General features: G+C 58.4%; 53 protein-coding genes and 1 tRNA gene (1 of these 54 running past the window's edge). 29 read left to right on the forward strand and 25 right to left on the reverse strand.

Annotated features, from left to right (window positions below):
* From PHQ58_RS06870 to erpA, 5 genes are all read left to right on the forward strand, one after another.
* Window positions 1-166 (forward strand): uL13 family ribosomal protein (locus PHQ58_RS06870; RefSeq protein WP_300109334.1); only part of this gene is annotated, 166 nt, incomplete at its 5' end.
* Window positions 167-176: 10 nt separating this feature from the next.
* Window positions 177-569 (forward strand): 30S ribosomal protein S9, encoded by a 393-nt coding sequence (rpsI, locus tag PHQ58_RS06875; RefSeq protein ID WP_300108873.1) that lies wholly within the window; start codon window positions 177-179, stop codon window positions 567-569.
* A gap of 74 nt (window positions 570-643) precedes the next feature.
* Window positions 644-1,372 (forward strand): DUF6776 family protein, encoded by a 729-nt coding sequence (locus tag PHQ58_RS06880; RefSeq protein ID WP_300108876.1) that lies wholly within the window; start codon window positions 644-646, stop codon window positions 1,370-1,372.
* A 36-nt stretch (window positions 1,373-1,408) separates the two neighbouring features.
* Entirely contained in the window at window positions 1,409-1,822 is a 414-nt protein-coding gene (locus PHQ58_RS06885; protein ID WP_300108879.1) for a polymer-forming cytoskeletal protein, read from the forward strand.
* A gap of 57 nt (window positions 1,823-1,879) precedes the next feature.
* Window positions 1,880-2,242, forward strand: a complete 363-nt coding sequence (gene erpA / locus PHQ58_RS06890; protein WP_300108882.1) for an iron-sulfur cluster insertion protein ErpA — start codon at window positions 1,880-1,882, stop codon at window positions 2,240-2,242.
* Between the two features lie 61 nt (window positions 2,243-2,303).
* Here the strand turns inward: erpA and PHQ58_RS06895 are convergent, their stop codons facing one another.
* Both PHQ58_RS06895 and PHQ58_RS06900 read right to left on the reverse strand, forming a co-directional pair.
* Complete coding sequence (locus PHQ58_RS06895; RefSeq protein ID WP_300108885.1) at window positions 2,304-3,443, reverse strand: anhydro-N-acetylmuramic acid kinase; 1,140 nt, start codon at window positions 3,441-3,443, stop codon at window positions 2,304-2,306.
* Between the two features lie 10 nt (window positions 3,444-3,453).
* Entirely contained in the window at window positions 3,454-4,821 is a 1,368-nt protein-coding gene (locus tag PHQ58_RS06900; protein ID WP_300109339.1) for a M23 family metallopeptidase, read from the reverse strand.
* Window positions 4,822-4,964: 143 nt separating this feature from the next.
* Here PHQ58_RS06900 and tyrS point away from each other — a divergent pair, with 143 nt between their 5' ends.
* The gene (gene tyrS / locus PHQ58_RS06905) at window positions 4,965-6,209 is read left to right on the forward strand and encodes a tyrosine--tRNA ligase (RefSeq protein ID WP_300108888.1); all 1,245 of its coding nucleotides are present in this window, start codon (window positions 4,965-4,967) and stop codon (window positions 6,207-6,209) included.
* Between the two features lie 102 nt (window positions 6,210-6,311).
* Here tyrS and PHQ58_RS06910 read toward each other — a convergent pair whose 3' ends face one another.
* Window positions 6,312-9,659: a CHASE domain-containing protein gene (locus PHQ58_RS06910; RefSeq protein ID WP_300108891.1), complete on the reverse strand. Its 3,348-nt coding sequence runs from the start codon at window positions 9,657-9,659 to the stop codon at window positions 6,312-6,314.
* Window positions 9,660-9,774: 115 nt separating this feature from the next.
* On the opposite strand from PHQ58_RS06910, the gene dtd reads away from it, so the two are divergent.
* The 5 genes from dtd to PHQ58_RS06935 all read left to right on the forward strand — a co-directional run bounded on the left by dtd (window position 9,775) and on the right by PHQ58_RS06935 (window position 15,182).
* Window positions 9,775-10,272, forward strand: coding sequence for a D-aminoacyl-tRNA deacylase (gene dtd, locus PHQ58_RS06915; RefSeq protein WP_300108894.1), 498 nt, complete (start codon window positions 9,775-9,777; stop codon window positions 10,270-10,272).
* Window positions 10,273-10,306: 34 nt separating this feature from the next.
* On the forward strand, window positions 10,307-11,461 hold the full coding sequence (gene rodA / locus PHQ58_RS06920) for a rod shape-determining protein RodA (RefSeq protein WP_300108897.1): 1,155 nt from the start codon (window positions 10,307-10,309) through the stop codon (window positions 11,459-11,461).
* The gene (locus PHQ58_RS06925) at window positions 11,458-12,360 is read left to right on the forward strand and encodes an NAD(P)-dependent oxidoreductase (RefSeq protein WP_300108899.1); all 903 of its coding nucleotides are present in this window, start codon (window positions 11,458-11,460) and stop codon (window positions 12,358-12,360) included. Before rodA ends, PHQ58_RS06925 begins: the two co-directional genes overlap by 4 nt.
* A gap of 22 nt (window positions 12,361-12,382) precedes the next feature.
* Complete coding sequence (gene tldD / locus PHQ58_RS06930) at window positions 12,383-13,843, forward strand: metalloprotease TldD (protein WP_300108902.1); 1,461 nt, start codon at window positions 12,383-12,385, stop codon at window positions 13,841-13,843.
* 202 nt (window positions 13,844-14,045) lie between these two features.
* Complete coding sequence (locus tag PHQ58_RS06935) at window positions 14,046-15,182, forward strand: 3-deoxy-7-phosphoheptulonate synthase (RefSeq protein ID WP_300108905.1); 1,137 nt, start codon at window positions 14,046-14,048, stop codon at window positions 15,180-15,182.
* A gap of 53 nt (window positions 15,183-15,235) precedes the next feature.
* Here PHQ58_RS06935 and mpl read toward each other — a convergent pair whose 3' ends face one another.
* Entirely contained in the window at window positions 15,236-16,636 is a 1,401-nt protein-coding gene (gene mpl, locus PHQ58_RS06940) for a UDP-N-acetylmuramate:L-alanyl-gamma-D-glutamyl-meso-diaminopimelate ligase (protein WP_300108908.1), read from the reverse strand.
* 88 nt (window positions 16,637-16,724) lie between these two features.
* On the opposite strand from mpl, the gene PHQ58_RS06945 reads away from it, so the two are divergent.
* The 6 genes from PHQ58_RS06945 to PHQ58_RS06970 all read left to right on the forward strand — a co-directional run bounded on the left by PHQ58_RS06945 (window position 16,725) and on the right by PHQ58_RS06970 (window position 21,852).
* Complete coding sequence (locus PHQ58_RS06945) at window positions 16,725-17,318, forward strand: hypothetical protein (RefSeq protein ID WP_300108910.1); 594 nt, start codon at window positions 16,725-16,727, stop codon at window positions 17,316-17,318.
* Window positions 17,315-17,857, forward strand: coding sequence for a TlpA disulfide reductase family protein (locus tag PHQ58_RS06950; protein WP_300108913.1), 543 nt, complete (start codon window positions 17,315-17,317; stop codon window positions 17,855-17,857). The genes PHQ58_RS06945 and PHQ58_RS06950 overlap by 4 nt, the downstream gene beginning before the upstream one ends.
* 123 nt (window positions 17,858-17,980) lie before the next feature.
* On the forward strand, window positions 17,981-18,439 hold the full coding sequence (gene accB / locus PHQ58_RS06955; protein WP_300108916.1) for an acetyl-CoA carboxylase biotin carboxyl carrier protein: 459 nt from the start codon (window positions 17,981-17,983) through the stop codon (window positions 18,437-18,439).
* 15 nt (window positions 18,440-18,454) lie between these two features.
* Complete coding sequence (gene accC, locus PHQ58_RS06960; RefSeq protein WP_300108918.1) at window positions 18,455-19,804, forward strand: acetyl-CoA carboxylase biotin carboxylase subunit; 1,350 nt, start codon at window positions 18,455-18,457, stop codon at window positions 19,802-19,804.
* An 11-nt stretch (window positions 19,805-19,815) separates the two neighbouring features.
* The gene (gene prmA / locus PHQ58_RS06965) at window positions 19,816-20,718 is read left to right on the forward strand and encodes a 50S ribosomal protein L11 methyltransferase (protein ID WP_300108921.1); all 903 of its coding nucleotides are present in this window, start codon (window positions 19,816-19,818) and stop codon (window positions 20,716-20,718) included.
* A 36-nt stretch (window positions 20,719-20,754) separates the two neighbouring features.
* Window positions 20,755-21,852: a DUF3426 domain-containing protein gene (locus PHQ58_RS06970; protein ID WP_300108924.1), complete on the forward strand. Its 1,098-nt coding sequence runs from the start codon at window positions 20,755-20,757 to the stop codon at window positions 21,850-21,852.
* A gap of 61 nt (window positions 21,853-21,913) precedes the next feature.
* Here the strand turns inward: PHQ58_RS06970 and PHQ58_RS06975 are convergent, their stop codons facing one another.
* The 8 genes from PHQ58_RS06975 to PHQ58_RS07010 form a co-directional block, all read right to left on the reverse strand.
* Window positions 21,914-22,423: a histone gene (locus PHQ58_RS06975; RefSeq protein WP_300108927.1), complete on the reverse strand. Its 510-nt coding sequence runs from the start codon at window positions 22,421-22,423 to the stop codon at window positions 21,914-21,916.
* Between the two features lie 167 nt (window positions 22,424-22,590).
* Window positions 22,591-23,796 carry a ribonucleotide-diphosphate reductase subunit beta gene (locus PHQ58_RS06980; RefSeq protein WP_300108930.1) on the reverse strand — a complete coding sequence of 402 codons (1,206 nt, stop codon included), beginning with the start codon at window positions 23,794-23,796 and terminating at the stop codon, window positions 22,591-22,593.
* A 136-nt stretch (window positions 23,797-23,932) separates the two neighbouring features.
* Window positions 23,933-26,842, reverse strand: coding sequence for a ribonucleoside-diphosphate reductase subunit alpha (locus PHQ58_RS06985; RefSeq protein WP_300108933.1), 2,910 nt, complete (start codon window positions 26,840-26,842; stop codon window positions 23,933-23,935).
* A gap of 237 nt (window positions 26,843-27,079) precedes the next feature.
* Entirely contained in the window at window positions 27,080-27,721 is a 642-nt protein-coding gene (ampD, locus tag PHQ58_RS06990) for a 1,6-anhydro-N-acetylmuramyl-L-alanine amidase AmpD (RefSeq protein ID WP_300108936.1), read from the reverse strand.
* Complete coding sequence (locus PHQ58_RS06995) at window positions 27,690-29,159, reverse strand: sigma-54 dependent transcriptional regulator (RefSeq protein WP_300108939.1); 1,470 nt, start codon at window positions 29,157-29,159, stop codon at window positions 27,690-27,692. The genes ampD and PHQ58_RS06995 overlap by 32 nt, the downstream gene beginning before the upstream one ends.
* Complete coding sequence (locus PHQ58_RS07000; protein WP_300108942.1) at window positions 29,156-30,892, reverse strand: ATP-binding protein; 1,737 nt, start codon at window positions 30,890-30,892, stop codon at window positions 29,156-29,158. The genes PHQ58_RS06995 and PHQ58_RS07000 overlap by 4 nt, the downstream gene beginning before the upstream one ends.
* 6 nt (window positions 30,893-30,898) lie before the next feature.
* On the reverse strand, window positions 30,899-31,120 hold the full coding sequence (locus tag PHQ58_RS07005) for a PP0621 family protein (protein ID WP_300108945.1): 222 nt from the start codon (window positions 31,118-31,120) through the stop codon (window positions 30,899-30,901).
* Window positions 31,117-31,920 (reverse strand): inner membrane protein YpjD, encoded by an 804-nt coding sequence (locus PHQ58_RS07010; protein WP_300108947.1) that lies wholly within the window; start codon window positions 31,918-31,920, stop codon window positions 31,117-31,119. Before PHQ58_RS07010 ends, PHQ58_RS07005 begins: the two co-directional genes overlap by 4 nt.
* Before the next feature lie 76 nt (window positions 31,921-31,996).
* Here PHQ58_RS07010 and ffh point away from each other — a divergent pair, with 76 nt between their 5' ends.
* On the forward strand, window positions 31,997-33,361 hold the full coding sequence (gene ffh, locus PHQ58_RS07015) for a signal recognition particle protein (protein ID WP_300108950.1): 1,365 nt from the start codon (window positions 31,997-31,999) through the stop codon (window positions 33,359-33,361).
* A gap of 16 nt (window positions 33,362-33,377) precedes the next feature.
* Here the strand turns inward: ffh and PHQ58_RS07020 are convergent, their stop codons facing one another.
* From PHQ58_RS07020 to PHQ58_RS07035, 4 genes are all read right to left on the reverse strand, one after another.
* Window positions 33,378-34,178 (reverse strand): hypothetical protein, encoded by an 801-nt coding sequence (locus PHQ58_RS07020; RefSeq protein WP_300108953.1) that lies wholly within the window; start codon window positions 34,176-34,178, stop codon window positions 33,378-33,380.
* Window positions 34,179-34,235: 57 nt separating this feature from the next.
* The gene (gene miaB / locus PHQ58_RS07025; RefSeq protein WP_300108957.1) at window positions 34,236-35,612 is read right to left on the reverse strand and encodes a tRNA (N6-isopentenyl adenosine(37)-C2)-methylthiotransferase MiaB; all 1,377 of its coding nucleotides are present in this window, start codon (window positions 35,610-35,612) and stop codon (window positions 34,236-34,238) included.
* Between the two features lie 204 nt (window positions 35,613-35,816).
* On the reverse strand, window positions 35,817-36,275 hold the full coding sequence (locus tag PHQ58_RS07030; RefSeq protein ID WP_300108960.1) for a hypothetical protein: 459 nt from the start codon (window positions 36,273-36,275) through the stop codon (window positions 35,817-35,819).
* A 107-nt stretch (window positions 36,276-36,382) separates the two neighbouring features.
* The gene (locus PHQ58_RS07035; RefSeq protein ID WP_300108963.1) at window positions 36,383-37,639 is read right to left on the reverse strand and encodes a DEAD/DEAH box helicase; all 1,257 of its coding nucleotides are present in this window, start codon (window positions 37,637-37,639) and stop codon (window positions 36,383-36,385) included.
* 162 nt (window positions 37,640-37,801) lie between these two features.
* Here PHQ58_RS07035 and PHQ58_RS07040 point away from each other — a divergent pair, with 162 nt between their 5' ends.
* Complete coding sequence (locus PHQ58_RS07040) at window positions 37,802-38,119, forward strand: DUF6172 family protein (RefSeq protein WP_300108966.1); 318 nt, start codon at window positions 37,802-37,804, stop codon at window positions 38,117-38,119.
* A 46-nt stretch (window positions 38,120-38,165) separates the two neighbouring features.
* Here the strand turns inward: PHQ58_RS07040 and PHQ58_RS07045 are convergent.
* The 5 genes from PHQ58_RS07045 to PHQ58_RS07065 all read right to left on the reverse strand — a co-directional run bounded on the left by PHQ58_RS07045 (window position 38,166) and on the right by PHQ58_RS07065 (window position 42,856).
* Window positions 38,166-38,242 (reverse strand) — tRNA-Met (locus PHQ58_RS07045).
* 51 nt (window positions 38,243-38,293) lie between these two features.
* Window positions 38,294-39,073, reverse strand: coding sequence for an enoyl-CoA hydratase (locus PHQ58_RS07050; RefSeq protein WP_300108968.1), 780 nt, complete (start codon window positions 39,071-39,073; stop codon window positions 38,294-38,296).
* A gap of 106 nt (window positions 39,074-39,179) precedes the next feature.
* A complete protein-coding gene (locus PHQ58_RS07055; RefSeq protein ID WP_300108970.1) occupies window positions 39,180-40,952 on the reverse strand; it encodes a peptidase M61 in 1,773 nt (590 codons plus the stop codon).
* Window positions 40,953-40,963: 11 nt separating this feature from the next.
* On the reverse strand, window positions 40,964-41,665 hold the full coding sequence (locus tag PHQ58_RS07060; protein WP_300108972.1) for a DsbC family protein: 702 nt from the start codon (window positions 41,663-41,665) through the stop codon (window positions 40,964-40,966).
* Window positions 41,666-41,746: 81 nt separating this feature from the next.
* On the reverse strand, window positions 41,747-42,856 hold the full coding sequence (locus tag PHQ58_RS07065; RefSeq protein WP_300108974.1) for an FAD-dependent monooxygenase: 1,110 nt from the start codon (window positions 42,854-42,856) through the stop codon (window positions 41,747-41,749).
* A 154-nt stretch (window positions 42,857-43,010) separates the two neighbouring features.
* Between PHQ58_RS07065 and ychF the strand changes: the two genes are divergently transcribed.
* Window positions 43,011-44,096, forward strand: a complete 1,086-nt coding sequence (ychF, locus tag PHQ58_RS07070; RefSeq protein ID WP_300108976.1) for a redox-regulated ATPase YchF — start codon at window positions 43,011-43,013, stop codon at window positions 44,094-44,096.
* Between the two features lie 199 nt (window positions 44,097-44,295).
* Here ychF and PHQ58_RS07075 read toward each other — a convergent pair whose 3' ends face one another.
* Window positions 44,296-44,766, reverse strand: a complete 471-nt coding sequence (locus tag PHQ58_RS07075) for a YqaA family protein (RefSeq protein ID WP_300108978.1) — start codon at window positions 44,764-44,766, stop codon at window positions 44,296-44,298.
* A 169-nt stretch (window positions 44,767-44,935) separates the two neighbouring features.
* On the opposite strand from PHQ58_RS07075, the gene dusB reads away from it, so the two are divergent.
* The 4 genes from dusB to PHQ58_RS07095 all read left to right on the forward strand — a co-directional run bounded on the left by dusB (window position 44,936) and on the right by PHQ58_RS07095 (window position 48,603).
* Window positions 44,936-45,976 carry a tRNA dihydrouridine synthase DusB gene (gene dusB, locus PHQ58_RS07080; RefSeq protein ID WP_300108980.1) on the forward strand — a complete coding sequence of 347 codons (1,041 nt, stop codon included), beginning with the start codon at window positions 44,936-44,938 and terminating at the stop codon, window positions 45,974-45,976.
* Window positions 45,973-46,209, forward strand: a complete 237-nt coding sequence (locus PHQ58_RS07085; protein ID WP_300108981.1) for a helix-turn-helix domain-containing protein — start codon at window positions 45,973-45,975, stop codon at window positions 46,207-46,209. The genes dusB and PHQ58_RS07085 overlap by 4 nt, the downstream gene beginning before the upstream one ends.
* A gap of 84 nt (window positions 46,210-46,293) precedes the next feature.
* Complete coding sequence (purH, locus tag PHQ58_RS07090) at window positions 46,294-47,877, forward strand: bifunctional phosphoribosylaminoimidazolecarboxamide formyltransferase/IMP cyclohydrolase (RefSeq protein WP_300108983.1); 1,584 nt, start codon at window positions 46,294-46,296, stop codon at window positions 47,875-47,877.
* A 33-nt stretch (window positions 47,878-47,910) separates the two neighbouring features.
* Entirely contained in the window at window positions 47,911-48,603 is a 693-nt protein-coding gene (locus PHQ58_RS07095; RefSeq protein WP_300108985.1) for a dienelactone hydrolase family protein, read from the forward strand.
* 25 nt (window positions 48,604-48,628) lie between these two features.
* Here PHQ58_RS07095 and PHQ58_RS07100 read toward each other — a convergent pair whose 3' ends face one another.
* The 3 genes from PHQ58_RS07100 to PHQ58_RS07110 all read right to left on the reverse strand — a co-directional run bounded on the left by PHQ58_RS07100 (window position 48,629) and on the right by PHQ58_RS07110 (window position 52,961).
* Window positions 48,629-50,608: an ATP-binding protein gene (locus tag PHQ58_RS07100; protein ID WP_300108987.1), complete on the reverse strand. Its 1,980-nt coding sequence runs from the start codon at window positions 50,606-50,608 to the stop codon at window positions 48,629-48,631.
* Between the two features lie 87 nt (window positions 50,609-50,695).
* On the reverse strand, window positions 50,696-52,009 hold the full coding sequence (hemL, locus tag PHQ58_RS07105; RefSeq protein ID WP_300108990.1) for a glutamate-1-semialdehyde 2,1-aminomutase: 1,314 nt from the start codon (window positions 52,007-52,009) through the stop codon (window positions 50,696-50,698).
* A complete protein-coding gene (locus PHQ58_RS07110; protein ID WP_300108992.1) occupies window positions 51,993-52,961 on the reverse strand; it encodes a bifunctional hydroxymethylpyrimidine kinase/phosphomethylpyrimidine kinase in 969 nt (322 codons plus the stop codon). Before PHQ58_RS07110 ends, hemL begins: the two co-directional genes overlap by 17 nt.
* Before the next feature lie 135 nt (window positions 52,962-53,096).
* On the opposite strand from PHQ58_RS07110, the gene PHQ58_RS07115 reads away from it, so the two are divergent.
* From PHQ58_RS07115 to PHQ58_RS07135, 5 genes are all read left to right on the forward strand, one after another.
* Window positions 53,097-53,249, forward strand: a complete 153-nt coding sequence (locus tag PHQ58_RS07115) for a rubredoxin (protein WP_300109342.1) — start codon at window positions 53,097-53,099, stop codon at window positions 53,247-53,249.
* A gap of 71 nt (window positions 53,250-53,320) precedes the next feature.
* Window positions 53,321-53,719, forward strand: a complete 399-nt coding sequence (locus PHQ58_RS07120; protein WP_300108995.1) for a response regulator — start codon at window positions 53,321-53,323, stop codon at window positions 53,717-53,719.
* Window positions 53,719-54,084 (forward strand): response regulator, encoded by a 366-nt coding sequence (locus PHQ58_RS07125; protein WP_300108998.1) that lies wholly within the window; start codon window positions 53,719-53,721, stop codon window positions 54,082-54,084. The genes PHQ58_RS07120 and PHQ58_RS07125 overlap by 1 nt, the downstream gene beginning before the upstream one ends.
* An 11-nt stretch (window positions 54,085-54,095) precedes the next feature.
* Window positions 54,096-54,626, forward strand: coding sequence for a chemotaxis protein CheW (locus PHQ58_RS07130; protein ID WP_300109000.1), 531 nt, complete (start codon window positions 54,096-54,098; stop codon window positions 54,624-54,626).
* Between the two features lie 21 nt (window positions 54,627-54,647).
* Window positions 54,648-55,979, forward strand: partial view of a methyl-accepting chemotaxis protein gene (locus PHQ58_RS07135; protein WP_300109003.1) — the 5' portion only. The gene runs 930 nt beyond the window's last position; 1,332 of the gene's 2,262 nt are visible here — the first part of the coding sequence; it begins with the start codon at window positions 54,648-54,650; the stop codon falls past the right edge of the window.

A 55,979-nucleotide genomic window follows, 5' to 3' on the forward strand; every position in this document is an offset into this window, starting at 1 on the left:
CTTCCGTGACATGCAAGCCAAATTCCCTGGCCGCGCTTTGGAAAAAGCCGTCAAGGGCATGCTGCCTAAAGGCCCTCTGGGCTACGCCATGATCAAGAAGCTCAAGGTGTACGGTGGTGCAGAGCATCCCCACACTGCCCAGCAACCCAAAGTGTTGGTTCTTTAAGGAGCTCTAAATGATTGGTGAATGGAACAACGGTACCGGCCGTCGCAAATCAAGCGTCGCCCGTGTTTTCCTGAAAAAAGGCTCCGGCCAAATCGTCGTTAATGGCAAAGACATTCAAAACTTCTTTGGCCGTGAAACCTCGATCATGATCTGCAAACAGCCCCTGATGCTGACCAACCACGCTGAAACGTTTGACATCATGGTCAACGTTGCTGGCGGCGGTGAGTCCGGTCAAGCCGGCGCAGTGCGCCACGGTATCACCCGTGCCCTGATCGACTATGACGCAACCCTCAAGCCCGAGCTGAGCAAAGCTGGTTTCGTAACCCGCGATGCCCGTGAAGTGGAACGTAAAAAGGTCGGTTTGCACGGTGCTCGCCGTCGCAAGCAGTTCTCCAAGCGTTAATCCCGCGTTATCTCCAACAGCCGCCCGAATGCAAGTTCTGGCGGCTGTTTGCTTTTAGAGACAAAAATTCCCCGATGCGACTTCGATTGTTAATGCGACGCCTGACCGTCAGTGCACCGCGAATGGCGGTTCGCAGCGCCTTGCCCTGGCCGTTTCGTTGGGCCGTGCTGGCTATCGTGGCGGGCTTTTGCGCCGCCATTGCTTTGTGGGCGTTTGAGTTTGGCAAAGACATCGCCGGGTTGGAAAAAGGCAACAAAGCGCAATTGCTGCAAGTGCGGTTGGAAAATGAGTCACTGCGTGCGCAATTGAGCACCCTCAAGGACGAACACCACAAGGCTCAGTCTGTGGCCAATACTGCAGCCACCTTGTTGACGGCAGAGAAAACGTCCCAAGAAAGGCTCGCTGAATCAAACCGGCAACTCGACGCAGATAACCAGCGACTCAGGAGCGATCTGGGTTTTTTTGAGCAACTTATCCCGGCGTCTGGCGCGGCAGGAATTTCCATTCGTGGCCTACAGGCCGGGCTGCAAAAAAACGGCGAACTCAAATGGCAGGTGTTGATGATCCATGCGCTCAAGAACCCGGCAGAATTCAAGGGCCAACTGGAGTTGACCTTTGCTGGGCTTGAAAACGGAAAACCCTGGATTGGTAAATTGCCTGCAGGGGCGCAGCCTGTGGTGATCAAACAATACGGACGACTGGAAGGTCTTTACGCGGTGCCAGTTAATGTGGTGATCAAGAGTGTGACGGCCAAGGTGTTTGAAGGACAAACAGTGCGCGCGGTACAGACCCTTAAACTCTGAAGCCGGGCGCGATGTTAATTTGTAAAAAGGTGCAGCATGTTCAACAGGAAAAAACAACCGCCGATCAAGAGCCTGGTGGCACTCGGGTGCCAGATTGATGGCAACTTCAATTTTGCCGATGGCTTGAGGCTTGACGGGAGCATCCACGGCAACATCCTGGGCCAGGCCGATCGCCCCAGCATTCTGGTGATTGCCGAAACCGCTGTGGTGGTGGGCGAAATTCATGCCGATCATGTGATCATCAATGGCAAGGTGGATGGGCCGGTATTTGCCCGGCTCATGCTTGAGTTGCAACCCAAGGCGCGCATCACGGGCGATGTCACCTACAAGCTGCTGGAGATGCACCAGGGCGCGATCATTGCAGGCAAGCTGTGCCCGATGGTGGGGGAAGTGGTCGCGACGGGCGTAGACGAAAAGCCCACACTCAAACTAGCGGCAAATAACCAGTAGTCCAATACCCGATGAAACTGCTGTAGTATTTGCCTATTCAACTTTCTGGAGACATCAATGAGCGCCGTTGCCGAAAACATTCAAACCGAAATGCCCGCCCCGATTTTGTTCACTGACAGTGCTGCCGCCAAGGTGGCTGACCTGATTGCCGAAGAAGGCAACCCTGATTTGAAGCTACGCGTGTTTGTGCAGGGCGGCGGTTGCTCAGGTTTTCAGTATGGCTTCACGTTTGATGAAGTTACCAACGAAGATGACACGACCATGACCAAAAATGGGGTGTCTTTGCTGATCGATGCCATGAGCTACCAATATCTGGTGGGCGCTGAGATTGACTACAAGGAAGACTTGCAGGGCGCGCAATTTGTCATCAAAAACCCCAATGCCACCACCACCTGCGGTTGTGGATCAAGCTTTTCCTGAGTGGCTCGCCATTGAAAAAGCCGCCTTTTGAGGCGGCTTTTTTGCGTCACCCAAGGTCTGATCAAGCTGGGTAGATGGCTCCCAAAATGCGGGGTCCCGCCGCGCCGGTGACGCTGGGCAGGTTGCCTGGTTGACGATGCATGGTTTGGCGGGCCAACCAGGCAAATGCAGCGGCTTCAACTTCCAGCGGGGCCAGGCCATGCTGGTCTGACGTAGTCACCTTCAGATTGGGCAGACCTGCTTGCAAACGTTGCAACAGGTGCTGATTAAACGCGCCACCGCCACAGACAATCAGCTCAATGCTATCTTTTGCGTAGCTTCTAACGCAGTCTATACAAGAGCTAGCGGTAAATTCTGTCAATGTGTTCTGAATGTCCTGTGGCGGAGCCTTGGCAAAACCCTGCAGTTTTTCTTCCAGCCAGCGCAGGCTGAATAAATCGCGCCCGGTACTCTTGGGTGGTGCCAATGAAAAATAGGGGTCATCCCGCAGGTGCCGCAGCAGTTGTGGCAGCAGCTGACCAGACGCAGCCCATGCACCAGACGCATCAAAGGCCTGGCCAGTGTGGCGTAGGCACCAGGCGTCCATCAGGGCATTGCCGGGGCCGCAGTCAAAGCCCAATACTGGGGCCAAGGGGTTGGCGGGCAGCACACTCAGGTTGGCGATGCCGCCCAGGTTCAGGACGGCGACGGTGGCATTCACCTGGCCAAATACACTGCGGTGAAAGGCGGGCACCAAAGGTGCGCCCTGGCCGCCTGCAGCCACGTCGCGGCTGCGCAGGTCTGCCACCACATCAATGTTTGTGAGTTCGGCCAGCAAGGCCGGGTTGTTCAATTGCAGGGTGTAACCCGCGCCAGCGGGTGTGTCAGCGCTTCGCTGGGGTTGGTGGCGCACCGTTTGTCCGTGGGCGCCGATGGCGGATATATCTTTGGCGCTGATGCCTTGTTTGGCGCTTTGCCTTAGCAGCTCGGCCACTACTTCTGCATAACTTGCGGCGATGGCATTGCCGGCTAGCGCGGCCCGGTGCAGTTCGTTGTCTGACGGGGTATTGAGTGCCAGCAACTCAGCGCGAAAGGCTGGGGCGAACGCCTTTGAAGCGGTTGCCAAAACCTGAAGGTCTTGACCTGAAAAATCGACCAGGACACCGTCTGCCCCGTCAAGCGAGGTGCCCGACATCAGGCCTATGAAAAGGTCTGGTGCCAAGCGAAGCTGTCTACTCAAACCGGGTTGAATTCAGGGTTGCCGCCGCCTGCAGTTCGGCTCGGACGTTACTGGCCACTTGCTTGAACTGCGGCATGGCGGCGGCAGACACCGGCACGGTTTCGCTCTTTTGAGCGATCGCCATCGGGTCATGTTGGATACCGTTCACGCGGACTTCAAAATGCAGGTGCGGGCCTGTGGCCCAGCCGGTTGAGCCCACCAAGCCAATGGTTTGCCCCTGGCTGACGCTTTGACCGCGCTGCACCATGATTTTGCTGAGGTGGGCGTAGACGGTTTCGGTGTTGTTGCGGTGTTTCACAAAGATCACATTGCCGTAGCCGTTTTGTGCGCCGGCAAATTCAACCACGCCGTCACCCACGGTGCGAGCCGGCGTCCCGGTGCTGGCCGCAAAGTCGGTGCCCAGGTGGGGGCGGTTCTGTTTCAGAATGGGGTGAAAGCGCATGGCGAAACCGCTGCTGATTCGGGAGAATTCAACGGGCGAGCTCAAAAAAGCACGACGCAGGCTTTGGCCGTCGAGGGTGTAGTAGCTGCCCTTGGCGGTCGCGCCTTGTGCGTCCCGGCCAGCGGGCTGGAACCACATCGCCTGGAAGGTTTTGCCTGCGTTGACAAATTCAGCGCTGAGCACGCGCCCGGTTCGCAAGGGTTCGCCATCGCCTTCCAGCACTTCGTAGACCACATTGAAGCGGTCATCTTTGCGCAATGCACGGCGAAAATCGATCTCACTGGAGAAGATTTCAGCCACTTGGGTCGCAATGGAGTCCGGCAGGCCTGCGTCATCGGTGGCGGCAAACAGTGATGTTTGAATGGTGCCGCTAGCCAGGCGCGACGTTGCCATCAAGGGGGCAGACTCAACATGCGATACGAAGCCTTGGGGGGTGCGTTCAATCACCAGGCGATTAAATTGACCCTCGGTTTCGGCACTCCAGCGGGCGGTGAGCTTGCTCAGGCGCTGATCACCCAGCGCCTGAGCCGTGACTTGACGCCCGCTGCGGCCCAGCAAAATTTGCTGCACGGTGCGGTCATTGCGCAGAAACGCCGCAGCTTCAGCATCATCGACACCCAGGCGCTTGAGCAGGGTGCTTGTTGTGTCACTGGAGCGCGTGACATCGGTGCGGTAGAGCACATACGCCGGGGCTGCGTCCTGGTTATATTCAGGCAACGCCAAGGGGCGCACCGCTTCCAGCACTTCGCGAACCGGCAGGTCGGCTGCATCAGGTGCCAGTGATGCGACCGCAAAAGCGCCACCTCCACCGGTGAGTAATAAGGCGGTAACGACAGCCGCAACGCGTTTGGGGTGCTGTGTGAGCCAAGCGGCGACCGTGTTTGAGAAAACCTGGCCGTTGGCAACAATTTGGTTGATCAAAAGAGAATCCCGAGATGAGGTTTGTCTGAAAGACGCAACAGCTGTGAATAAACCGGGCGGTAGGCCCACGTAAAATCACACAAAAAAACAAGCTTTCGAGTATAAACCCGCGCCCAAGCGCTGCATCCGGAAAAACCCTTATGACCGTCACCAAAGCGCCTCAAATTACTGTAACTGATCGTGTCCGGGAGGCTATGGCTGTCACATTGCGGGGCTGCGAGGAACTGATTCCACAGGAAGACTGGCTGAAAAAGTTGGCTCGCTCCGAGGCCACGGGTATTCCTTTGCGCATCAAGCTGGGGTTGGATCCGACCGCGCCGGACATCCACATTGGCCACACCGTGGTGCTCAACAAGATGCGCCAATTGCAGGATTTGGGCCATACGGTGATCTTTTTGATTGGTGACTTCACCACGCTGATTGGTGATCCGTCTGGCCGCAACACCACGCGCCCCCCGCTCACGCGTGAGCAAATTGAGGCCAATGCTCAAACCTATTACCGCCAGGCCTCGATGGTGCTGGACCCATCCAAGACCGAGATTCGCTACAACAGCGAGTGGGGTGACACCTTGGGCTCGCGCGGCATGATTGAGCTGGCGGCCAAGTACACGGTCGCCCGCATGATGGAGCGCAACGATTTTCATGACCGCTTCAAATCGGGCACCCCCATCAGCGTGCATGAGTTTTTGTACCCGCTGATGCAGGGTTATGACAGCGTGGCCCTCAAGAGCGACCTGGAACTAGGCGGTACCGACCAAAAGTTCAATTTGCTGGTGGGCCGCCATTTACAAGCCGAATATGGCCAAGAGCCGCAGTGCATCTTGACCATGCCACTGCTCGAAGGGCTGGACGGCATTGAGAAAATGTCCAAAAGCAAGGGCAATTACATTGGTATTTCAGAAGACGCCAACACCATGTTTGCCAAGGTGTTGAGCATTTCCGACGTGCTGATGTGGCGTTGGTACACCTTGCTGAGCTTCCAGAGCGAGGCGCACATTGCCGCTCTGCGAGCCGAAGTGGCCGGCGGGCGCAACCCGAAGGACGCCAAGGTGGCGCTGGCCAAGGAGATCACGGCGCGCTTTCACTCAAGCGCTGCGGCTGAGGCGGCTGAGCAGGACTTCATCAACCGAAGCAAAGGCGGTGTGCCTGACGAAATTGCCGAGCTTAGTTTGCCGTTGGGTGAGGGCGGTGCACCAGTTGGCATTGCTGCCTTGCTCAAGTCTGCGGGCTTGGCAGCGTCCAGCGGCGAAGGCAGCCGCTTGATCGATGGCGGCGGTGTGCGTTTGGACTCCAGTGTGGTCGGCGACAAGGGCTTGAAGCTGGGTGCGGGCACTTATGTGCTGCAAGTGGGCAAGCGCAAGTTTGTGCGCGTGACCCTGAACTGAGTGGGTCAGTTTTTGAGGTTTTTAAGCCTTTTTGGCCTCTAGCCCTTTATTTATATGCGCAAGTAGCTATCTTTATAATAGCTATTGATGGGTGTTTGCATGTCAAGCTGTTCGCCCGGTGATTTTGCGCAGCACCTGCACCAAGTGGGCCAGGTTAAAGGGTTTGCCCACATGGTCGTTCATGCCGGCCTCAAGGCAGGCGGCACGGTCGCTGTCCATGGCGTTGGCGGTCATGGCCACAATGGGCAGCGCCTGCGCGTCCCAGGTTTGGCGAAGGGCTCGGGTGGCGGTCAAGCCGTCCATGACCGGCATTTGCATGTCCATCAACACCACATCAAAGGGCTCGGATGCATTGGCGACGAGGTCCAGCGCCTCTTGCCCGTGGTTGGCCAGTGTCACCAACGCGCCTTCCCCTTGCAGCAACTCGTTGGCGATTTGCTGGTTCACAAAATTATCTTCCGCCACCAGAATTCGCATGCCAGCCAAGCCGGGCAAGGGCACTGCGTTGTCCATTGTCGGGTTGGTGGCAGGGGTGTTTCGATCAGCCCCCAGGGCGGCTTCATCTGCTGCCACCGGTAGCGACAGCGTGAAGTAAAAGCGGCTGCCGCGCCCCAGTGTGCTTTGCAGTTCCAGCTTGCCACCCATCAATTCAATCAAATGTTGGCTAATGGCCAAACCCAGCCCGGTGCCACCGAAGCGGCGCGTGGTGGATGCTTCGGCTTGTGTAAAGTTGCTGAAGATTTTGGCCTGGTTCTCAGCGGCAATGCCAATGCCGCTGTCTTGCACGGCAAATTTCAGCATGACGCGGTCTGGTGTACGGTCTATCAGCTCAATTGACAGCGCCACTTGGCCTTTTTCAGTGAACTTGACGGCGTTGCCACACAAGTTGATCAGCACTTGTTTGAGCCGTAGCGCGTCGCCCATCACCCGCTGGGGCAGTTCGGGTGCCAGGTGCAGACGCAGGTCGACAGGTTTGGTGCCAATGTAGGCGTTACTGATGACCTGCGTGTCAGACATCAATTGCGCCAGGGAAAAGGGCTGCGGGTCCAGCGTCATCTTGCCGGCTTCCGCTTTGGAGAGGTCCAGAATATCGTTGAGCAAGCCCAGCAGGGATTGGGCGGCGCTGGTACTCTTGGCCGCGTAGTCTGCCTGTTTTTGCGTGAGTTCTGTTTTTTGGAGCAGGGTGAGCATGCCCAAAATGGCGTTCATCGGGGTGCGGATCTCGTGGCTCATGTTGGCCAAAAACTGGCTCTTGGTCTGCGATGCAGCTTGTGCTGCCTCAGTGGCCTGCACCAGTTCGGTGATGTCCACCCGAAAGCCGACGGTGTAGCCGTTGGCCATGCGCCGCTCTGTGACCCGCAGGGTGCGCCCATCGCCCATTTTTTGGTCCAGACGAGACTGTGGTTGCCGGTGGAGGGCCAGTCGCTCCTTGACCCAGGCCTCGACGCGGCCCACCGCCAGCGCATATTGCCCACGCTCAGCACCGGTGCGAATGATGGTCTCGAATGTTTGCCCAGGCACCACCACGTCGGCGCTTTGTGGGTAGAGATCGTGGTAGCGCTGGTTGCACAGCACCAGGGTGTCGTGGTCGTCAAACAGCGCGAAGGCGTCATCCAATGCCTCAATGCTGCCCTGCAGCAAGTCCGCGTTGCGTTTGGCCAGCGCCTCGGCCTCCTTGCGCGCGGTGATGTCGATCCGAATCGAGACAAATTTGTCAACCTGGCCGTCATCACCGATAAAGGGCGCAATGAACGTGTCGACCCAATACAACGTGCCATTTTTGGCGAGGTTGCAAACCTCGCCGCGCCAAGGGATGCCTGTGACAATGGTTTGCCACATACGGGTCCAGAAAGCACTATCGTGCACGCCGGAGTTGATCAGTCGGTGGTTTTGCCCCACCAACTCTTCGCGCTCATACCCGCTGATGTCACAAAACGCATCGTTGATCTGGGTGATGCGTCCCGCACGGTCTGCCACCGACACAATGCCCAATAAATCCAGGGTGCTGAGCAGGGCATTGTTGTCTCGCAGAACGGCTTCCAGGCGGTTTTGCGTCCGTCGTCGGTCAGTCACGTCGGTCTGGATTGCCATGTAGCCTGTCGAACGGCCGTTCTGATCGTGCAGCGGCTGGACTTCAATGTCGATCCAGCAGTCTTGCCCGTTCTTTCGGCGGTTCAGAACCTCGCCACGAAATATGCCATCCGCCTGAAAAGCTTCGCGCATGCGTTCAAGGGTGACGGGGTCGGTTTCAGGGGTTTGCAACAGCGCGGGTGACTTGCACATGACCTCGGCCATGTTGTAGCCGTACATGCGCTCAAACCCTGTGTTGACCCATGTAATGCGCCTCTGTGCATCCGTGATGACGACCGCATTTGACGTTTTTTCTGCCACCAAGGCCAGTCGCTGCAAGTCTTGCGTCATGTTACGCGCCAAGGCCTCCGCGCGCGCCCGTGCAAAAGCCTGCTGCCAAAAGAGCAGCGCCAGCAGGGCACTGCCGATCACGCCTCCCAGCCCTAGCAGCCAGGGCGTGGGGTTGGCCGCCGCCGCGTCAAAGCGGGCACTGCTGGTCATGTGCAGTGTCAGTTTGCGCCCCAGCAGGGTCAAGGTGCGAGTCGACTGAAAACGACCACCGGGCGCCAGATGGTTTTCAAACATCAGCGGGCTGTTGGCTGAGTCAGCGCCGCTGTCGGTGAGTTCGAGATTGAGCCCCTGGCCGATGATGGTGTCCATGCCATTGAGCAATTCCTTGAACACAATGGGCGCGTAAATCACGCCGCGTAACGCGTCGCGGCGTTCGGTCGCAGAGTTCAGCCGTGCCCTCGGGTGATAGACGGGGGTGTACAGCAAGATGCCCGGGGTTTGTTGGCTGTCCTGCACCAGGGCAATCGGTGCGGTCATGGCGGGTGCGGCACTGTCGATGGCCAGTTCAATGGCGCGGCGTCGATGCGCCTCAGAGCCCAGGTCAAGACCCTGAACGCCCGCGTTGTCTATGGCCGGTTCAAGGAACTTGACCACATAAAGTTGATCGTGAAGGTCATCCCCCAAGCTGCGCAGGGCAAACTCGGGGGCATCATCTTGGCGTTCCCGCTGCAAAAAAGCATCAAGCGTTTCGCGTGGCACGCGCTCAGTAAAGCCAAAGCCGCGCACACCCGGAAACTCGGCAAGCAAGTCGCGCGAGAACACGTAGTCCTTGAATTCGCTGCGTGTCACTGTGTTGCTTGCCGCATACATGCCCCGTGCGCCGTTCAGCCCATACAAGGGCAGTGTCAGTCGGCGCACAATTTCGTCGGCGGCGTGGTCACTCAGGCGTTGGTACTGCGCCTTGACCTGGGTTTGAATTCTTTGGTTAAACCACAGCCCCAGCGCCAGGGACAATGCGATGCCGCCAATCAGAACGGCTGCGACCAGCGTGTGCGCGGCCGCAGGACGGCGATTGGGCCAAAATTTCATGGATTTAATGGGGTGTAGCTATGGCAACGACGCATTTTTTGCAAATCATCATACGACATACACCGTGGCTTGAGACTGCGGCAAACCCTGTGTTTAAGCGCCTTGGAGCCCATGCATGATGGCCTTGCTGCAGCGGGTGCGCCATGCGCGGGTTGCCGTGGCGGGGCAAATGGTGGGTGAAATTGGCGCCGGCTTGCTGGTGTTGCTGTGCGCTGAGCAAGGCGACACCGAGGTCCAAAGCGACAAGCTGCTGGCCAAAATTCTCAAATTACGAATCTTCAGCGACGGCGCGGGCAAGATGAACCACAGCGTGCAAGACATGGATGGTCTGGGTTGGGTGGGGGGCTTGCTGGTGGTGAGCCAGTTCACATTGGCGGCCGATGTCACGGGCGGTAACCGGCCCAGTTTCACGGCAGCCGCAGCGCCAGTCGAGGGCCGGCGTTTGTATGACTATTTCGTGGCGCAGGCCCAAAAATCGCACCCGGTGGTGCAGACCGGTGTGTTTGCTGCCGACATGCAGGTGAGCTTGTTGAATGATGGCCCGGTGACGATCCCGCTTCGTGTTGCACCCGTTCTGTCACACGTTTTGCCCCCTGTAGTAGTGCCTGGGTGAGAGGCTATGGTTTTGGCCCGCGATAATCGATGCCATGTCTTTTGTATTTGAGCGTCCCACTTTGCTGCGCCGTCTGTCACCCTGGTTTTCCGGGTTTGACGGGCCGCTGGCGTTTGCCGTGTTCATGCTGGTATGCGGCGGTTTGCTGACCATGTATTCGTCCGGCTACGACCATGGCACACGCTTTGAAGACCACGCACGCAACATGCTGATCGCCGGGTTCATCATGTTTGTTGTGGCACAAATTCCGCCGCAGCATTTGATGGCCCTGGCTGTGCCGCTCTACATTTTGGGGGTCACGTTGTTGATCGCGGTGGCGGTGTTTGGTGTGACCAAAAAAGGCGCCAGGCGTTGGCTGAATGTGGGGGTGACCATTCAGCCCAGCGAAATTCTCAAAATTGCCATGCCGCTGATGCTGGCCTGGTGGTTTCAAAAGCGCGAAGGCCAATTGCGGCCGCTGGACTTTTTGGTGGCCGGCCTGTTGCTAGCGCTGCCGGTGGGTTTGATCATGAAGCAGCCTGACCTGGGCACCTCGTTGCTGGTGCTGGCGGCTGGCTTGTCGGTGATCTTTTTTGCCGGCTTGAGTTGGAAGCTGGTGGCGCCACCGCTGTTGCTTGGGTTGGTAGGCATCACCTTGCTGGTGGTCTTTGAGCCCGATTTGTGTGCAGACGGGGTCAGTTGGCCATTGCTGCGCGAGTACCAGCAGCAACGCGTGTGCACACTACTCGACCCCACGCGTGACCCGCTGGGCAAAGGGTTTCACATCATCCAGGGCATGATCGCCATTGGCTCGGGCGGCTTTTGGGGCAAGGGTTTCATGCAGGGTACACAGACCCACCTGGAGTTCATCCCAGAGCGCACCACCGACTTTATTTTTGCCGCATTTTCTGAAGAATTTGGCTTGGTGGGCAACCTGCTTTTGATTGCAGCATTCACCTTTTTGGTGTTGCGTGCTCTGGTGATTGCGCTGGAAGCCCCCACCGTGTTTACCCGCCTGTTGGGTGGCGCGATGGCGATGATTTTCTTTTGTTACGCGTTTGTGAACATGGGCATGGTCAGTGGCATCTTGCCGGTGGTGGGCGTACCCTTGCCGTTCATCAGCTACGGTGGCACGGCCATGGTCACCCTTGGCTTGGGCTTGGGCGTGCTGATGTCTATTGCCAAGTCAAAGCGGTTGGTTCAGTCATGACACTTGCAGCAGCTGCAGGCCCGGTGGCCATCATTGGCGTTGGCAACATGGGCGGGGCCATGGCGCGGCGCTTGCTGTCCCAAGGCTGGTCGGTGCGGGTTTGTGACATTGATCGGGCTAAAACCGAAACTTTGGAGCATTTTGGTGCTCTGGCCCTTGTCACACCTGCGCAAGCAGCTATTCATTCTGTAGTGATCATGGTGGTGGTTGTGGACGCGGCACAAACCGAAGACGTGTTGTTTGGGCCAAGTGGCGCGGCCAGCGTGTTGCAGCCTGGACAAACTGTGTTGCTGTGCCCGACGCTGGCACCTGCTGATGTGACGCGCCTGGCCCAGCGTTTGCAAACGCTGGGCGTAGCCGTGCTGGACGCGCCCATGTCCGGTGGCCCGCAGCGGGCACAAGAAGGCAGCATGAGCCTGATGCTGGCCGGTGATTCAGCCGTGCTGGCCCGGCACCAGACCTTGCTGGAAGCCTTGGCCAGCCAGCGTTTTGTCATCAGTGAGCGGGTTGGCGATGCGGCGCGCACCAAGCTGGTGAACAACCTGGCCGCAGGCATCAACCTGGTGGGCGCCGCCGAAGTGCTGGCGCTGGCGCAAAAAATGGGGCTGGATCTGACCCGCACGCTGGATGTGATTGAGCAGTCCAGCGGACAAAGCTGGATTGGTTCTGACCGCATGCGCCGCGCCATTGCCGGAGACTTTGCGCCGCGCGCCCACATGACGCTGCTGCAAAAAGACACCCGGCTGGCGCTGGACGCCGCCCAGTCGGTCGGTTTTTACGGGCCACTGGGTGCGGCAGCCCGCGATGTGTTTGCCCAAGCCAGCGCGGGTGGCATGGCTGATCAGGACGATGCCGCATTGTTCAAGTGGTTGAGCGCAGGCACGGGCAGCCCAAACTGACCCCAAGCCCTAGAATCGCGCGATGATTTCACGCGAACCCACCCTTGAACGCCTCGTCGTTGCCAAATCCCTGCTGCTCACCCCATTCGGGTTGGATGAATCTCACCTGGCGCGCGCGCTGGCCGAGATCAAAGCCCACAAAGTAGACGAAGCCGACCTGTATTTTCAGTACACCCGCTCAGAGGGCTGGAGTCTTGAAGAAGGCATTGTCAAAACCGGCTCGTTTTCAATTGATCAGGGCGTCGGCGTGCGCGCGGTCAGTGGCGAAAAAACCGCTTTTGCGTACTCGGATGACATCTCTGAAGCCTCGCTTTTGGATGCAGCTAGAACTGTCAGGTCAATATCGACTGTAGCCCAGTTGGGACGTGCGCGAGTAGCTACAAAGAAAATAGCGTCATCGCGTTCTCTGTACCATGGTCTTGACCCCATTGCCAGCTTGGACAGCACGGCCAAAGTCAAGTTGCTAGAAAAGGTGGAACAGCTGGCTCGTGCCAAAGACCCCCGAGTGGCGCAGGTCATGGCCGGTTTGGCTGCTGAATACGATGTGGTGCTGGTGGCCCGCGCCGATGGCACGCTGGCGGCCGATGTGCGCCCGCTGGTGCGCCTGAGTGTGACGGTGATTGCCGAGCAAAAAGGCCGCCGTGAAGTCGGGTCAGCAGGGGGCGGTGGCCGTTTTGGGTTTGACTATTTTGACGATGCACTGATTGGCCAATATGTCGACGAAGCGGTGCATGCCGCGCTGACCAACCTCGAAGCGCGCCCGGCCCCGGCTGGTGAGATGACCGTGGTGCTTGGCCCCGGTTGGCCAGGTATTTTGTTGCACGAAGCCATCGGTCATGGGCTGGAAGGCGACTTCAACCGCAAGGGCTCCAGCGCCTTCAGTGGTCGCATCGGCCAGCGCGTGGCCGCCAAGGGTGTGACGGTGCTTGATGACGGCACCATCAACGACCGCCGTGGCTCGCTCAATGTGGACGACGAGGGCAATGCCAGCCAGCGCAACGTGTTGATTGAAGATGGCATTCTCAAGGGCTACATCCAAGACGCCATGAATGCGCGCCTGAGCGGCGTCAAGCCCACCGGCAATGGCCGGCGCGAAAGTTATGCGCATGTGCCATTGCCGCGCATGACCAACACCTACATGCTGGGTGGAGACAAGACGCCGGAAGAAATCGTCGCCAGCATCAAAAAAGGCCTGTACGCCACCAACTTTGGCGGTGGCCAGGTCGACATCACTTCTGGCAAATTTGTGTTTTCAGCCAGCCAGGCCTACTGGGTGGAAAACGGCAAGATTTTGTACCCGGTGAAGGGCGCCACACTGGTCGGCAGCGGGCCGGAAGTCCTGAAGCACGTCAGCATGATTGGCAACGACATGAAGCTCGACAGCGGTGTGGGCACGTGCGGCAAGGAAGGTCAGAGCGTGCCTGTGGGCGTGGGCCAGCCCACCTTGCGCATTGACGCCTTGACGGTGGGCGGCACGGCGTAAGCTGGCGGCGAAATGACTGTGCTACATTCACAACCCATGAAGTCAGCCACCTTTTTCTTTAGCTATTTTTGGTTCTCAAGCGCCGCCGGCGGTAGAGAGTTCTGAACGTACCTGAATAAAACGTCCTGATCTTCCAAAAACCGCCGGCCACCCCGGCGGTTTTTTTATGTGTTTTTGATTTCAACTCTGTAAGGAACTCTTCATGACTGCCAAAGCCACTGCTGACAAAGATGCCTGGGGCGCCGTTGCGCAAAACCCCGCCACTGACCGCACCGGTCAGACTGACAACGAACGCATCAAGGACATCACCGTGCTTCCCCCTCCAGAGCATTTGATCCGGTTCTTCCCAATTGCGGGCACACCGGTTGAGAAGATGATCAGCAGTACCCGGCGCAGCATTCACCAGATCATGGCCGGCAAAGACGACCGCCTGCTGGTGATCATTGGGCCGTGTTCGATTCATGACCCGGCCGCCGCTATCGATTACGCCCGCAAGCTCAAGGCGCAGCGCGAAAAATACGCTGATTCGCTCGAAATCGTGATGCGGGTGTACTTTGAAAAGCCCCGCACCACGGTCGGCTGGAAAGGGCTGATCAACGACCCCTACCTGGACGAGTCGTTTCGCATCGACGAGGGCCTGCGCATTGCCCGCCAATTGCTGATTGAAATCAACCGCCTGGGCCTGCCCGCCGGCAGCGAGTTTCTGGACGTGATTTCTCCGCAATACCTGGGCGACCTGATTTCCTGGGGCGCCATTGGTGCCCGTACCACCGAGAGCCAGGTGCACCGTGAGTTGGCATCGGGTCTGTCGGCACCGATTGGCTTCAAAAATGGCACCGACGGCAACATCAGGATCGCCACCGACGCAATTCAGGCAGCGGCGGGTGCGCACCACTTTTTGTCAGTTCACAAAAGCGGCCAGGTGGCGATTGTGCAAACCAATGGCAACAAAGACTGCCATGTGATTTTGCGCGGCGGCAAGGCGCCCAATTTTGATGCGGCCAGTGTGGCGGCGGCTTGCAAAGATCTGGTGGCTGCCAAATTGCCCGCCACCTTGATGGTGGACTGTAGCCACGCCAACAGCAGCAAGCAGCATGAGAAACAGCTGGATGTGGCGCGTGACATTGCAGGGCAAATCGCGGCGGGTTCGCATCAGGTGTTTGGTGTGATGATCGAGAGTCACCTGAACGCCGGGGCGCAAAAGTTCACGCCTGGCAAAGACAAAACCGACAAGCTAGCCTACGGTCAGAGCATCACCGATGCGTGTCTGGGCTGGGATGATTCGCTTGCCTGCCTGGACGTGCTGTCGCAAGCCGTTTTGGCACGCCGCGGTCTCTGATGAAAGTTAGAGGCTTTATTGGCCTCTAACCCTTATTTAGTAAGCGCAAGCAGCTATTTATTTTGTAGCGAATAAAGCAGCTTGGTGTGAACCCCTTGGAACCCGCCATTGCTCATGCACAAAATGTGGTCGCCGCCACGTGCTGCTTGCGTGACTTGTGCCACCAGGGTTTCAATGTTGTTGGCCACTGCCGCCCGAGCGCCCATGGGGGCCAGCGCCGCAGTTGCATCCCAGTCCAGACCGCCGCTGTGGCAAAAAGCCAGGTCAGCGTTTTCCAGGCTCCAGGGCAGTTGGCTTTTCATGGTGCCGAGCTTCATGGTGTTGGAGCGCGGCTCAAACACCGCCAAAATGCGTTCACCGGCCTTCAAGCTGCGGCGTAAACCATCAACTGTGGTGCGAATCGCGGTGGGGTGGTGCGCAAAATCGTCGTAAACCGTGATGTCGCCGTCTTTTGCCTTGACGGTGCCGCGCAGTTCCATGCGGCGCTTCACGTTCTCGAAGCTGCCCAGCGCTTGCGCGGCCATGGCAGGTGACACGCCGACGTGCTCCGCCGCTGCAATGGCGGCCAAGGCGTTGAGTTGGTTGTGGGTGCCGGTCAAAGACCAGCGCACGTGGCCCACCGTTTTGCCTTGCTGCAACACATCAAAGTCGCTCGCCTCGCCCTGCGCCGTGAAGTCACTCACCGCAGCGCCAAAGCTGCGCACCTCGCTCCAGCAGCCCTGGTGCAGCACGCGCGCCAGGCTTTCCTCCAGCCCATTGACCACCACGCGGCCGCTGCCATGGGCGCCTTTGCCGGGGACGGTGCGCACCAGATGGTGAAATTGCCGCTCGATCGCGGCCAGATCATCAAAGATGTCAGCATGATCGAACTCCAGGTTGTTGAGCACGGCGGTGCGTGGCCGGTAATGCACAAACTTGCTGCGCTTGTCGAAAAATGCCGTGTCGTATTCATCGGCCTCAATGACAAAGGTCTTGCCCTGGCCGAGTCGGGCCGACACACCAAAGTTCAGCGGCACGCCGCCCACCAAAAAACCGGGCTGCAGGCCTGCGGCTTCCAGAATCCAACTGGTCATGGCAGTCGTGGTGGTCTTGCCGTGGGTGCCGGCAATGGCGATCACATGGCGGCCTTGCAGCACGTGCTCGGCCAGCCATTGCGGCCCGCTGGTGTAGGGCAGGCCAGCATCCAGAATGGCTTCCATCAGCGGGAATTTGGGTGTGCCATCGCTCAAGTGCGCACGGCTGACCACGTTGCCAACCACAAACATGTCGGGTTTGAGCGCCAGTTGATCGGCCCCAAAACCCTCAATGAGTTCAATGCCCAAGGCACGCAATTGGTCGCTCATGGGTGGGTAAACGCCAGCATCGCAGCCGGTGACTTTGTGGCCGGCTTCGCGTGCCAGGGCAGCAAGCCCGCCCATGAAGGTCCCGCAGATGCCAAGAATGTGAATATGCATGAACAGATTTTAGGCGGGCGGACGCCATGCACTGGCGCATTCCCCAAGGCTTTGTGGTCAAGCTGAATCAGGGCAAAATACCCGGCATATGACCGATGCATCCTCTGAAATTGCCGCACTGGCCGCCCGTTGGGTGGTGGAGGAGGGCCTTGAATATGGCCCGGCCAAGCGTCGCGCCGCCAAGCAGTTGGGTTTGAGCGGGCGTGCTGCGCTGCCAGCGAATGAGATTCTGGAAGACGCGGTGATGGAATACATCGCGATATTTTGTGCCGACACCCAGCCACAGGAGTTGTTGGCGTTGCGGCGACTCGCTTTGGTGTGGATGGAGCGGCTCCATGAGTTTCGCCCCTATCTTGGCGGTGCCGTTTGGCACGGCACGGCGACCAGAAATTCTGATGTTTACTTGCAGTTGTTTTGCGATGACAGCAAATCAGCCGAAATTGCGCTGATTGACCAGCGGGTAAGTTATGTGCCACGCACCGTGACCGGGTTCACGGGCGATGCGGTGGAGGCCTTGAGTGTGCATGCGTTTTGTGCTGAATTGAACGAGGAAATCGGGGTCCATTTGATGATTTATGATTTTGATGATGTGCGCGGGGCGCTCAAGCCGGATGCGAAAGGGCGGCCACCCCGGGGTGATGCGGTTGCAGTGCGGCGTCTGTTGCAGGTGGTGTCCGCATGAGCGGGCCTGGTGGCTCCCGGCGTGGTTGGCTGGCGGCAGCGGTTGGTTTGGGCTTGGCTGGTGCGGGGGGCGGCTTGGTTTGGCGTACGTCGCAGCGCCAGTCGCAGGCGCTCTCCGAGGCTGAGGGCAACTTCTGGCAGCAACAATTTGCCCAGCTTGACGGCGCCATGTTGGCTGCTGCGTCTTTCAAGGGCAAGCCGTTGGTGTTGAATTTCTGGGCCACTTGGTGCCCACCCTGCGTTGAGGAGCTGCCGCTATTGAATGCTTTTTTCAGTGAAAACCGCCTCAAAGGCTGGCAAGTGTTGGGATTGGCTGTCGATCAAGCGGCGCCGGTGACGCGGTTTCTGACCCAGTCGCCACTGTCATTCCCTGTGGCGTTGGCCGGTTTCCCGGGGATTGAGCTCGGCAAGTCGCTGGGGAACTTGAGCGGTGGCTTGCCCTTCACGGTGGTTTTTGGGCCTGCGGGAACCGTGCTGCACCGTAAAATGGGCAAGGTCACACCTGATGATCTGCGCGCTTGGCTGCGCTTGTCGGCTTGAATTGCTATGCAATTAATATGTAAAATGAGCTGCTGTTAGCTTGTTTTGATGAAAATTGTTGCAATTTAGTCAGATTCATAGCCAAATCCTGTTGACTGTTACCTATTTTTCGTTGGAGACCCCATGGACCTCAGAAAACTCAAAACATTGATCGACCTGGTATCGGAATCAAACGTCTCAGAACTGGAAATTACCGAAGCCGAGGGCAAGGTTCGCATTGTCAAGGGCGGCGGAGGCATCATTCAACAGTATGCACCCGTTGGTCAGCCCATGGCCTCTGCTCCCCTGATGGCTCAGGCAGCTACGCCAGACGCAACGCCTGCGGTGGCGGTTGCACCGGCAGAAACCGGCCACACCGTCAAGTCGCCCATGGTGGGCACGTTTTATCGCTCGGCATCACCCGGAGCCAAGTCTTTCGTTGAGATTGGTGATGCAGTGAAGGAGGGTGAAACCCTTTGCATCATTGAAGCCATGAAGATTCTCAATGAGATCGAATCCGATAAATCGGGCACGGTGCGTCGCATCTTGGTCGATAACGGTCAGGCTGTCGAGTACGGCCAGCCCTTGTTCATCATCGAATGATCGCAGGCGCCGCCCATGTTTAAAAAAATACTGGTTGCCAATCGCGGTGAAATTGCCCTGCGGATCCAGCGTGCCTGCCGGGAACTCGGCGTCAAGGCGGTCATGGTCTATTCGGAGGCAGACCGAGACGCCAAATACGTCAAGCTGGCTGAAGAGGCTGTGTGCATTGGCCCGGCGTCTTCAGCGCTCAGTTACCTGAACATGCCAGCCATCATTTCAGCGGCGGAAGTGACCGACGCTGAAGCGATTCATCCCGGCTACGGCTTCTTGAGCGAAAACGCCGATTTTGCAGAACGTGTGGAGCGCAGTGGCTTCCAGTTCATTGGCCCCACGCCCGAGTCGATTCGCATCATGGGCGACAAGGTGTCAGCCAAACAGGCCATGATCAAGGCCGGTGTGCCTTGTGTGCCCGGCTCTGAAGGTGAGTTGCCTGACGACCCGGTGCAAATCAAGCGCATTGCGAAATCGGTGGGCTATCCGGTCATCATCAAGGCGGCTGGCGGTGGCGGCGGTCGAGGTATGCGCGTGGTGCATACCGAGGCGGCGGTGATCAATGCGGTGGCCATGACCAAAGCCGAAGCCGGTGCGGCGTTTGGCAATCCAGCGGTGTACATGGAAAAGTACCTGCAGAACCCGCGCCACATCGAGATCCAGATCTTGGCCGACAAATACAAAAACGCGGTGTACCTGGGGGAGCGCGATTGTTCCATGCAGCGCCGGCATCAAAAGGTGATTGAAGAAGCCCCCGCCCTTGGTATTCCCCGTAAGTTGATTGAACGTGTGGGTGACCGATGTGTGGCGGCATGCAAGAAAATTGGCTACCGAGGCGCCGGCACGTTCGAATTTTTGTATGAAGATGGTGAGTTTTATTTCATCGAAATGAACACCCGCGTTCAGGTGGAGCATCCGGTGACCGAGATGACTACCGGCATCGACATCGTCAAGACGCAAATCATGGTGGCAGCGGGCGAGAAACTGCCTTTTACACAGCGTCAGATCCAGATTCGTGGTCACGCCATTGAATGCCGCCTGAACGCTGAAGATTCCTACAAGTTCACCCCCTCGCCAGGACGCATCACCATGTGGCATCCGCCGGGCGGCCCTGGTGTGCGCGTGGATTCGCACATTTACACCAACTACTTTGTGCCACCTAATTACGATTCGATGATCGGCAAGATCATTGTGCATGGTGACACCCGCGAGCAGGCCTTGGCGCGTATGCGCACCGCTTTGGGTGAGACCGTGATTGAGGGCATCAACACCAACATTGCGTTGCACCGTGAACTGATGGTTGACGCCAAGTTCATGGAAGGCGGCACCAATATTCATTACCTTGAAGGTTGGCTTGCCAATCACACACGCTGATCGGTGGCCTGATGTTTGAACTGCGATTGATGAGCCCGGAAGACCGGGTTGAGGCTTTGAGCGATGCGCTTGATGCACTGGATGCCTTGAGTGTCAGTGTGGAGGACGCAGATGCCCAGACCGATGCCGAGCAAGCCCTGTTTGGCGAGCCTGGCATGCCACCACCCAAAGAAGGCTGGCAGCGCTCTCGGGTACTGGCCCTGTTTGACACCCGTGAACAAGCGCAGGACGCGCTGGAGTTGCTGCAAGCGCAGGCTTTTTTTGAGGGCTGCGAGGTGCTGGGCATTCAAAATGTGCCTGAGCAGGATTGGGTGCGATTGACGCAGTCGCAGTTCACGCCGGTGGACATCACCCCTGAGTTCTGGATCGTACCCACCTGGCACGAGCCCCCGGCGCAAGCCCGTACCGTGATTCGCCTTGACCCAGGTCTGGCCTTTGGTACCGGCACCCATCCCACCACGCGCATGTGCTTGCGTTGGATCGCACGCCAGGGGCAGGCTGATGCAGATCAAAAGACGGGATTGACCCGGGTGTTGGACTATGGCTGCGGCTCGGGTATTCTGGCGATTGGTGCTGCCAAGTTTGGCGGCAACGACGTCGATGCGGTCGATATTGATCCAGCGGCTGTTGAGTCGACCGTGTTGAACGCCCAGGCCAACCACGTGGCCGTGAAGGCGGGGCAGCCAGACATCGTGACAGGCGTCTACCAAGCCGTGTTGGCGAATATTTTGGCAACGCCCTTGAAGGTGTTGGCACCTTTGTTGTGGTCCCGTGTTGCACCTGGTGGCTCATTGGTATTGGCTGGTATTTTGGCGCGCCAGACCGACGAGTTGATTGAGGCTTACGCGCCTTATTGCACCTTGCGTGTGGCCGATACGGAAGACGGCTGGATTTTGATGACTGCGGCAAACTGAAACGTTCTGCCGCATGCTCGCTCAACACGTCGTTTCATGAGCCTGCTGACCCGCTGCCCCGTTTGTACGACCTTGTACCGGGTGGTGCCTGACCAGTTGCGCATTTCTGAGGGTTGGGTCAAGTGCGGGCAATGTGGGGATATTTTTGACGCTTCACAGTACTTGATTGAGGCGGATATTGACCCTGAGCCGCAACATGGTGCGGCGGTTGAGCCATCGCCAATGCTAGATGTCGGGGCTTTGCACGACTCGACCGAGGATGTTGAGGCGCCAGCACCCACCGACATCGATGCGACCGATTCTTCGGCGCCGAGTGCACCTGATTCCTACGTAGACTCAGACGGGCATTTTGCGTCAGAAATGACAACAGCGGCAGAAGTAGGCATTGATTCCGACTGGTCTTATGAACTCGGCGATGGCCTTGATCAAGACGATGTGCCTGCTGGTGAAGCACCAATGAGCGCCCTTGCAGATGGCGATTCAGCTTCGCAACTTGAACCCGATTCAGCACCTGCGCCGCAGTTTGAGCCAAACCAGGTGCGATGGGACGATGCGCCCCCGACAAACAGCACCACCACCCTGGCTACAAGTGCTGCTTTGCCTGACGATGTGCTTGTGACGTTCATGCAGGGCGCCAAGCAAACGCTGTTCTGGCAGCAGCCGCTTGTGCGCGTTGTATTGGTGCTTGTGAGTCTGGCGCTTGGCTTGACTTTATCCGGGCAGTGGGTGTACCTGGAGCGTGACCGGCTCGCAGCACAACAGCCAGAGCTGAAGCCTATGTTGCAAGCCTTTTGCCGCGTCACAAACTGCGAAGTTCAGCCGCTCAAGCGCATTGAATCGTTGACTGTTGATTCCGTTGGTTTCCACCAGCTAGGTAAAGAGACCTATCGGCTCACTTTCACGGTCAAGAATTCTTCTCAGCTGCCACTGGCAATGCCATATGTGGAGCTGGCCCTGACCGATGCTCAAGACCGCCCGGTATATCGGCGTGTTTTTTCCAGCAACGACTTGGGTGTCGCCGGGACAGAAATTGCGGCTGGTGCCGATTGGTCTGCCGACGTGGCACTGCGTGTGAATACAGAAGCGCTGGCCCAGCGTGTGTTTGGCTATCGGCTGCTCGTTTTTTACCCATGATGCCGACATAAAAAAGCCCGGTGCATGGCTGCAGCGGGCTTGGTTTTGAGGCGCCAGATGGTCAGGGCTTTGTGCCGGTAGGAAACGGCCAGGCAGCTTTGGGGCTGAGGGTGGTCTTGGCAGCTGTTGCAGGTTTTGCTGCGGGTTTGGCTGCTTTCTTTGCGACTGGTGTTGCCGCAGGTTTTTTTGCGACCACAGCTTTCTTGGCTGGTGCTGGCTTGGCAGCCACTTTTGGGGCGACGGCTGCTTTTTTTGCGGGCGCAGCTTTTGCAACCGTCTTGGCAGGTGCAGCTTTTTTAACAGCGGCCGCTTTCGTCGCTGCCATTGGTTTTGCTGGCGCGGCCTTTTTGGTTGCCATGGCTGTCTTGGCGGGTGCCGCCTTTTTAGCCGGTGCAGCTGCTGGTGTCGCAGCCTTCTTTGTCGGGGCTGCGGGTTTTGTTGCCACAACTTTCTTTGCTATTGCTACTTTCTTCACCGGTGCAGCGGCTTTTACAGGGGCCACTTTCTTTGCCACGACGGCCTTGGTTGCTGGGGCCGCTTTTTTCGCGGCTGGTTTTTTTGCAGTTGCCATTGAGTTCTCCTTGATCAATTTACAAAGAGCACTTGACACAAATGAGTGTGCGTCAAGTGATCCATGGTGTTGGGCTGGATCCCAGCACCATGAACGCGGGTCCACAAAGCTTTGCTGCCTGTCTCAGCGTCAAAGATTTGTGAAAATAGAAAAGCCATCACGTGCGCCTATTCCCAGGACAAGGCACCGCCGGACTGGTACTCAATGACCCGTGTCTCAAAGAAATTGCGTTCTTTCTTCAAGTCAATCATTTCGCTCATCCAGGGGAACGGATTTTCTTCGTTCGGGAACAAGGTCTCCAGACCAATTTGGGTGGCGCGGCGGTTGGCAATGTAGCGCAAGTAGCCCTTGAACATGGACGCATTCATGCCCAGCACACCACGCGGCATGGTGTCTTCGGCATAGCGGTACTCAAGGTCAACTGCTGTCTCAAACAAGGCCTTAATTTCAGCCTTGAATTCTGCTGTCCAGAGTTGTGGGTTTTCCAGTTTTAGCTGGTTGATCAGGTCAATGCCAAAGTTGCAATGCATGGATTCATCACGCAAGATGTATTGGTATTGCTCGGCGGCACCTGTCATTTTGTTTTGACGACCTAAAGCCAGGATTTGTGTGAAGCCGACGTAGAAAAACAGGCCTTCCATCAGGCAGGCAAACACGATCAGCGACTTCAGCAGGGTTTGGTCTGCTTCGGGCGTGCCGGTCTTGAACTGCGGGTCCATGATGGCTTCAATGAAGGGGATCAAGAACTCGTCTTTGTCACGGATCGACTTGATCTCGTTGTAAGCGCTGAAGATCTCACCTTCGTCCAGGCCGAGCGACTCGACGATGTACTGATAGGCATGCGTGTGAATTGCTTCTTCAAAGGCTTGGCGCAACAGAAACTGGCGGCACTCCGGCGCAGTGATGTGTCGGTAGGTGCCCAGCACAATGTTGTTGGCCGCCAGTGAATCGGCGGTGACAAAAAAGCCGAGGTTGCGTTTGATGATGCGGCGCTCGTCTTCGGTCAGACCGTTGGGGTCCTTCCACAACGCGATGTCGCGGGTCATATTGACCTCTTGCGGCATCCAGTGGTTGGCGCAACTCGACAGGTATTTTTCCCAGGCCCATTTGTACTTGAATGGCACCAACTGGTTGACGTCAGTCTTGCCGTTGATGATGCGCTTGTCTGCCGCATTGACGCGCCGTGCTGTGCCTAACACCGGCATTTGTGCGGGTGCAAGTGGGCGACTGATGAAGGGGGTGGTTTCGCTCGCCGGCGCAGTGGCCAAGGCGGCAGAGGGGCCTGAAAAACGCGATGCCATCAACGAATCTGGCGGGTTGTCAGATGGAGGCAAACTGGCGGTAGGTGTGACTTCTTCGTCCCAGGACAACATAGTGATTTCCAATTCTTTGATTATGAGAGCGTGCGGAAAAAATGGAAAGGTTTTATGCGTGATTTAGGTGTGAATTTGCCAGATGCAAAGTTGAATGTGGTGCATCAACATCGCATCAGGGGCAAACACAAACAAGCTACTGACAGGACTCGCAGGTAGGGTCGTCGACACCGCAGAATTTGACGTCTGTCGCGGGCATGCTGGCCATCTGTTGACGCGCCGCGGCTGCAGCGACATCAAGTGCACTCATGCCTTGTTGCCCACCTGCAGCATCACCAGATGAGACCGAATTGAGCCGACCCGCAGCCACCGTGGATTTCTCCACATGGGTGGCGGATTGGGTGCGCAGGTAATAGGTGGTTTTGAGTCCGCGAACCCAGGCCAGTTTGTAGGTGTCATCGAGTTTCTTGCCCGAGGCGCCGGCCATGTAAATGTTGAGCGACTGGGCCTGATCAATCCATTTTTGACGACGTGACGCGGCTTCAACCAACCAGCTGGTTTCCACTTCAAACGCCGTGGCGTACAGGGACTTGATGTCCGCTGGCACACGGTCGATGGGTCTGAGCGAGCCATCAAAATGTTTCAGGTCCATGACCATCACATCGTCCCACAGGCCAAGACGCTTCAGGTCCCGCACCAGGTAGTTGTTGATGATCGTGAATTCGCCCGATAAATTGGATTTGACCGACAGGTTGCCAAAGCAGGGTTCGATCGACGCATCGACGCCAATGATGTTGGAGATGGTGGCCGTGGGCGCAATGGCCACGCAGTTGGAGTTGCGCATGCCATCTTTGGCAATTTTTTGGCGGAGTGCATCCCAGTCCAGCGTGCTGGACCTGTCGACTTCCACATAGCCGCCACGTGCACTTGCTAGCATGTCAAGCGTGTCCAAAGGCAGCACGCCCTTGTCCCAAAGCGAGCCTTTGTAGCTGGAGTATTGGCCACGTTCACGCGCCAACTCAGTGGAGGCCCAGTAGGCGTAATAACAAATAGCTTCCATCGATTCGTCGGCGAACTGCACAGCGGCATCGCTGGCGTAGGGCACGCGCATCTCGTACAGGCTGTCCTGGAAGCCCATCAGCCCCAAGCCCACCGGGCGGTGGCGCATATTGGAGTCACGTGCTTTTTTGACTGCGTAATAGTTGATGTCAATCACGTTGTCGAGCATGCGCATGGCGGTGGTGATTGTCTTTTGCAGCTTGGCATGGTCCACCTTGCCGTCTTTCAGGTGTTGCACCAAATTGACCGAGCCCAGGTTGCACACCGCTGTCTCTGTGCTGCTGGTATTGAGCGTAATCTCGGTGCACAGGTTGCTCGAATGCACCACACCCGCATGCTGCTGGGGGGAGCGGATGTTGCAGGCATCCTTGAACGTGATCCATGGGTGACCGGTCTCGAACAGCATGGTGAGCATCTTGCGCCACAGGTCAGTCGCTTGCACGGTGCGTGACGGCTTGATCTCGCCCTTGGCCGCTTTCTCTTCGTAGGCCACGTAAGCGTCTTCGAACGCGATGCCGAATTTGTCATGCAAGTCAGGCACGTTGTTGGGTGAGAACAGGGTCCACTGGCCTTTTTCCATGACACGGCGCATGAACAGGTCAGGAATCCAGTTAGAGGTATTCATGTCATGCGTGCGGCGGCGGTCGTCACCCGTGTTCTTGCGCAGTTCCAGAAACTCTTCAATGTCCAAGTGCCAGGTTTCCAGATAGGTGCAGACCGCGCCCTTGCGCTTGCCGCCCTGGTTCACCGCCACGGCGGTGTCGTTGACCACTTTCAGGAATGGCACGACCCCTTGGGATTCGCCATTGGTGCCCTTTATGTGGCTGCCCAAGGCGCGCACAGGTGTCCAATCATTGCCCAGGCCGCCGGCAAATTTCGACAGTAGGGCGTTTTCCTTGATGGCTTCATAAATGCCGTCCAGGTTATCTGGCACCGTAGACAGGTAACAACTGGACAACTGCGAGCGCAGCGTCCCGCTGTTGAACAGTGTGGGCGTGGAAGACATGAAGTCAAATTTTGAGAGCACTTCGTAGAACTCAATGGCACGCGCTTCGCGGTCAATCTCGTTAAGCGACAGGCCCATGGCCACGCGCATGAAAAACGCTTGCGGCAACTCAATGCGCTCTTTGCCAATGTGCAGAAAGTAGCGGTCGTAAAGCGTCTGCAGCCCTAGGTAGTCAAATTGCAGGTCGCGTTTCGCTCTTAAAGCTTGTGCCAGTCGAGCCAGGTCGAACTGCTGAAGCTTTTCGTCGAGCAATTCGTTCTCAACGCCGCGCTTGATGAATTGTGGAAAGTAGTCTACGTAAGCCTGTTGCATGTCGGCCTGCGCCACGTCTTCCCCCAGGATCTCTTTGCTGATGGTATGAAACAGCAGGCGTGCTGTGGCAAAAGTGTAGTCCGGGTCCCTTTCAATCAGGGTGCGTGCAGCCAGCACTGACGCCTTGTAGACCTCATCCATGGGCACGCCGTCGTACAAGTTACGCATGGTCTCCGCCATGATGGGTTCGGGTTTGACATCGGCGCTGAGTCCCTGGCACGCATCCGTGATGATGCCCTTGAGCCGTGCCAGATCCAGCACCACGCGTTGCCCTTTGTCGATGGCGTGCAACACGGGTGCGGCAGGCATTTGCTGGGTGACTTTTTGCGCACGCTCTTGTGACCGTCCTTCGCGATACAACACGTACGCGCGGGCAATTTCATGGTGCCCCCCGCGCATCAGACCCAGTTCAACCTGGTCTTGCACATCTTCTATGTGAAAGGTGCCGCCGGCCGGTCGTGAGCGCACCAGCGCGCGAATCACGGCCTGGGTGAGTTCTTCGACCGTTTCGCGCACGCTTGATGAAGCGGCACCCTGTGTGCCGTGCACTGCCAAAAACGCCTTCATCATGGCCACGGCAATTTTGTTGGGCTCAAACGGCACCACCGCGCCGTTGCGGCGAATGATTTGGTACTGACTCAATGCGCCAGGTGCAGACAGGCCGGTCTGGTCACTGGTCAGGGGCAGGTTGACCTGCGCAGGGGTGGGGATGTTCTGGGAGATTTGCATAGCGTCCTCTTTCGATGCGGAATTTGTGGAATTGGGTGGTGCTAAAAAGACGAGGCCGCGCAGACCGGCGTCAAGACCGGGGGAGAGCTTAACACTATATCTATGGTTTGGCACTGAGGAAGACACTACCCGTAGTGTTTTGGCGGTGACGAATGCAAGGTTGTTGTGGTCTAAGACCCGGGAGGATTTGATAGCGTGCAAGCCCCAGCAGATCAGAGTTTCTGGCGCCTTTGGCTTCTAAATTGGCGTATCTTTGTGCGGTATTCGACGGTGGGACCCAGATGTTTCGGCAGGTAAAGACCGAGAATCAAGGCCCAAATTATTTTTAAAAAGAGACCAATCAAAGCCTGCGCCGGGGTCATTTTTGCGACCTGGTGCGATGTGCTCATGCCCCGCGATGTGGGCAATTGGGTACTGGCTCATGATGACGGGGCAAAGCGCGCTGAGGGTTTCATATTGCGCCGCCTCAAAAATTTCGCCCTCAAGGCCTTCAAGTTCTATGCCAATGCTGTCGTCGTTGCAATTGTCGCGACCACGGTAGCAAGATGCACCGGCGTGCCAGGCGCGGTCATCACAGCTGACAAACTGCCAGAGTTCTCCGTTGCGCCGTATGAAGAAGTGCGCCGACACGGTTAAGCCTTCAATTTGCCGGAAGTAAGGGTTGGCTTGCCAGTCGAGTTGGTTGGTAAACAGTTGCTGAACTTCTGGCCCGCCATATTGCCCAGGCGGCAGGCTGATGGAATGCAGCACAAGCAGGTCAATGTTCACCGGGTGCGGGCGAGGCCCAAAGTTGGGGGATGGCAGCTGCGCGGCAAAGCGGTACCACCCCTGGCGCCACATCACGTCGTCAGAGCGGCGTGAATGAGGATGCTGTGGCATTTAGGGCACCAGGCTGATCCTGGTTGGGCGTTTCAATGTGCAGTCGTGCGATGCGGTAGCGCAACTGGCGCAGGCTCAAGCCCAAGTACGCGGCCGCCGCCGCGTGGTTAAAGGCGGTCGCCTGCAACGCACGGCTGAGGATGCAGCGCTCCTGGGCATCGAGGTACTGCAGCAGGTCGACAGGAAGGGTGTCGGGTGTTGCCTCTTGTGCCGGCAACAAGCCGGCGCTTTGCCGCGTGCTGGCGGGTGGAGCTTCAAATTGCAGGCTCTGTCCGTCACCCAGCGCCACAGCGCGGTGCAGCAGGTTTTCAAGCTCTCGCACATTGCCTGCCAAGGGCAACGCGCTCAGTTGTTCCAGTGCGTCGGCTTGCATCAATGGTGTGGCAATTCCGGTTTCTTCTGCGATGCGTGACAGCAACGCATTGCACAGATCCGGCAAGTCCTGGCGGCGTTCACGCAGCGGCGCGATCACCATGTCGATGACATTGAGTCGATAAAAGAGGTCTTGCCTGAACTGCCCTTTTTGCACCTCTTGCGCTAAATCCTTGTGGGTGGCGCTGACGATGCGCACATCGACGATGTCTTCCTGAGTGGAACCCAGTGGGCGGACCCTGCGCTCCTGGATGGCGCGCAGCAGTTTGGACTGCATCGGCAGCGGCAAGTCGCCGATTTCATCCAGAAACAAGGTGCCGCCACTGGCCGCCTGAAAAAAACCCTCGCGGTCGACTTGTGCGCCGGTGTACGCCCCTTTTTTTGCGCCAAAAAACTCGGCCTCCAGCAGGGCTTCTGGAATGGCGCTGCAGTTGACAGCGACCCAGGGCCCTTTGTTTCGGTGGCTATTGGCATGAATCGCGTAGGCCACCAATTCTTTGCCTGTGCCTGATTCGCCGGTGACCAGAACCGGCGCCATGCTGGTGGCTACTTTGACGACACGCTCCTTGACCTGGCGCATGCAAGCCGATTGGCCGATCAGGCGATCCAGCGCACGTTGACCCAAAGCCCCTGCGCTTGTCTGGTTACCGCCCGACATGGAAGTTTGAAAGGCCATCGGCGGTACTGCGGAACTGAGTGCCGCGGTGGCAATCACATGACGAAACTGCTTCAGGTCCACCGGTTTGGTGAGGTAGTCAAAGGCGCCACCCTTGAGGGCCTCGACGGCGTTTTCTGCCGAACCGTAAGCGGTGATCACCACGCATCGCTCGTCCCGATGCGCGGCCTTGAGTTCGGTGATCAGTGACAGGCCCAGCCCGTCTGGCAGGCGCATGTCGGTGATCAGTACGTCAAACCTGTGTTCTGCCAGCAAGGCGCGTGCTTGCTGCAGGTCACCCGCCGTGTCGACGTGGAAGCCTTCGCGCAGCAGGGTGAGTTCGTACAGCGTGCGCAGGTCAGGTTCGTCGTCGACGACCAAAATGCGGGCATGAGCTGTGTGGGTCTTCATGGCGCAGGTGTGAGCTGGCTGCTTGCAACAGGGGGGTGAGGTGGCTGGGTGCTAAACATCACGTTGAATTCGTTGCCTGGTTGCATTGTTTGATGAATAAGCCGGGAACTGCGTTCGTAGGCCATGACGGCACCATGGCTTTCGCACAGCTCGCGGCAAATATACAAGCCCAACCCGCTGGAGCGGCTGTCACTGGAAAAAAAAGGTTCAAACAGGTGTTGTTCCACGGAGGGGTCCAGCGGCCCACCGTCACTCCAGACGCACAGGCAGGTGCTGGCTGCCAGTTTGTTTGTGTTCAATGTTTTGACGCTTACCTGAATGGAGGCTGGCCCGCCACTGGCAAAACGGCGTGCATTGTCCAGCAGGTTGACCAATATGCGGCGCAAATGCTCAGTATCGAACCACACCTGATGCTCTTCTGCAGACGGGTCAACTTTCAGGGCCTGGGTGACTGAGGTCTGCTGCTGCCAGTCGCGGCAAACGCGGTTGACGTTTTCCTCCAGGGAAATCATTTGCCCGGGCGCGCCAGCCGCGCGGTGGGGTGCCTGCGCCAAGCGCAGGATGTCATGCACAATTTTTTCAAGCCGCTGGGCGTTTTGCTGCACCATGTGCGTCATGCGCAATTGACTGGGTTCCTTAAGGTCTTCAGCCAGCAACGCATTGGCCTGCACGATCGCCGCCAGCGGGTTGCGGATTTCATGCGCCACTGCGGCCGACATTCGACCCATGCTGGCGAGCTTTTCAGTGCGAAAACGCGCCTGCATCTCGCGCTGATCCTGCATGAACACGACGCAGAGCATCTGCGCCTCAGATTCTTGAGGTGTGGTGAGTTGGGTGCTGATACGCAGGTGCCGTGCGCCTTGGCCTTCACCGTGGATGCTCAAATCGGTTTGTTGTGGGCACTGGGTGCGATGGCTTAAGTTCACCACATCCTGCAGTGCCTGCCAGCCCGGCTGTTCTGTCAGTCGCCATGGCGTATCGGCGGACTGTGCTGTCAAGCCCAACAAGCCAAAAGCGGCCGGGTTGGCTGAACGCACCCAAAGTTGCTCGTCGACCACCATGATGCCGTCGTTCAGTGAGGCGATGACCAGTGCGTTGACCTGGCGCTGAACAGCGGTTGCGAGCTGGCTGCGCTGGGCGCGCAACTCCATGCTGGTGAGTCGGCCGGCCAATTGGCTGGCGATGAACGAAATGGCAAAACACCCTGATCCGGTCAGTGCCGCCTGCATGAAGTGTGCAGTGGTGTCCCACGGGGTCTGAATCGACAGCCAACTGGCATAGCCAAACAGCAGCAGTGTCACACCCGCAGCTGTGCCCATGGCCATGAGCAAGGACCCAAGAATGGACGCCATCAGCACTGGCAGGGCAAACAAGGGCGCGTAGTTGATGCTGCTGTTTTGCAAGGCTTGCAGCGCTGCAAAGGTCACCAGATCCACGCCAACCGTGCGCAGCCATTGGACGTCAAACGTGTGCCCCAAGTGTTGTGGATGTGTCATCAGCCGCACAGCGAGCGCGGCGGCAAAGTAGGCACCACAAATCAACAGCGGTGTGCTGCTTTGTTGCGGTGTCAAAGCAAAGATGCCCCCCTGAAGCAGCACCAGAACCAGTCCCAAAGTGGCACGTGCCGTCATGAAGGCACGCCACAGCCGCTCGAACTCTTGGGGTTGCGGGCTGTGGTCCAGCCTCGTGGCACGCAGCGCGGGGCCCAACCGGCCAGGTGAATCTGGCTGCATGGTCATTCAGGGTTCCAGTTGCTTCAGATGTTCCTGGCTGCAGTACGGTCCCTTTTTACCCTGCACTGCCTCATTGCCTGGAATGTGCATGCCGCACTGGGTGCACCGCACCATGTCAAGGGGGTGTAGCGCAGTGGCTGGCGGCTTTTTTTTGATAGTAGGTATCTGGCGGCTGCGCCATAACCAGACACCTGCCAGAATGACCACTAGTAAAAGCAAAGCCTTCACAGTGTGCGCCCCAGCATCACTTCCATCACAAAGCGTGAGCCGACATAGGCCAGCAGCAGCAAGCCGGTGCCCACGTAAAGCACGCGAACCGCTTGCTTGCCACGCCAGCCAAAGCGAAAGCGGCCCACCATGAGCACCGCAAACGTCAGCCAGGACAGCACCGAAAACGCTGTTTTGTGGTCCCATTTGATGGCATGGCTGGCACCATACAACTGGTTGCCAAAGAAAAATCCAGCCAGCAAGGTGGCCGATAACAGCACAAAACCCAAGCTGACAAAGCGAAAGGTCAGGCGCTCCATGGTCAGCAAAGGCAGCCCAGCAGAGGCGCTTGCCGCCATGCGCATGCGCGCTTCGGCGCGGGTCATCAGCCAGGCATGCACCACGGCCACAGCAAACAGCCCGTAAGACGCAATGCCCAAGGCCCAGTGCAGTGGTAGCCAGGCTGACGCGCTAGGTTGCAAGGTGTTGCCCGGGAACAGCAGCGCCAACAGCACGGCGGCAGATGCCACACCTGAAAGTAGCCATGATGTTCTGAGCTGCGGATAAAAGTGGCTTTCAACCGCATACACCAAGCCGACCAGCCATGCCGTGACTGACAGCGCCGGTGCAAAACCAAAACGTGGCTCACTCCCCCAAAGCCCCCACGCCAATAACATGCCGTGCAGGCTCCACGCCAGCCAGACGGCTGTGCGGGACAGGGTTGGGCCCGCGCGAGATGCGCCAGCAGCAGATGCTGCGTAGGCAGCAGACGCGCCCAATGCCAAGGTCACAGTCAACGGGGAAGCACTGGCTAAAATCATGTACACAGTTTAGCGTTAACCCGCCATTTCTTTTTTGGCCCCCAACCCAGGTTCCGCCCGCCGGAACACCCCCCATATGGCATCCGCTCTTACCGATAAACTCAGTCGCCTGGTGAAAGAAATCCGCGGCCAGGCCCGCATCACCGAAGCCAATGTGTCTGACATGTTGCGCGAAGTCCGCATGGCGCTGCTGGAGGCCGATGTGGCGCTGCCCGTGGTGCGCGACTTCATTGCCCGCGTGAAAGAAAAAGCGCTGGGGCAAGACGTGCTGGGCTCACTTACCCCGGGTCAAGCCTTGGTGAGCATCGTCAACAAAGAGCTTGCCGCCACCATGGGTGATGGCGTGAGTGACATCAACTTGGCGGCCCAGCCGCCTGCGGTGATCCTCATGGCCGGTTTGCAGGGGGCGGGTAAAACCACCACCACCGCCAAGCTGGCCAAGCACCTGATCGAGAAGCGTGGCAAGAAAGTACTGACCGTCTCTGGTGACGTGTACCGCCCAGCAGCCATTGAGCAGCTCAAGACCGTGACGGCACAGGCCGGTGCCGAGTGGTTCCCTAGTACGCCAGACCAAAAGCCGGTGGACATCGCCCTGGCTGCGCTGGACTACGCCAAAAAACATTACTTTGACGTGTTGCTGGTCGACACGGCGGGTCGCCTGGCCATTGACGAAGCCTTGATGCGCGAAATCAAAGACCTGCACGCAGCCATTCACCCGGTTGAGACCTTGTTTGTGGTGGATGCCATGCAAGGGCAGGACGCGATCAACACGGCCAAGGCCTTCAAGGAAGCGTTGCCGCTCACCGGCATCATCTTGACCAAGCTTGACGGTGACTCGCGCGGCGGTGCGGCATTGTCTGTGCGGCAAATCACTGGTGCGCCCATTAAATTTGCCGGCACCAGCGAAAAGCTCGACGGGCTGGAGGTGTTTGATGCCGAACGCCACGCCGGGCGCGTGCTGGGCATGGGCGACATCCTGGCGCTGGTGGAGCAGGTGACGGCCGGGGTTGACATGGCGGCTGCCCAAAAGCTGGCGGCCAAGGTCAAAAGTGGTGCAGCCTTTGATTTGAATGACTTCTTGGGTCAAATCCAGCAAATGAAACAAATGGGCGGTTTGAGCAGCCTGATGGACAAGCTGCCCGCCGCCATGGCGGCCAAAGCGGGTCAGGTTGACATGGGCCGGGTTGAAAAAGATGTCAAACGCAAGGAAGGCATCATCCAGAGCATGACACCGCTGGAGCGGCGTAAGCCTGAGCTCATCAAAGCCACCCGCAAGCGCCGCATTGCCGCCGGTGCTGGTGTGCAGGTGCAGGAAGTCAACCGCATGCTCAAGGAATTTGAGCAAATGCAGGACATGATGAAAAAGATGAAGGGCGGCGGCATGATGAAAATGATGAAGCGCATGGGTGGCATGAAAGGCATGCCAAAAATGCCTTTCTGAACGCCCCCGAGCCGGTCTATACCTCGCGATTGGTACTGCTGGCTTTGCGCGCCGACCGGCGTCGGGCCCTCGCTGCGCGGCGCTCCCGCCGTCGTATCGACCTCCGGCGCGAATAGTCAATGCCGATCTTGATCAAATAGCCCAGCAAGTAAAGGCCAAGCGCAGAGAGCGCCCATGGCTTGATTTCGTCAATCAATCTTTCCATCATATGGCTGGCAAGCTCCCGGTCCATCTCGGTTTGTGCCGCAGTTTTGGGTCGGTTGTCGGGATCTTGCCCCGCAGGCAAATGGCCGCCTTCCCACTGGCCAGACATCCTTTGTGGGCGGGTGCTGCTTGCGCCTTCATCGTCCTCTTGGGTCCTGCCCAACCCCATGTCCCGCTTCACATCGTTCCAGACCTCCATTGCGCCTGAATCCAATATTTGGTCATGCAGCGGGCGAGCGGTTTCCTTGAGGGTGTTGTGTATTTCGGCGGCTAAATCCGGGTCGGTAGGGGTATTGAGTGGCGGCGAGGTGGCATCCGCTGGACCAAGTCTGGGCGGGGCAGTTTGATTCGGTGTCCGTTGGTCTGCCGCTGGCCGTTCTTGTGGGGTGATGCTTGGCGTCTGAAGGCTTCTGTTCTGACTGGCCATGCCCTCAATGGTGAGCGCCGCCGGGGTCCAGGTCAATTCGCCCGGGCTTGCCGCCTCTGCTGTGGCTGGCGTCGCGTCTTGATGTGTGACGGGGTCGGCGGCCACAGGCATGCCCAGGCCAAACACGCCCAACAGGCTGAAGGCCAGGATCACCCGTCGTTTGTGATGGCACTGCTTGAATTGCATGACTGATCGGTTGTATCTAAACAGGAAAAGTGTCGCCCGCGCCAAGAGGCTGGCTGGTCAGGCTGGCATGGCCGCGCTGGCCACTGCATGGCGGGTCAACACCTCACCGCGCAGCGTAAAGGTGCGTGTGTCCGTGATGGCCACATCCACCATTTGCCCAATCAAACGCGGCTGGCCGACAAAATTCACCACCCGGTTGCACTCGGTTCGGCCCATTAGCTCCGTGTCATCACGCTTGGAGGTGCCTTCGACCAGAATGCGCTGAACCGTGTTCAGGCGGCTCTCTGAAATGCGCTTGATGCTGTCGTTGATGGTGGCTTGCAGGTGTTGCAGACGGCGCAGTTTGACCTCATGTGGCGTGTCGTCTGCCAGATTGGCAGCCGGTGTGCCAGGGCGTGGGCTGAAGATAAAGCTAAAAGAGTTGTCAAAGCCCACATCGTCAATCAGCTTCATCATCTTGCCAAAGTCTTCTTCGGTCTCCCCGGGAAAACCCACAATGAAGTCGCTGCTCAGGGCCATGTCGGGGCGAATGGCGCGCAGCTTGCGCACCGTGCTTTTGTATTCCATGGCGGTGTAGCCGCGTTTCATGGCCATCAAAATGCGGTCAGAGCCGTGTTGCACGGGCAAGTGCAGGTGGCTGACCAGTTTGGGCAACTTGTCATAGGCCGCGATCAGCGACGGCGTGAACTCATTAGGGTGGCTGGTGACATAGCGGATGCGCTCAATGCCAGGAATGTCCGACACGTATTCGAGCAGGGTGGCAAAGTCGGCCATTTCACCCGTGTCGCCTGGCGCGCCAGGTGTGGTGATCATCTTGGCGCGCCAGGCGTTCACGTTTTGCCCCAGCAGGGTGATTTCTTTCACGCCCTGGTCGGCCAGGCCAGCCACTTCCACCAGCACATCTTCAAACGGGCGGCTGACCTCTTCGCCGCGGGTGTAGGGCACCACGCAGTAGCTGCAGTATTTGGAGCAGCCTTCCATGATGGAGACAAACGCGCTGGCGCCTTCCACGCGCGCGGGTGGCAAGTGGTCAAACTTCTCGATTTCGGGAAAGCTGATGTCGACTTGCGAGCGGTTAAGTCTGGCGCGCTCGTCCAGCATTTGCGGCAGGCGGTGCAATGTTTGCGGGCCAAACACCACGTCCACATAAGGTGCGCGGGCGATGATGGCGGCACCTTCTTGGCTGGCCACGCACCCGCCGACACCAATCAATGCCCCCTTTTTTTTCAGGTGCTTGACGCGGCCCAGATCCGAGAACACCTTTTCTTGCGCTTTTTCGCGCACCGAGCAGGTGTTGAACAAAATCAGGTCGGCTTCTTCGACGTTGTCGGTGGGTTCGTAGCCCTGCGCCGCGCCCAGCACATCGCTCATTTTGTCCGAGTCGTACTCGTTCATCTGGCAGCCGTAGGTTTTGATGAAGACTTTTTTACTCATGGAGAAACTCACTCTATTGCTATAAATTAAATAGCTGCTTGCGCTTTATTTATAAGGGCTAGACGCATATTTCTTATAAACTAACTGGGCTTGCAGCATGTTGTGGTGAAGACCCGCTCTGAGGGCGATTGCCTGCATGTCGATTCGCGCCTTGGCATTTGCCAGTGGGTCAACGAACTCGCCGGGCCTGTTCTTGTGTTGGACTTACTGCTGTGGAAACTTCGGCAACTGGTTGAAAGGTGTCTTGCCGTCGTCTGCCTTGGGCTGGTCAGCCTGAGAGCCAAAGATGAAATTGGTCACGGGCTCCATGCCACTGCGCTTTTGCCGGGCTTCTGCCTCGCTCAAAATCCAGACCTCATGCACCAGCCCCTGCGGATCGCGCAGGTAATTCACCAGCACCCGCTGGCCGACCAGCGTGCCGGACAAGATCAACTGGTTGTTCAGGCCCTTGATGCGTGCGCCAGGCGATAACCGCTCTGCCTGCCCATTGATCAGCACATTGGGCGGCGTGGTGACTTCTAGGGTGGCACGCCGGGCGGCGGCTGGGAATTGGCGCACAAATTCTTGCGCCCCGGCTGGCTGGGGTGACAGACCGGCGAAGCTGATCAGCAGGGCGATCAGTCCAAGAAAAAGCCCCTGTGGGGCGTGAAGGCAGCGGTTCATGGTGTTCATCCAGAGGCTGTGAAAGAAGCTGTGATTTTAAGCTGCATAGACTGCCGCACCGCGCTCGCCGCGACGATGGCCCAGCCCATGGCCGCGCCAGGCGGCTGTCAATCCAGCGGCTTGGTCTGCGCTGCGAGGGCGCGGAGTTTGTCTTTCTTGCTAGGCCGGATGCCTTTGACACCGCCGTTGCCTGACGCATCGATGGGGCTGGATGCGGGTGGTGCGGCCTCTAGCGCTTCAAAACCTTCAATGCTTTCCAGCGGCAAGTCAAGTTGGTGGCGCTTGGCAATCAGGTGCCAGTGCGCCAGCGAGGTGGCACTGACAAAGCTCACCGCCTGACCGGGTTCGCCTGCGCGCCCGGTGCGGCCAATGCGGTGGGTGTAGTCGTTGGCCGAGCGCGGTAAATCAAAGTTCACCACCACTGGCAAATTGGCAATGTCGAGGCCGCGCGCCGCCACATCGGTGGCCACCACCACACTCAGGCGTTCCGTCTTGAAGTCGGTCAGCACCTGCGTGCGCTTGCCCTGGCTCAACTCGCCGTGAAACGGCTCGGCGGTGAGCCCGCCCTTGCGCAATTTGTCGGCCACGATCTCGGCGGCAAACTTGGTCGCCACAAACACCAGCACACGCGGCCAGGCGTGTTGCTTGATCAGGTGCCGCAGCAGTTGGGTGCGTTTGGATGTGTCCACGGCAATGGCGCGCTGGATGATCTCGATGGGCTGCTGCTGGGCCGCATCCACCTCGATCCGCACCGCGTCATGCAGCAAGGTGTTCGCCAGCGCTTGCACGGCAGGGCTGAAGGTGGCCGAGAAAAACAGGTTTTGTCGCTGCGCCGGCAAGCTCGCCAACACCTGCGCCAGTTCTTCGGCAAAGCCCAGGTCGAGCATGCGGTCAGCTTCGTCCAGCACCAGCAGGGCCACATGGTCAAGCTTTAAGGCGTTGTGCGCCATCAGGTCCAGCAGGCGCCCGGGCGTGGCCACCACCACGTCGGTGCCGCCGCGCAGCCCCATCATTTGCGGGTTGATCGACACACCACCAAAGAAAATCGACACCTTGACGCGCTGTGGCAAGTGCTGTGCCAGGGTTTGAAGCACCTCGCCCACCTGGGCTGCCAGCTCGCGTGTGGGTACCAACACCAGCGCTTGTGCCTGACGCACCCGGCTGGTGTTGGGTTGCAAACGTTGCAGCAGCGGCAGGGCAAAAGCCAGTGTTTTGCCCGATCCGGTTTGGGCCGAGCCCAGCACGTCCTGGCCCAGCAAAGCAGGCCCGATGGCGCCTTGTTGGATCGGGGTGGGCGCATCGAACCCCAGAGTGTGAACCGCTTGCGTGAGGGCGCTGGACAGGCCGAGTGTGGAAAAAGACATGGTGGATGAGCGATAAGTGGGGAAAGGGGGTGTGGCGTTGGCCAGTTTACGTGTTTGGGTTTGCGCTGTGCGATTTAACGCCCGCGTGGGGGCTGGCCGCATAATCACCCCCTACAAAAACCGGCTGACGAGCGCCGGTTTTAGCTTGATTCAAAGGATTTCATGAAAAAAACATTCCAGCTGACGATTGAAGGCAAAAACCGTGACCGTGTGCTTGAGGCCACGAAACACGAGATTCGCCAGTACGTGAAGCGCGAGCGCCGCAAGGCTTTGCCCGAAGGTGTTGACTTTTGGGACTTTGATTGCAAATTTGGCACCAGTGCCGACAACGCTCAAGATGTGCATTTCGCCACCCTGACCGCCTTGATTGATGCCGTGGCTAAAGAAGAAGGCGAAAAGTTTTACGTTGAGCTGCTGGCCAAGCCAGGCCACCGTACGTCACGCAGCCCAGCTGAAGCAAGTGACGACGACATGCTGTAAATGAAAAACCCGCAAAGGCTTGTGGCCAATGCGGGTTTAAGGATTCTGGTGGTGATAGGTGGATTTGAACCACCGACATCAGCATTATGAATGCTGCGCTCTAACCAGCTGAGCTATATCACCAACGAGGCAAGATTATAGCGGTTTGCCAACCGCGTTTCTGCCAGACCGGATTCACTTGTTGCTGAACACGGCTTTGCGCTTGTTGACGAACGCATTCATGCCTTCTTTTTGGTCGTCGGTGGCGAACAAAGCGTGAAACAGGCGGCGCTCAAAGTGAATGCCATCATTGAGACTGCCTTCAAAGGCCTGGTTGACCGACTCTTTGGCGGCCATGGTGGCAATTTGTGAGTAGTCACTGATTTGCAGCGCTGCGCCCAGCGCCTCGGTCATCAACTGGTCCAGTGGCACCACGCGGCTGACCAGGCCAGCACGTTCGGCTTCAACCGCGTCCATCATGCGGCCGGTAAGCGCCAGGTCCATGGCCTTGGCTTTGCCCACGGCACGCGGCAGACGCTGTGTGCCACCGGCGCCAGGGATGATGCCCAGCTTGATTTCGGGTTGACCAAAACGTGCGTTGTCGGCGGCAATGATGAAGTCGCACATCATGGCCAGCTCGCAGCCGCCACCCAGCGCAAAGCCGCTCACTGCGGCAATCACGGGTTTGCGGATGGCACGAATTTGCTCCCAGTTGCGCGTGATGTAGTCGCCTTTATAAACATCAGCAAAGCTGTAGCTGGCCATGGCACCAATGTCGGCGCCAGCGGCAAAGGCTTTTTCGCTGCCAGTGATGATCATGCAGCCAATGCCTGGGTCGGCATCAAAAGCCTGCAGGGCTGTGCCAAGCTCGGTCATCAGCTGGTCGTTCAGCGCGTTGAGCTGTTTCGGACGGTTCAGCGTGATGATGCCGACTTTGTCCGCCTCGGTGCGGACGGTGATGAGTTCATAGGTCATGTGTGCTCCTGATCAGTGTGAAAGAATATTAATAAGAAAAATAGGCTTCTAGCCAATGCGTAGTAAGCGTAAGTAGCTATTATTTTTGATTAATTCTGGCGTTTTTTCAGGCATTTAGCCAGGCGTTGGCCAAGGCCTCGTCACGCACCGAAAGCTTGACTTGCGTGAGCGGTTTGGGCAAGGACACCGCCAGCGTCAGCAGGCGCTGGTCGCGGGCCACAATGGCCTTGAATGTGCGGGCCTCGCCAAGGATCAGCGCCAGATCGTCCAGCTTGCTGAGTCGCCAGCCTTGACAGGATTTGGCTTGCCCAAGCTCAACGCCCAGCCACTCGTCGCCCGCGGCAAAACCGGCTTGCTCAGCGGCGCCGCCACGCAACACCGCCTTGACATGAATGCCCTGCGACTCATTTGCCCGCAAGCCCAACTGATCAGGTTGTGATGCACGCTCTGTTCCATAGCTAACACCGTGTTGCTCCAGCCACTTTTGAAGCGGTAAGTCATCCGTGCCATGCACCCACTGTTGCAACTCTGCGGCATAAGACTGGCCCGACAGGCTTTCCAGCACGGCCAACAGGTCAGCCTCCGTCATCGGGCCAGCTTGGCAGCGCAGCCACAGGGCGCGCATGACGGCATCCAGGCTGGTCTTGCCAGCTTGGCGCAGCGTCAAGTCCAGACACAACGCCACCAGCGAACCCTTGGTGTAGTAGCTCACCGTGGCGTTCACCGTGTTTTCGTCTTGCCGGTAGTACTTGACCCAGGCATCCCGGCTGGCTTGGGCCAGGCTTTGCACGGCGCGGCCCGGTGTTTTCAGCACGGCGTTGATGGTTTTTCCAAGCAGTTTCAGGTAGTGCGCGTTGTCAATCAGCCCGGCACGGCGCAGCAACAGGTCGTCAAAGTAGCTGGTGAATCCTTCAAAAAACCACAGCAACTCGGTGTAGTTTTCCTGCGCATAGTCATAGCGCGCAAACTCGGCTGGGCGCAGGCGCTTGACGTTCCAGGTGTGAAAGTACTCGTGGCTGATCAGCCCCAGCAGCGTGGTGTAGCCGTCTGACGGCTGCCCGGTGCTGGCTTGCCCCAAGCGCGGCAGGTCGGCGCGCTGGCAGATCAGTGCGGTGCTGTGGCGGTGCTCCAGCCCGCCATAACCTTCATGCACGGCGTTCAGCATGAACAGGTAATGCGTGTGTGGCGCATGGCGCGGCTTTTTGCCATGCCAGAAGCTGATTTCGGCTTCACAAATGGCTTGGGTGTCTGCCAGTAGCCGCTGGCCATCAAAGCTGGGCGGCGCCCCCGAGACGATGAAACGGTGCGGCACGCCTGCAACCACAAACTCGGCCTGCCAGAACATGCCCAACTCGACCGGGCTGTCCACCAGCTCGTCGTAATTGGCGGCCAGATAGTCGCCAAAGCCGCGTTTGGTGATTTTTTGGGGGCTCAGCGCCGTGGCGGCTTGCCAGTCTTTGGGCAAACCCGTGTCGCTCAAGCTGAGCAGGTGCGGTGTGTCCTCCTGGCCATGCACGCGCAGGCACAGGCTGGTGCCGTTGAAAAAACCGCGTTGTGTGTCTAGCCAGGCGGTGCGCACCGAGTGGTCAAAGGCGTACACCTCATAGGTTAGCGCCAGCGCTTTGCCGGGCTTGCAGGAAATTTGCCAGCTGCATTTGTCCAGCTGGGTCAGGGTAGCAGGGCTTTTGCCCTGACGGGCTTGTAGGCCCTGCAAGTGCTTGGAAAACTCGCGCACCAGGTAGCTGCCTGGAATCCACACCGGCAAACTCACCACCTGGTCGGCGGCGGGTTGCGCAATGGTGAGCGTGACCTTGAACAGGTGCGCGTGCAGACAGTGCGCGCTCACCTCGTAGCGGATAGTGGCGGGGTGTGAACGCATCAGCCCGTGCCTCATTCCAGGCGTTTTTCAACCTGATCGGCGCCAACTGCACCCGGCACGCGCGAGCCATCGGCAAAGATCAGGGTGGGGGTGCCGGTAATTTTGAACTTGTGACCCAGTTCCACGTTGCGTGTGATGGCACTTGCGTCGCAACTGGCAGCCGCAGGCGGCACATCACGCACCATCCAGTCCGACCAGGATTTGGCTTTGTCTTTGGCGCACCAGATGTTTTTGGACTTTTCGGTGGAGTCGGCGCTCAGGATTGGGTACAAAAACATGTACACGGTAACGTTGTTGATCTTTTGCAGGTCTTTCTCAAAACGCTTGCAGTAGCCGCAGTTGGGGTCTTCAAAGACCGCCAGCTTGCGCTTGCCATTGCCACGGACGATGGTGAAGGCGTCCTTGAACGGCAGCGCTGCAAAATTGATGGCAGTGAGCTTGTCGACGCGCTCTTCGGTCAAATTGCGTTTTTGTTTGGTGTCAATCAGGCTACCCTGGATCAGGTAATTGGCTTGGGCGTCGGTGTAATAAATGTCGGCACCGTTCACGCGAACTTCAAAAATGCCATCAATGGGTGTCTTGCTGACCTCGTCGATTTGCTGCAGTTGAGGAATCCGCTCAGCCAGGTTTTTACGGATCGTCGCTTCTTGTGACCAGGCGGTGCCAGCTGCCAGCAGGGCGGCTGTGATCAGGGTGATGTGCAATATTTTCATGGGTGTTTGGTGTGCGTGTTGTGTTGGTGTCGTCCGGGTTCGGCCAAGTCTGACCCCCTGGAGGCAATTAAGTTCGGAAGTTCACAAGCCCATGGCCTGACGCGCCGCCCAATGCTTGGTCATGCCGCTGAGCTCAAAGCCCTGCATGCCCCAGTTGCGCAGTTTTTGCCAGCTGCCGCCTTCTTTTGCAAACAGCTGTTGCAACACCGTCATGGCCAGGTCGGTGGCGGTGACTTCAGCGCGGCGGGCGCGCTCGTAGCGGCGCAGCAATTTCACATCGTTCACGGGCCGCCAATACGCGCGGGTGTGCAAAATATCAGCCAGCTCGGCCACGTCGCTCAGACCCAGGTTTAGGCCTTGCCCGGCCAGCGGGTGCACGTTGTGTGCGGCGTCGCCGGCCAGTGCCCAGCTTTGGCCGTTGGCCACGCCGATCCAGCGGCTGGCCTGCGCCGATTGCAGCGCCCAGGCCTTGCGCTCACCTGTCAGGGTGAGCTTGCCCAGGCAGCCTTCGCTCAATGCTTCAACCTCTTCGCAAAAATCGGGCGCATCCATGGCCTGCAGTTCCGGGGTGCGCGGGTTGGGGGCCGACCAAACGATACCCACCGTTTGGCCAAGCGCACCGTCCAGCGGCAAAAAGGCCAGGATGTTGTCTTCCTTGAACCATTGGCGCGCCACCTGGGCATGCGGCTTTTCGCAAGCCAGACGTGCCGCAATGGCGTGTTGGGGGTAACGCGTGGCGGAAAAGTCCACGCCAAATTCTTCGCGGGTGGCACTGGCGCGACCCTCACACACCACGGTCAGGGTGGCTGCGCGGGGCGCCTCAATCAGTTCGATATGGGGCTGAAAGCGCACCGCTTCGCGCAATTGCGCCTCCAGGACGGGCACGTCCACGATCCAGGTGAGTGCGGGTACGGCCAGGCTGGCAGCAGAAAAATTCACTTCACCGCCGTCATCGCCCTTGACTTGCATCGCCGTGACCTCGGTGGCGTGCATCGCGTCTGGCCAACAGCGCACCGATTCCAGCAGGGCTTTGGATTTGGCGTTGAGCGCGTAGGCCCGCACATCGGGTTCGCTGGCTTGGGGCTGGGGCGCGACCAGGCCAACGCGCAGCCGGTCGCGGGCCAGCAACAAGGCCAAGGTGTGTCCCACAATGCCGCCGCCGCGAATGCAAATGTCTAGGTGTTGAGTCATGCCTTGAATTGTAGGAGGGGTGCCTCAGGCGCTGCGTTCAGGGGCAAAAAAGCCGCATGGCATACACTCAGCCCCCTGTTTTTAAGTGTTTCAAAGGGTCAATGCGGGCGTTTTGCACGCCGTTGCCCCACTTTAGTCTGTTTGAGGATTTGTTATGAAATGTGGCATCGTGGGCTTGCCCAACGTCGGTAAATCGACCCTGTTCAACGCGCTGACCAAGGCTGGTATTGCGGCTGAAAATTACCCCTTTTGCACCATTGAGCCCAATGTGGGCATTGTGGAGGTGCCAGATGCGCGGCTGGATGCGCTGTCTGTCATCGTCAACCCGCAAAAGGTGCAGCGCGCGATTGTCGAATTTGTCGACATTGCGGGCCTGGTGGCTGGCGCCAGCACCGGTGAAGGCCTGGGCAACAAGTTTTTGGCACACATTCGTGAAACCGACGCCATCATCAATGTGGTGCGCTGTTTTGAAGACACCAATGTGATCCACGTGGCCGGCAAGGTCGACCCGATTGATGACATTGAAGTGATCCAGACCGAGTTGTGCCTGGCTGACCTGCAAGCCGTTGAAAAAGCCATGCACCGTGTCACCAAGCTGGCGCGCTCGGGCGACAAGGAGTCGGTCAAGCTGGTGGCTATTCTGGAAAAATGCCAGGCCGCCCTGAATGAAGCCAAGCCGGTGCGCACCATTGAGTTCTCCAAGGACGAGTTGCCGCTGCTGAAACAGTTCTTTTTGATCACCGCCAAGCCCGCCATGTTTGTTGCCAATGTGGCTGAAGACGGTTTTGAGAACAACCCGTTTTTGGACCGCTTGACGGCCTACGCCACCGCCCAGAATGCGCCTGTGGTCGCTATCAGTGCCAAGCTGGAAGCCGAAATGGCCGAGATGAGTGACGAAGACCGCCAGATGTTTCTGGAAGAGCTCGGCCTGCATGAGCCGGGCCTGAACCGCCTGATTCGTGCCGCCTACGATTTGCTGGGGCTGCAAACTTATTTCACCGCCGGGGTCAAGGAGGTGCGTGCCTGGACCATCCACAAGGGCGACACCGGGCCGCAGGCGGCGGGCGTGATCCACACTGATTTTGAGAAGGGCTATATCCGGGCCCAGACCATTGCCTATGAAGACTTCATTGCCTTCAAGGGCGAGCAGGGTGCCAAAGATGCCGGCAAGATGCGCGCCGAAGGCAAAGAATATGTCGTCAAGGATGGCGATGTGATGAACTTCTTGTTCAGTTCATAATTTATAAGAAATCTGGCTCTAGGTCTTATGGAATAGGCGCTAGTAGCTATTGATTAAGTAGCAATTGAAAACCGGCTACGTCGGTAGTTTGAACACGGCAAAAGCGGGGCAGCGGTTGGGGTCGACTGAACCTTCGGTTCTTGATGTTGCGCCCCAGCCACTGCCCCGCTTCTGCCTTGCGCTGTTGGCTTGATGGGAGTCAGTTGCCAAATACACCCATCAACGCTGCCGTCATGGTCACGTAGCGGGCAAACTTGCCGACTGCCATGTAGGCCAGACAGGGCCAGAACGGCAGTTTCAGCCAACCTGCCACGGCGCACAGCGGGTCGCCCACCACGGGCAACCAGGCCAGCAGGCAGGCCTTGGGTCCCAGGCGTTCCAGCCACTCCAGCGCCCGCAAGTGATGCTTGGAATGCTGGTGGCGCTCAATCACCTTGTGTGATGCCAGTCCCATCCACCACGTGACCGCGCCGCCCAGTGTGTTGCCGAAAGTGGCCACGGCAATGGCCGGCCAAAACAGGTGGGGGTTGAGTTCAATCAGGCCGAACACTGCTGGCTCTGAACCCAGTGGCAACAGGGTGGCAGACACAAACGACACCAAAAACACCGTGCTGAGGCCAAATTTTGGCAAAGCCAGCAGAGTGAGGATGTGTTCAAACCAGAGTTCCATGGGTGCGCGAGTATAGGTTTGCGGCCAAGCGCAGTCAGTTCTCGGCGGCGTTGATCCGCCGGTCGATGTGGCTTTTGATTGCTGAAAATTTCAGCAGCTAGAATCCCGCATCCCCCCGTTTTTTAGTTTTTTTTTGATCCGTTGTCACGCCCCACCTGAATCCGTTCGCATGAACATTGGCCCCTATTCTTTGCCCAATCGGTACTTTGCCGCGCCCATGGCGGGCGTCACAGACCGGCCGTTTCGCCAGCTCTGCAAGCGCTTGGGGGCGGGCTACGCGGTGAGCGAAATGGTGACCAGTCGACCTGATTTGTGGGATTCGCTCAAAACCTCTCGACGTGCCAACCACGAAGGCGAGCCCGGCCCCATTGCGGTGCAAATTGCCGGCACCGAGCCGCAGATGATGGCGGACGCGGCGCGTTACAACATCGACCGTGGTGCCCAGATCATCGACATCAACATGGGCTGCCCAGCCAAAAAGGTCTGTAACAAATGGGCCGGTTCGGCCCTGATGCAAGACGAGCTGCTGGCGCTGCAAATCGTGTCTGCCACGGTGCAGGCCTGTGCCTCGCACGGCGTGCCGGTCACCCTCAAGATGCGTACCGGCTGGTGCCATTCTGAAAAAAACGCGGTGCAGCTGGCCCGCTCGGCCGAAGACGCTGGCGTGCAGATGGTCACGGTGCATGGCCGTACCCGCGAACAGGGTTACAAGGGCTTTGCCGAGTACGACACCATTGCCGCCGTCAAAGCCGCTTTGAGAATTCCGGTGGTGGCCAATGGCGACATTGACAGCCCCGAGAAAGCCCGTGCGGTGCTGGCAGCCACGGGCGCCGACGCCGTTATGGTGGGCCGCGCGGCGCAGGGCCGGCCCTGGATTTTTCGCGAAATCGCGCATTTCATGGCCACGGGTGAGCATCTGGCCCAGCCTTTGGTGCTTGAGGTCAAGCAGTTGCTGCTGGCGCACCTGCAGGATCATTACAGCTTGTATGGCGAATTTGCCGGCGTGCGCACCGCGCGCAAACACATTGGCTGGTATGTGCGCGACTTGTCCGGTGGCGAAGCTTTTCGGGCGCGCATGAACACCTTGTCGGATTGCCAATCGCAATGGGCGGCGGTGGCTGACTATTTTGATGAACTCCATGCTTGCACGGACCGCCTGCCAGTGCTTGCCCCCCATAAAACCAACCCAAAGAGGGAGACTGTCGAATGAAACCCCTGCACATTGCAGACGCCGTGCGCGCCAACCTGGAGAGCTACATGCGTGACCTGGGCGGCAGCGAGCCCAACGGCATGTACAACATGCTGGTCGCCGTGGTGGAAAAACCGCTGCTTGAGGTGGTGATGCAGCACGCCGACCACAACCAGTCCAAAGCCGCGCAGTGGCTGGGGCTGAACCGCAACACTTTGCGAAAGAAATTGCTGGAACATAAGCTCATTAATTAAGAGCTGCTTGCGCAATATTCATAAGGGCTAGAGCCCTATTTGTTACATAAAAATCTAAATTCTCAACTTTAAGACCCACGCACCATGAACGCTCTCATCTCCGTCTCAGACAAAACCGGCATTGTTGAATTTGCCAAAAGCCTGCACGCCCTGGGCATCAAACTCCTGAGCACAGGCGGCACCGCCAAACTGCTGGCCGACCAGGGCTTGCCCGTGACCGAAGTGGCCGAACTCACCGGTTTCCCCGAGATGCTGGACGGCCGCGTCAAAACCCTGCACCCCAAGGTGCACGGTGGTTTGCTGGCGCGCCGTGACTTGCCCGAGCACATGGCTGCGATCAAACAGCACGGCATCGACACCATCGACCTGCTGGTGGTCAACCTGTACCCGTTTGAGTCCACCGTGGCCAAAGCCGGCTGCACGCTGGAAGACGCCATTGAGAACATCGACATTGGCGGCCCAGCGATGGTGCGCAGCGCGGCCAAAAACTGGAAAGACGTGGCGGTGCTGACCGATGCCTCGCAGTACGCGCAAGTGCTGGCCGAGTTGAAAGACGGTGGCTTGACGCTGAAAACCAAGTTCGCCCTGAGCGTGGCCGCGTTCAACCGCATCAGCCAATACGACGGTGCCATCAGCGACTATCTCTCAAGCATCCAGTTCGATGAAGCCGCCAGCGTGCCTGCGCGCTCGCTGTTCCCAGCCCAGGCCAACAGCCAGTTCACCAAGCTGCAAGACCTGCGTTACGGCGAAAACCCGCACCAAAGTGCCGCCTTCTACCGCGACCTGTACCCGGCACCCGGCTCACTGGTGACCGCCGTGCAACTGCAGGGCAAAGAACTCAGCTACAACAACATCGCCGATGCCGACGCGGCTTGGGAATGTGTGAAGAGCTTCGATACGCCAGCGTGTGTCATCGTCAAACACGCCAACCCCTGCGGCGTGGCGGTGGGTGTGGATGCGCTGGAAAGTTACAGCAAGGCCTTTGCCACCGACCCCACCTCAGCCTTTGGCGGCATCATTGCGACGAACTGCACCGTCGATGAGCGCGCGGCGCTGCAAATGGCCAAGCAGTTCATTGAGGTGCTGATGGCCCCGGCTTTCACGCCCGAGGCGCTGGCAGTGTTCAAGAGCAAGGTGAACGTGCGCATTCTGCAAATTGCGCTGCCCGCTGGTGGCGCCACCGATTGGGACAACGGCCGCAACGCCATGGATGTCAAACGCATTGGCTCGGGCTTGTTGATGCAAACGGCCGACAACCACATCCTGAAACTGGCAGACCTGAAAGTCGTGACCAAGCTGCAACCCACGCCTGAGCAACTGCAAGACCTGATGTTCGCCTGGACCATTGCCAAGTTCGTCAAGAGCAACGCCATCGTGTTCTGCAAGGGCGGCATGACCATGGGTGTCGGCGCGGGTCAAATGAGCCGACTCGATTCGGCGCGTATTGCCAGCATCAAGGCCGAACACGCCGGGCTGTCACTCAAAGGCACGGCCGTGGCCAGTGACGCCTTCTTCCCGTTCCGCGACGGGCTTGACGTGGTGGTCGATGCTGGCGCCACCTGTGTCATCCAGCCAGGTGGCTCGATGCGCGACCAGGAAGTGATTGACGCCGCCGATGAGCGTGGCGTGGCCATGGTCTACAGTGGTGTGCGCCATTTCAGGCATTGATTGACGTGAACGAACATCAAACAGGAGAGAAAAATGGGAACCATCGTCAGCTTTCAACGCCCCGACGGCAAGTCTGTTCAAGGTTATCTGGCCGAGCCCGCGCAGGGGGCAAACGCGCCGGCCATTGTGGTCATACAAGAGTGGTGGGGCATCAATGCCCAGATTCGCGGCGTGGCGGACCGCTTGGCCAGCGCGGGCTACCAGGCGCTGGTGCCGGACTTGTACCGCGGCAAGTCCACCGTGGAGGCCGAAGAGGCACACCACCTGATGACAGGGCTTGATTTTGGCGATGCCGCGTCCCAAGACATTCGCGGCACTGTGCAGTTTCTGAAAACCCGCGCGCCCAAGGTGGGTGTGACCGGATTTTGTATGGGTGGCGCGCTGACCCTGCTGGCGCTGACGCAGTCGCCAGAGATTGATGCTGGCGTGGTCTGGTACGGCTGTCCGCCACTTGAGTACATTGACGCCAGCAAAATTCGGGCGCCGCTGCTGGGCCATTGGGCCACGCAGGATGAATTCTTCAAGCCGGAGACCATCGACTTGCTCGAAGAAAAACTTGGCGCTGCGGGTGTCAGCTTTGATTTTCACCGCTACCTGGCTTACCACGCGTTTGCCAACGAGACCGCTGTTGGTCCCGGGCGCATCCCCGCCACGCAGTTTGATGCAGTTTGGGCGCAGCAGGCTTGGGACCGCAGCTTGCGGTTTTTCGGTCGCCACCTGGGCTGATGCCCCGCGCCCTAGCCCGGGTGCGCTAGGGTGCTTTTGGCACGGTGGGCAGCCACCGGATGAGCGCCAATTTCAGCGCCTCAAGGGCAATGGGCTTGGTCAGAAAGTCGTCCATGCCCACGGCCAGGCAGTGCTGGTGGTCTTCTTCAAAGGCATTGGCGGTCAGGGCGATGATGGGCAGGCGGGGCCGCTGGTTGGCGGCTTCCCACTGCCTAATTTTCTCGGTGGCAACGTAGCCATCCATCACCGGCATGTTCAGGTCCATCAGAATCAGGTCGGGCTTGGCTTGCCCATCTGAACCTGCCCCTGGCGCTGTTTGTGCCATGGCATCCACGGCCTGCTGACCGTCACGAACCAGAGTCACACGCAGCCCAAGCTGGCCCAGTAGCGCCTCAATCACCATGCAATTGACAGGGTTGTCCTCTGCCACCAACACATGGCCGACCAGCACAGCAGCCATGTCAGCCCCAATAAGTGCCGGTTTAGGCACTTGGCGCACAGGCGCGTCTGGCACGTGTTCCACCGGTAACTGAAACCAGAACCTTGACCCCTGGCCGGATTCGCTGCGAACGCCCACATCACCACCCATGGCTTTGGCCAAGTGGCTGACGATCGACAAGCCCAGCCCCGAGCCGCCAAACTCGCGGGTGGTTGAACTGTCGGTTTGTGAAAACGGTTTGAAGAGCAAGTCGACCTTGTCAGCTGCGATGCCAATGCCACTGTCGCTGACCGTAAATTCAAGCACGCTTGTTTTGTCAGTGCCTTCAAGCACCCGGGCGTCGATCTGCACTTGCCCTGATGCGGTGAATTTGAGTGCATTGCCGACCAGATTTGACAGCATTTGCCGCAAACGGTGGGCATCGGCCAAATAACGCTGCGCCGCTTGGCCGTGCCAGCGGTAGCCCAGTTGCAAGCATTTTTCTTGCGCTGCACCGGCAAACAAAGCCACAACTTCATGAAGCAGCGCATCGGGCGCAAAGGGGGTGCGTTCAAGCTGGAGCTTGCCGGCTTCGATTTTGGACAAATCCAGAATGTCATTGAGCAAGGACAGCAGGGTTTGGCCGCTCGACAAAATGGTTTGTGCGTAGTCTTGGCGCTTGCTGTCCGGCAAGCCGGGCACCAGCAGCATTTGTGCCATGCCCAGAATGCCGTTCATCGGGGTGCGGATTTCATGGCTCATGGTGGCCAGAAAGCGGCTCTTTGCGCGCGAGGCCGCCAAGGCCGCGTCGGTGGCGGTGACCAGCTCAGTGATGTCAATGCGGAAACCTACCGTGTTGCCGTCGGCCATTTTGCGTTCAACGGCGCGCAGCACCCGGCCGTCAAAAGTGCGTTGAACGCGGGTCTGGCTGCCGGACCGAAACGCTGCCAGACGTTGCTGAACCCAAGCCTCGACGTTGTCGATGGATTCACGGTAATAACCAATCTCAGCACCGCCGCGGATGACGTCTTCAAATCGAACGCCAGGCACGATCAAATGGCCCAAGTGCGGATAGAGCCGGCGGTATTTTTCGTTGCAGTAAACCAGGCGCTCATCGGAATCGTAGATCACAAAGGCCTCGTCAATGGCCTCGATCGACCCCAGCAGCAGTTGCATGTTGCGCTGCGCTTCAAGCTCGGTCTTGCGCTGCTCGGTGATGTCATAAAAATCGACCACCACCTGGGTCAACTGCCCAGCCGCGTTGTGTTGGGCAAAGGCCCCGACCAGCAGCCAGACGGTCTGCGCCTGGGCACCTTTGTTGACGCCCATCACAATGCCCTTGACCGCCTGGCCACTGGCAATGACCCGATGGACCGGGTAATCTGACGTGGGCATGGCGCGTCCGGTCGCATCGACAAACGCCAAGACCGGGTCCATCGCGGTTTTGCCGCGAATTTGGTCGGCCGACAAACCCAGCAATTCGCTCGCACGCGGGTTGCAAAACACAATTTTTGTATCCGGCCCATGCACAACGACACCCGTCTGCAGTTGGTTCAGAATCTCAAAATAGGAGTTGTCGGTGTCCATGAATATGCGTCACTAAGGGCCTTACAAGCAAAGGCTCATAATTTATGATAAATATGGCTGTAGCCCTTGTGTAGCAAGCGTAAGAAGCTATTGAGTAGATAGTGACTTAAAGACGTCCTGCGCGGCCGCAACGGTGGCTGCAATGTCGGCATCGGTATGTGCGTTGCTCACAAACCCGGCTTCATACAGTGCGGGTGCAATGTAAACACCACGGTCTAGCAGGCCGTGGAACAGTTGGTTGAACTTGGCACCCTCGGTTTTCATGACCTGGCTGTAGGTCTGGGGCAGCTCGGGCAGCAAATAAAAGCCCATCATGCCGCCCTCACTGTCACCACAAAACGCCACCCCTTCGGCTGCCGCTGCCTGGCTCAAGCCGCTGATCAGGGCGCGGGTCTTGCGGCCCAGTTCGTCGTAGAAACCTGGTTTGCTGATCTCGGCCAGCGTCGCCAAGCCGCAGGCGGTGGCCACCGGGTTGCCTGACAAGGTGCCCGCCTGGTAGACCGTGCCCAGCGGGGCCAGGTGCTGCATCACTGCGCGTTTGGCGCCAAAAGCTGCCAGCGGCATGCCGCCGCCAATGACCTTGCCCATCACCGTCATGTCGGGCTCAAAGCCGGGGATGTCTTTGGCATAGACGCTTTGCGCGCCGCCCAACGCCACCCTGAAGCCGGTCATGACCTCGTCAAACACCAGCAGCGCGCCATATTGGGTGCAGAGCTCGCGGCAGCGTTTCACAAACGGTACGCTGGCGCGCACGAAGTTCATGTTGCCGCAGATCGGCTCCATCATCAGGCAGGCAATCTCGTGGCCCTGGATGGCAAAAGCCTCTTCAAGTTGCTCGATGTTGTTGTATTCCAGCACCACCGTGTGCTGCACCACTTCGGGCGGCACGCCGGAGCTGGTGGGGTTGCCAAAGGTGGCCAGACCGGAGCCTGCTTTGACCAGCAATGCGTCGGCATGGCCGTGGTAGCAGCCCTCGAACTTGATAAGTTTGCTGCGTCCGGTGGCGCCGCGTGCCAGGCGGATGGTGCTCATGGCGGCTTCGGTGCCCGAGCTCACCAGGCGCACCATGTCCATGCTGGGCATGATCTTCAAAATAGCCTCAGCCAGCTCGACTTCACGCTCGGTTGGCGCGCCGTAAGAAAAGCCTTCCAGCACGGCTTTTTGTACCGCTTCCACCACGGCCGGGTGGCCATGGCCCAGAATCATCGGGCCCCAGGAGCCGATGTAGTCGGTGTAGCGCTGGCCGTTGGCATCCCAAATGTAAGCGCCCTGCGCGCGGCTGATAAAGCGTGGTGTGCCGCCCACGGCGCGAAAGGCGCGCACGGGCGAGTTGACACCGCCAGGAATCACTTTGCTGGCGCGGTCGAACAGAACTTGATTGAGGTCAGTGGGGTGTGTCATGGGTGTTTGGCTCTGGTGATTGAATGGAGGGCGAAGAATTTTCGCCCTGTTGGATGGCGTTGTCGGGTTCTGTTCTTGCTTCTATTTCTGCTGCTGCCGCTGTATCTTCAGGCTGGGCCCAAAACAGGCGGTCCGGCATGTGGCTTCCCATGCCGGGCCGAAAGCCCCCAGCGAGGGCGCGGTCCAGATAGCTCAAGGCTTCAGAGAACGCTTGCGGCAATTCAGAGTCGCTCGCCAGCAGTGCCGCCAGTGCGGCAGACAAGGTGTCGCCCGCGCCGGTGAATGCTCGTTCCTGGCGTGGAAATTTTTCGCTGGCCACCACAGAATGCGGCGCGGCCAGTGTGTTTTCAATCTGGCCATCGATGGTGCTGATGCCGGTGACCAGGGTGAAGTTGGCACCGTGTTCACCGGCCGCCACGGCAATGTCGCGGGCGGTGGGGTTGCGCTCACCGCTCCAAGCCGGAAGCAGCCAGCGCCACAATGTGCTGTGGTTGCCGGTCAGGACACTGGTTTGCGGCAGGATCAAGTCTGAAAACGCCTCGTGGTAGGCCTCGATCTGGTCCACTGTCCACCAAGAGAGGTCGGGCATGTGGGCGATCAGGGGCACATCGGGGTAATCGGCTGAAATGCCTGCCACCACGCCCAGGTTGTCGGGCGTGCCGACAAAACCGAGCTTGATGGCCTGTACCTCAATGTCTTCCAGCACGGCCCGGGCTTGTTCACCCACGGCTTCGTCGTCCATCGGGAAAAAATCAAAAATATGCGCGGTGTCGCGGGCATAGACGCCTGCCACCACGGGCAGGGCGTGGGCTCCCACCGAGGCAATGGCGCCGACATCGGCCGCCAGGCCACCCGCGCCACTAGGGTCATTGCTGTTGAACACCAGAATGCACGCTGGGCCGGCAGGCGTGTCAGGGGTGTCTGTGTCAGGGGTTAACGAGTGGGGAAGCATCTGGGAGCCGGTGGTTTCTTCAGGCAGAATATGGCAGTGGGCACCGGTGCTGGCTGCGAGGGCAGAAGATCGGCTGTATGAGAATTGACATTCTATTTGAAGGCTTTTTTAGCTGTGACGCAATCAACGACCTGGATGTGCCTGATTTGTGGCTGGATTTATGATGAAGCCGCGGGTGACCCCGAGCATGGCGTGCCGCCCGGCACGCCCTGGAGTGAGGTTCCTTTGAACTGGACCTGCCCAGAGTGCGGGGCCCGCAAGGAAGATTTTGAAATGGTTCAAATTTGACGCATCAGGCTTGGGGCCTGCCTGACGGCAGGTTTTTCTGCGATGGGTCGTCAACTCGGGAGTGACATCTTGTGACTACAACAGGGTCAAATTTAAAAATTCTGGTGATTGACGATAGCAACACCATCCGGCGCAGTGCCGAGATCTTTCTCAAGGCCGGCAAGCACGATGTGGTGCTGGCAGAAGACGGCTTTGACGCGTTGGCCAAGGTCAGCGACTACCACCCCGACCTGATTTTTTGCGATATTTTGATGCCCCGGCTGGACGGCTACCAGACCTGCGCCATCATCAAGCGAAACGCCCAGTTTTCCAATGTGCCGGTGGTTATGTTGTCGTCCAAGGACGGCGTGTTTGACAAGGCGCGAGGCCGCATGGTCGGTGCGCAAGATTATTTAACCAAGCCCTTTACCAAAGACCAGCTGCTGAAAGCGGTTGAACAGTTTGGTGTGGCGGCACAAGGAGCGGCATAGTGACGATTCAACATGTCCTGGTGATAGACGACTCGAAAACCGAGTTGATGTACCTCACTGGCCTGCTTCAAAAAAATGGCATGTCAGTGCACACGGCCGAGGGCGCAGACGAGGCCCTCAAGCGCATTGCTGCCCAAAAGCCAGACCTGATCCTGATGGACGTGGTGATGCCCGGGCAAAACGGCTTTCAGCTGACCCGCTCGATCAGCCGCACGCCCGAGTACGCGGGCATCCCGATCATCATGTGCACCAGCAAATGCCTGGAAACCGACCGCGTGTGGGGCTTGCGTCAGGGCGCCAAAGACTACATCACCAAGCCTGTCAACGAGGCTGAGCTGATGGAAAAAATCAGGGCTCTGGGCTAAGCCTTCGAACCATGGCAAACAAAGAAGCGCTCAGAGACCTGCAAAGTCGCCTTGCTGAGCGGCTGCAGTTGGCGCGCAGCGAAGGTGTCTCTGCCGCCTGGTTGGCGGTGCGCATCGGACCAGATAATTACCTGTTTCCCCTGGCGCAATCCGGGGAGATTTTTCCGCTGGCGGCAATGGCCGCGGTGCCCTACGTGCAGCCCTGGTTCATGGGCGTGATGAACCTGCGAGGCGGACTTTACGGCGTGATTGACCTGGCCAGGTTCATCGGTGGTGCCCAGCCTTGCAGCCGCACTGAGCAGCAGTGGTCGCAGGCCCGCCTGGTGACATTTAATGCCGAGCTGGAAGTCAACGCTGCCTTGCTGGTGGATGCTTTGGTTGGTATGCGTCGGCAAGATGCGTTTGTTCGCGTGGTGCCTACGCCTGCTGGGTCACCTGGTTATTTTGGACAGCGTTTGGTGGATGCGCAAGAAGTCTCATGGCAAGAAATCAATTTGCAGTTGTTGGCGCAGCATCCCGAATTTTTGGCTATTGGTGCGTGAATTTTTACCTGGGGCAATGTGATGGCTTTTGTTGACCAACTGAAAAACCTGTTCAAGAAAAAACCGCCCGGCGCAGCGCAGGACTCGCGAGACGTTGCGGGCGATTCTGCGTCGTCCGAGCAGATGGAGGCTGAACTGAAGTCCGGAGAAACCCAGTACGGCGCGCCCGAGGTGTCGCCGCAGCGCGCAGAGGCTGCCGTGAATGTTGGGCTTACTGACCAGATCGCCTTGCCGGTGCTGGGTAAAAAAACCATTGGTCAACACCAGCGTACCCTGGCGTTGTTGCTGGGTGTTTCTCTGGTGTTGTTGGCCATTGTGACGGTGCTGGGCTTTGAGCAGTCTGAGCGTGCAGCGCAGCAACTCAGCGCCACGGGGCAATCCCTGATGCAGTCGCAACGTCTGGCCAAGTCAGTGTCGCAGGCGCTGGTGGGCGACGCTCGGGCGTTTCCTGACATGGCGCAAAGTTCGCAGGTGTTGGTCAAATCGGTGCGGGGCTTGATGGCGGGCGATGCCGAATTGCGGCTGGACGAACTGAGCGTCAATTACAAGCCGCTGCTGGAAAAAGCGGTGCCGTTGGTGGATCGTGCCGAAAAAAGTGCCGCCACCGTGTTGGCGCAACAAAAAACGCTGACCCAGGTGGGGGCCGCGCTGCGTTTGATTAACCGGCAATCGTCTGACCTGCTGGAAATTGCAGAGGCGGTGTCGTCGCTGAAGTTGCAGCAAAACGCGCCAGCGGTTGAGATTTCGGCGGCTGGGCAGCTGGTGATGCTGACGCAGCGCATCGGCAAGTCATCCAATGAATTTTTGACGGTTGAAGGGGTCAGCCCGGAGGCTGTGTTTTTGTTGGGCAAGGACCTGAATTCGTTCAAAGAGATTGCCAAAGGCTTGCTCGATGGCAGCCCCGAACTGCGACTGTCCGCCAGTACTGACGCGCAAACGCGCGAGCAACTCACCGCGCTGATCAAGCTGTACGAAGACACACGCACCCAGGCTGCTGCCATTTTGGGCAACTTGCAGGGCCTGGTGTCGGCGCGCGAGGCACAGGTGTCGATCCTGAATGACAGTGACGTGTTGCGCAAAGACCTGGAGGCACTACAGACAGCGCTGTCGTCAGAAACCGGCTTGGGTGGTGTGGCCCTGACCACGTTGCTGGTGGCTGCGTTGTTGGCGCTGCTGAGCGCTGGTGGCTTGTCTTACGTGCAGTTGCTCGACAGCCGCCAACGGCAGCAGGCGGCCGAGTTGCAGCAATTGCAGGCACAGCGCCTTGAGCAAGAGGCCAAGCGCGTCAATGATGCCAACCAGGCGGCTATTTTGCGGCTGATGAACGAGTTGCAGTTGGTCGCTGAAGGCGAT

The organism is Rhodoferax sp., from assembly GCF_028688795.1.
Classification (GTDB): Bacteria; Pseudomonadota; Gammaproteobacteria; order Burkholderiales; family Burkholderiaceae_C; genus Rhodoferax.

What these genes read in the sequence shown, in the direction of transcription:
- rpsI (WP_300108873.1), top strand. Translation starts at nt 177, where the DNA reads ATGATTGGTGAATGGAACAACGGTACCGGCCGTCGCAAATCAAGCGTC.
- PHQ58_RS06880 (WP_300108876.1), top strand. Translation starts at nt 644, where the DNA reads ATGCGACTTCGATTGTTAATGCGACGCCTGACCGTCAGTGCACCGCGA.
- PHQ58_RS06885 (WP_300108879.1), top strand. Translation starts at nt 1,409, where the DNA reads ATGTTCAACAGGAAAAAACAACCGCCGATCAAGAGCCTGGTGGCACTC.
- erpA (WP_300108882.1), top strand. Translation starts at nt 1,880, where the DNA reads ATGAGCGCCGTTGCCGAAAACATTCAAACCGAAATGCCCGCCCCGATT.
- tyrS (WP_300108888.1), top strand. Translation starts at nt 4,965, where the DNA reads ATGACCGTCACCAAAGCGCCTCAAATTACTGTAACTGATCGTGTCCGG.
- PHQ58_RS06910 (WP_300108891.1), bottom strand. Translation starts at nt 9,659, where the DNA reads ATGAAATTTTGGCCCAATCGCCGTCCTGCGGCCGCGCACACGCTGGTC.
- dtd (WP_300108894.1), top strand. Translation starts at nt 9,775, where the DNA reads ATGATGGCCTTGCTGCAGCGGGTGCGCCATGCGCGGGTTGCCGTGGCG.
- rodA (WP_300108897.1), top strand. Translation starts at nt 10,307, where the DNA reads ATGTCTTTTGTATTTGAGCGTCCCACTTTGCTGCGCCGTCTGTCACCC.
- PHQ58_RS06925 (WP_300108899.1), top strand. Translation starts at nt 11,458, where the DNA reads ATGACACTTGCAGCAGCTGCAGGCCCGGTGGCCATCATTGGCGTTGGC.
- tldD (WP_300108902.1), top strand. Translation starts at nt 12,383, where the DNA reads ATGATTTCACGCGAACCCACCCTTGAACGCCTCGTCGTTGCCAAATCC.
- PHQ58_RS06935 (WP_300108905.1), top strand. Translation starts at nt 14,046, where the DNA reads ATGACTGCCAAAGCCACTGCTGACAAAGATGCCTGGGGCGCCGTTGCG.
- mpl (WP_300108908.1), bottom strand. Translation starts at nt 16,636, where the DNA reads ATGCATATTCACATTCTTGGCATCTGCGGGACCTTCATGGGCGGGCTT.
- PHQ58_RS06945 (WP_300108910.1), top strand. Translation starts at nt 16,725, where the DNA reads ATGACCGATGCATCCTCTGAAATTGCCGCACTGGCCGCCCGTTGGGTG.
- PHQ58_RS06950 (WP_300108913.1), top strand. Translation starts at nt 17,315, where the DNA reads ATGAGCGGGCCTGGTGGCTCCCGGCGTGGTTGGCTGGCGGCAGCGGTT.
- accB (WP_300108916.1), top strand. Translation starts at nt 17,981, where the DNA reads ATGGACCTCAGAAAACTCAAAACATTGATCGACCTGGTATCGGAATCA.
- accC (WP_300108918.1), top strand. Translation starts at nt 18,455, where the DNA reads ATGTTTAAAAAAATACTGGTTGCCAATCGCGGTGAAATTGCCCTGCGG.
- prmA (WP_300108921.1), top strand. Translation starts at nt 19,816, where the DNA reads ATGTTTGAACTGCGATTGATGAGCCCGGAAGACCGGGTTGAGGCTTTG.
- PHQ58_RS06970 (WP_300108924.1), top strand. Translation starts at nt 20,755, where the DNA reads ATGAGCCTGCTGACCCGCTGCCCCGTTTGTACGACCTTGTACCGGGTG.
- PHQ58_RS06975 (WP_300108927.1), bottom strand. Translation starts at nt 22,423, where the DNA reads ATGGCAACTGCAAAAAAACCAGCCGCGAAAAAAGCGGCCCCAGCAACC.
- PHQ58_RS06980 (WP_300108930.1), bottom strand. Translation starts at nt 23,796, where the DNA reads ATGTTGTCCTGGGACGAAGAAGTCACACCTACCGCCAGTTTGCCTCCA.
- PHQ58_RS06985 (WP_300108933.1), bottom strand. Translation starts at nt 26,842, where the DNA reads ATGCAAATCTCCCAGAACATCCCCACCCCTGCGCAGGTCAACCTGCCC.
- ampD (WP_300108936.1), bottom strand. Translation starts at nt 27,721, where the DNA reads ATGCCACAGCATCCTCATTCACGCCGCTCTGACGACGTGATGTGGCGC.
- PHQ58_RS06995 (WP_300108939.1), bottom strand. Translation starts at nt 29,159, where the DNA reads ATGAAGACCCACACAGCTCATGCCCGCATTTTGGTCGTCGACGACGAA.
- PHQ58_RS07000 (WP_300108942.1), bottom strand. Translation starts at nt 30,892, where the DNA reads ATGCAGCCAGATTCACCTGGCCGGTTGGGCCCCGCGCTGCGTGCCACG.
- PHQ58_RS07010 (WP_300108947.1), bottom strand. Translation starts at nt 31,920, where the DNA reads ATGATTTTAGCCAGTGCTTCCCCGTTGACTGTGACCTTGGCATTGGGC.
- ffh (WP_300108950.1), top strand. Translation starts at nt 31,997, where the DNA reads ATGGCATCCGCTCTTACCGATAAACTCAGTCGCCTGGTGAAAGAAATC.
- PHQ58_RS07020 (WP_300108953.1), bottom strand. Translation starts at nt 34,178, where the DNA reads ATGCAATTCAAGCAGTGCCATCACAAACGACGGGTGATCCTGGCCTTC.
- miaB (WP_300108957.1), bottom strand. Translation starts at nt 35,612, where the DNA reads ATGAGTAAAAAAGTCTTCATCAAAACCTACGGCTGCCAGATGAACGAG.
- PHQ58_RS07030 (WP_300108960.1), bottom strand. Translation starts at nt 36,275, where the DNA reads ATGAACCGCTGCCTTCACGCCCCACAGGGGCTTTTTCTTGGACTGATC.
- PHQ58_RS07035 (WP_300108963.1), bottom strand. Translation starts at nt 37,639, where the DNA reads ATGTCTTTTTCCACACTCGGCCTGTCCAGCGCCCTCACGCAAGCGGTT.
- PHQ58_RS07040 (WP_300108966.1), top strand. Translation starts at nt 37,802, where the DNA reads ATGAAAAAAACATTCCAGCTGACGATTGAAGGCAAAAACCGTGACCGT.
- PHQ58_RS07050 (WP_300108968.1), bottom strand. Translation starts at nt 39,073, where the DNA reads ATGACCTATGAACTCATCACCGTCCGCACCGAGGCGGACAAAGTCGGC.
- PHQ58_RS07055 (WP_300108970.1), bottom strand. Translation starts at nt 40,952, where the DNA reads ATGCGTTCACACCCCGCCACTATCCGCTACGAGGTGAGCGCGCACTGT.
- PHQ58_RS07060 (WP_300108972.1), bottom strand. Translation starts at nt 41,665, where the DNA reads ATGAAAATATTGCACATCACCCTGATCACAGCCGCCCTGCTGGCAGCT.
- PHQ58_RS07065 (WP_300108974.1), bottom strand. Translation starts at nt 42,856, where the DNA reads ATGACTCAACACCTAGACATTTGCATTCGCGGCGGCGGCATTGTGGGA.
- ychF (WP_300108976.1), top strand. Translation starts at nt 43,011, where the DNA reads ATGAAATGTGGCATCGTGGGCTTGCCCAACGTCGGTAAATCGACCCTG.
- PHQ58_RS07075 (WP_300108978.1), bottom strand. Translation starts at nt 44,766, where the DNA reads ATGGAACTCTGGTTTGAACACATCCTCACTCTGCTGGCTTTGCCAAAA.
- dusB (WP_300108980.1), top strand. Translation starts at nt 44,936, where the DNA reads ATGAACATTGGCCCCTATTCTTTGCCCAATCGGTACTTTGCCGCGCCC.
- PHQ58_RS07085 (WP_300108981.1), top strand. Translation starts at nt 45,973, where the DNA reads ATGAAACCCCTGCACATTGCAGACGCCGTGCGCGCCAACCTGGAGAGC.
- purH (WP_300108983.1), top strand. Translation starts at nt 46,294, where the DNA reads ATGAACGCTCTCATCTCCGTCTCAGACAAAACCGGCATTGTTGAATTT.
- PHQ58_RS07095 (WP_300108985.1), top strand. Translation starts at nt 47,911, where the DNA reads ATGGGAACCATCGTCAGCTTTCAACGCCCCGACGGCAAGTCTGTTCAA.
- PHQ58_RS07100 (WP_300108987.1), bottom strand. Translation starts at nt 50,608, where the DNA reads ATGGACACCGACAACTCCTATTTTGAGATTCTGAACCAACTGCAGACG.
- hemL (WP_300108990.1), bottom strand. Translation starts at nt 52,009, where the DNA reads ATGACACACCCCACTGACCTCAATCAAGTTCTGTTCGACCGCGCCAGC.
- PHQ58_RS07110 (WP_300108992.1), bottom strand. Translation starts at nt 52,961, where the DNA reads ATGCTTCCCCACTCGTTAACCCCTGACACAGACACCCCTGACACGCCT.
- PHQ58_RS07115 (WP_300109342.1), top strand. Translation starts at nt 53,097, where the DNA reads ATGTGCCTGATTTGTGGCTGGATTTATGATGAAGCCGCGGGTGACCCC.
- PHQ58_RS07130 (WP_300109000.1), top strand. Translation starts at nt 54,096, where the DNA reads ATGGCAAACAAAGAAGCGCTCAGAGACCTGCAAAGTCGCCTTGCTGAG.